The organism is Cellulomonas sp. P4_H4 (assembly GCF_056400865.1).
This window is the reverse complement of sequence record NZ_JBFUKL010000001.1, coordinates 1,136,490-1,194,160: the sequence shown is the minus strand read 5'-3', so window position 1 is coordinate 1,194,160 and position 57,671 is coordinate 1,136,490. Positions and strand designations below refer to the sequence as shown.

Below are 57,671 nucleotides of genomic sequence, written 5' to 3'. Positions count from 1 at the left end.
GGATGGGAGTCGCCGGTGCGGCGCTGTCGACCCTCGTCTCTCAAGGTGTGTCGGTCGCACTCTGTCTGCGCTTCGTGCGGCGACACGTACCGGACCTGCACGTGCGCCGCGGCGACTGGCACCCGAATCGGGACGAGCTTCGGCGACACCTGCGACTCGGTCTGCCGATGGGGTTCCAGGCGTCGATCATCGCGATCGGTGCGCTCGCCGTGCAGGTACGCCTCAACACGTTGGGCGGGGAGGCTGTGGCGGCCTACGCGGCCGCCGTCCGGGTCGACGGGCTCGCCGTCGCGCTGCTGGCATCGATCGGGCTCGCGGTGTCGATGTTCGTCGCACAGAACCTCGGCGGTGGACGGCCCGACCGCATTCGCCGTGGCGTCGCGCAAGCAATCTGGATGGCGTTTGCTGGATCGACCGTCATGGGCATCGTCCTGGTGACTGCCGGCGCCGCGATCATCAGGGTCTTCGTCGGCACGGGGGAACAGCGAGTCGTCGACATGGCCGCGCACTTCCTCCTGGTGAACGGCATCCTCTACGGCGTGCTCGGCGTGCTGTTCGTGCTGCGTGGCGCGCTCCAGGGTCTGGGCCAGACCGTGATCCCGACGCTGACCGGCGTGGTCGAGCTGATCTGTCGCGTCGGCGCCGCCGGTGTTCTCGGCGCGGCCTACGGCTACGACGGAGTCGTCTGGGGCAATCCCCTCGCGTGGATCGGGGCCGTCGTCCTGCTCGTTCCCGCCTACCAGGTTGCGCAGCGGCGCCTCGCGCACCAACCCGTGACCGAGCCGCCGACCGTCGGCGCGCCCGCAGATGCGGTGCCCAGCGTCACCGCCCGGCCACGTCGGACGATCCGGCGACGGCACGGCGGGGTCCGGCTCGGCAGGCGACGACTGCGGTCCCGCTCCGACTGACCGCGGCAACGACCCGTAGCCGCCGACCGCACGAGGTATGGCGGCGACCAGACATCGGCAGGACGCTCCGCAGCGGGCTCGACGCTTGCTTCGCGGCCAGGGAGCAATCTGCGCTATGAACCCAGCGCCCGGAGCACGTCGCGCGCGGCATGCACCGCGTTCTCCGGTGTGAGCCCGAACCTCTCGAAGAGCTCACCCGCGGAGGCCGATGCGCCGAAGGTGTCGACGCTCAGGGCTCGCCCGTCGAGTCCGATGAGGTCGTGCCAGCTCTGGCTGCTCGCCGCCTCGATCGACACCCGGGCGCGGACGTTCCGCGGGAGCACGCCCTCTCGGTAGGACGGGTCCTGCTCGTCGAACCACTCGCGGCACGGCATCGAGACCACCCGGGCGCGCAGTCCGTCCGCTGCCAGGGCCTGGGCCGCGGATACGGCGATCTGAACCTCGGACCCGGTCGCGATGAAGATCAGGTCGAGATCGCGATCGGGTCCACCCTCCCAGCGAACGTACCCGCCGCGGACAGCGTCGACGGTCGAGCCGAAGCCCGCGTCGTCCTGGGGCAGAACCGGCAGGTCCTGGCGGCTGAGGCTGAACGCGGCAGGGCGGGATCGCGTTCGCAGCACGTGCCAGAGGAGTTCGGCGGTCTCGTTCGCGTCGCCGGGGCGCAGGACGTCGAGACCCGGCATCGCCCGCAGCGACGCGAGGTGCTCGACGGGCTGGTGCGTGGGGCCGTCCTCGCCGAGGCCGATCGAGTCGTGGGTCCACACGTACATCGTCGGCAGACCCATCAGGGCCGCGAGGCGCACGGCGGGGCGCATGTAGTCGCTGAAGACCAGGAAGGTCCCGCCGTACGGCAGGGTCAGCCCCGATAGGGCGATGCCGTTCATGGCGGCGCCCATGAAGTGTTCGCGGATGCCCCAGTGGATGGTCTGGCCGGCGGGGTCGGCGCCCGGGAGCGCGCTCGTCGCGGGCAGGAACGAGCCCGGCGCGACAGTGGTGTTGTTGGAGTCTCCAAGGTCGGCCGAGCCGCCCCACAGCTCCGGCAACTCGCGGGCGGCAGCGGTGAGGGCCTTGCCGAAGGCCTTCCGGGTGGCGACCTGCGAGCCGGGCTCGAAGCGTGGCATGGCGTCGGCAAAGGAGTCGGTCAGCTCTCCGCGCTCGAGGCGCCGCAGGAGTGCGTGCTCGTCACTGTTGTTGCCGGCCCAGGAGGCGAACGACTCGTCCCACGCTGCGTGAACATCGGCACCCCGAGTGCGTGCGTTCTCCTGCGTCCACGCGAGGACATCGGGGTCGACCGTAAACGTGGCATCCGGGTCCACGCCGAGCACCGCCTTCGCCATCCTCACAGCCTCGGCGCCCAGAGCGGAGCCGTGGGATGCGGCCGTGTTCTGCGCACCCGGGACCGGCCACGCGATGATGCTGCGCAGCAGGATGATCGAAGGCCGACCTGTCTCGGCGGTCGCCTCCTCGATCGCCCGGGACAGGGCCGGCACGTCGATGTTCCCGTCTTCGGCAAGGTCGACGCTCAGGACGTGCCACCCGTAGGCCGCGTACCGAGCCGCGGTGTCCTCCGTCGATGCCAAGGCCGTGCTGCCTTCGATGGAGATGCGGTTGTCGTCGTAGATGACAACGAGGTTGCCCAGCTGCTGGTGGCCGGCGAACGCACTCGCCTCGGAAGTGATGCCCTCCTGGATGTCGCCGTCGGAGCACAGGACGAAGACGCGGTGGTCGAACGGACTCTCGCCGACGGGGCTGTCCGGGTCGAGCAGTCCGCGTTCACGACGTGCCCCCATCGCCATGCCGACCGCCGTCGCCAGACCTTGACCGAGCGGCCCCGTGGTGGTCTCCACGCCTGCGGTGTGGCCCCACTCGGGGTGTGCGGGAGTGAGGCTGCCGAGCTTCCGATAGGCCTTGAGGTCGTCGAGCGTGAGCGGGTAGCCGGCGACGTAGAGCTGGATGTAGAGGGTCAGGCTGGAGTGTCCGCAAGACAGGACGAAGCGGTCGCGGCCGCGCCACGTCGGGTCCGCGGGGTCGTGCCGCATGTGGTGCTGGAACAGCAGGTGGCCGACAGGGGCGAGGCTGATGGCCGTACCGGGGTGGCCGTGTCCGGCAGCCTCGACGGCGTCCATGGCCAGGACGCGGGCGGTCGTGACCGCTTGCTCGTCCTGGTCGGTCCAGCGAAGCTGCTGGCGGGTGGTTGTGCTGGTCACGATGGGCTCCCCTGTGGGTCGGTTCGGTTCGGTGGTTGCTACGCGGCATGGCAGCGGATGGCCAGGACGTCGCCGGTGAGGGTGGTGGGGCCGGCGTCGTATGGGACGAGCCAGGTCTCCCCGGCGTTCACGTCGAGCGGTGTGAACCTGTCTCCGGTGAGATGGCCGTGCCCCTCGAGGACGATGAGCACGGCGAAGGCCTGGCCGAGCGATGCGCCGGAGGCGATGGGGCGCAGCTGCTCGGCGCCGAAGAATGGTTCAGCGGCCGGCGGCAGCAGCCGGTGCACACCCGGCGCGGCCTCGGCGAGTGTCTGGACGCTGTCACCGCGAAGCTCCGCCAGTCGCCGGTCGTCGTAGCCCGTGCGGTCGGCGGCGCTCAGTGCGGTGGTGGCGTCGAGGCCGAGGAAGACGTCCTCGGGATCGATGGGGTACCCGTCCCACTCGAGCATGATCGAGTAGTCGGTTGCCTCCTGGAGCTCGATCACGAACACCCCTGCGCCGATGGCGTGAGGTACGCCGGCGGGGCACAGGAGCACGTCACCACTGGTCACCAGGACGCGGTTGGTGTGTCCGAGGATCGCGTCGCGGTCCTGGGTCGAGACCCACTCGTGGAGTTCCGCGGTGGTGACATCGCGGCGAAAGCCGAGGTGGACGAACGCGTCCGGCTCCGCGTGCAGGACGATCCACGCCTCGGTCTTGCCGTGGGGACTGCCCAGATGCTCGGTGGCGAAGTCGCGGCTCGGGTGGACGTGCAGCGGCAGTCGCGCTCCGGCGTCGAGCAGCTTGATCAGCAGGCCGTTGTGGTCCCGGCCCGGACCGAGCCAGACGTCCGGCTCGTGCGCGATCCGCTCGAGCAGTCGGGTCCCGTCCGGCAGGGTCGTGAGGCCTCGATCCCCCATCCCGGTGCGTCGCGCCGTCGAGGCGATCCAGTCCTCCGGGTCGGTCGTCGGGACTGCCCGGTCGTTACGCAGCTCACCGATGCGACCGGTGCCCGGATAGAACGACGGGACGGTGTTCGGGCCCAGGAGGACCGGTGCGTCCGCGCCGGTGGTCACCACAGCGTGTAGCCGCCATCGATCACCAGGACTTCGCCGGTGACGAAGGACGCGGCCGGGCTCGCCAGGTACAGGACCGCCGGGGCGATCTCCTCGGGCTGCGCGTACCGCTGCATCGGGACCTCGTCGACCCAGTAGTGCTTGTACTCGGGCTTGTCGATGTCGGCGATGCCGGTCTTGGTGTAGCCGGGCGCGAGCGCGTTGACCCGAACTCCGTGCGGAGCCCACTCGGCGGCCAGTGACCGGGTCAGGTGGTGGACGGCGGCCTTGGAGATCGCGTACGGGGAGTGCCACTGCGGGCGGTTGATGATTATCCCGGACATCGAGCCGATGTTGACGATGGCACCGGTCCCGCGGGCGACCATGGACTCTCCGACGATCTGGCTGGCAGCCCAGACGGCGTCCAGGTTGGTAGCCATGACGCGGCGCCAGTGGTCCTCGTCGATCTCCAGGGCGTTGCCGTGGAATCCGATGCCGGCGTTGTTGACCAGGACGTCGACGGGCCCGAGCTGCTCGGTGACGGTCTGGTTCATGGCGACGAGGGCGTCGCGCTCGGCCACGTCCGTCTGCACGCCGATGGCCGTGGCGCCGAGCTCGCGCAGCTGCGCGACCGTCTCGTCGTTGTGGTCGGTGTTCCTGCCGACGACGGCCACGGCGGCGCCGGCTTCGGCGAACGCGACGGCGATCGCCTTACCGATGCCGTGGTTCCCGCCGGTGACCAGGGCGACCTTGCCGTCGAGTCGGAACAGGTCGAGCACGCTCATGCGAGAGCCTCCGTGGGTGTCGGGATGGATGCCAGGCGGACGATCCGGTCGGCCCGCGATCGGGTCGCGGCGATGACCTCGGCGTTGCGTTGGTCGGAGCCATACGAACGGTCGTGCGCCTCCTGCGGGGAGCGCCCGAACCGGACGTGCCGGGCGATGAGGCGCTCCATGCGCTCGTCCTCGCCGGGATCGACGTACCAGCACGCGTCGAGCAGCCCACGAACCTCGTCCCACATCGGGGCGTCGACGAGCAGGTAGTTGCCCTCAGTTATCACCAGAGGCACCTCTGCCGGTACGGGGACGCTGCCCGCGATCGCTGCCTCGAGGCTTCGGTCGAAGACCGGCGCGTAGACGACCGACTCGCTCTGGTCGCGCAGACGGCGCAGCAGGTTGACGTAGCCGGCGGCATCGAAGGTGTCGGCGGCACCCTTGCGAGGGTGCCGGTCCAGTCGGTGCAGCTCGGGGTCGGCCAGGTGGAACCCGTCGAGAGCGACGAACGCCGCGTCGTCCCCGAGCTCCTGGGCGAGCTTCTCCGCGAGGGTGGACTTGCCCGAACCGGGTGCGCCGGTGATGCCGAGGATGTGCCGCTGCCCTGGCACGACCATCGCTCGTGCGTCGGCGACGAGGTCGCCGAGCTGGATCTCCGCGCTCATGCCTGCCCCTGATTGGGAGCTGGCGAGGTGACCTCGGCTCCCGGTTCGGTGACGACCTGTTGGATCGTGTGAGCCGGACGCGCTCCGGTCATCACGGCGACGGCGTCGTCCATAGAGATCGTGCTGGTCTCCACCAGAGCGGCGCGGCGACCGAGCCGGTGGATGTGAACGCGATCGGCGACCTGCCACACGTTCGGCATGTTGTGGCTGATCAGAACGACCGGCAGGCCGTTGTCGCGTACGCGGAGGATCAGGTCGAGCACCTGGTTCGTCTCGCGGACACCCAGGGCCGCGGTCGGCTCGTCCATGATCACGACGCGGGTAGCCCACGCGGCCACGCGGGCGACGGCCACGGCCTGACGCTGACCGCCCGAGAGGGTCTCGACCTTCTGTCGGATCGACTGGATCCGGATGCCGAGGTCGGCCATCTGGCGGGCGGACCCGTTGCGCATGGCCTTCTTGTCGAGCTGACGGAAGAGCGTGCCGCGGAATCCCGGGAGGCGCTGTTCGCGTCCGAGGTAGAGGTTCTGCGAGATGTCCAGCGCAGGAGCGACGCCCAACTCCTGGTAGACGGTCTCGATCCCCGCCTTCCGGGCGTCGCGTGGGCTGTGGAACGTGACCTCCTCCTCGTCGAGGAAGATGGAACCGGCGTCGGGGATGACAGCTCCGGTGAGTGCCTTGATCAGGGTCGATTTGCCGGCCCCGTTGTCACCGATGACCGCGAGGATCTCCCCGGGCCGCAGGTCGAACGTGGCGTCATCCATCGCGACGACGTGTCCGTAGTGCTTGCTGAGCCCCCGTGCCTTCAGGACGGTGGCCTCGTTGTTGTCGTTCATCGTGACTGCCTCCTGCGCACGATCTGGTCCACGAGGACCGCGACGATCACGAGGGCGCCGGTCGCGATCTGCTGGTACAGCGAGTCGATGCCCGCCTGGGTGAGCCCGTTCTGCAGCACGACGACGATGAGCGTGCCGATGAGGGTGCCGTACACCCCGCCACGGCCGCCGAACAGGCTGGTACCGCCGATGACGACTGCGGTGATGCTGTCGAGGTTGGCGGTGGCGTATCCGCTGGGGTCGGCGGTCGGGGTCCGCCCGAGCGCCTGCCACGAGGCGAAGCCGTAGATCACGGCTGCCACGATGTAGATGCCGAACAGGACGCGCTTGACCTTGATGCCGGACAGTGCCGCCGCCGGCGGGTTGTCGCCGACCGCGTAGACGCGCACGCCCCAGGCCGTCTGCGACAGGGTGTAGCCGACCAGGATGGTCAGCCCTATCCACAGCAGCACGCCGTAGGTGAGCGTGAACCCACCGATCTGTGGCCCGTTGCCCAGGGCGGTCAGGAGCCCGTCCGGGATGGGGTAGCTCGCGGAGTCGGTGTACAGCCGGGATGCAGCGGTCACGATGGTGAGGACGCCGAGTGTGACGATGAAAGGCGGTAGCCCCGCCCGGGCGACCAAGACGCCGTTCAGCGCCCCGACGATCGCGCACACCACGATCCCGAGCAGCAACGCCACCAGGACGTTCCCGTCCAGGGCGTACTTCCCGATCACGACCGTGCCGAGCACCATGATCGCGCCGTTGGCCAGGTCGATGCCGGCCGTGAGGATAACGAGCGTCTGGCCGAGAGCGAGCGTCCCGACCACGACGGACTGCTGGGCGATCAGCGAGAGGTTGCTCGGTTCCAGGAAGCGGTCGGTGGTCGCCGAGAAGATGATCACGGCGACGAGCAGCGCTGCCAGCGGGCCAGCGACCTGGTGGGACATCAGCGAGCGCAGGCCGCCGCCGCGGCTGACCTCCTGCTGAAGGTCAGCCACGTCGGATTGACGCAGCGTCGGCGTCGTCACTTCTCGCCCCAGCAGTTCTCCAGACCCCAGGAGGAGTCCTGGGACTCGATGCCGTCAGCGGGCTGGTCGGTGATCAAGACCGAGCCGGAGTCGGTCAGACCCGACGGGGGCTTGGTGCCGTCCTCAAGGAACTTGGCGATCGCATCGACGGCCAGCTCGCCCATCTTGCTGGGGAACTGCATGGCGGTGGCGCCGATGATCTCGTCCTTGACGTCCTGGACGCCCGTGCACGCTCCGTCGACCGACACGAGGGTGACCGTGGTGCCGGCGTTCTCGATCGCCGTGTTGGCGCCGTGGGCGACCGGCTCGTTGATCGTGTAGGCGAGATTGATGTCGGGGTGTGCAGAGAGCAGCTGCTCCATCGCGGCCTGGCCCGTGTCGACCGAGCCCTCGGTGAGCGCGGTGCCGGCGATGAGCGGGGAGTCGTCGTCGATGCCGTAGCCCTTGAGGAACCCGACGTGGCGACCGTTGGCGGGTCCGTCGGACAGGTCGTAGTCGAGCATCGCGATCTGCGGGTCGGCCGGCCCGTTGGCCTTGGCCCACTCCCCGATCAGGACGCCCGCGGCCTCGTTGTCGGTCGCGAACGTGGCGTCCGCCGCATCGATCGGCGTGAGGGTCGCATTGACGGTGACGACGAGGATCCCGGCGTCTCGGGCCTTCTTGACCACGTCGACGAGCGCGGTCGGGTTCGCCGGGTCGAGCACGATGCCCTTCACGCCGGCGTTGATCATGTTCTCGATCGCGGTGACCTGCGTCGCGGAGTCACCGGCGACCTTGGCCTCAGCCTTCATGACCTTCCAGCCGTTCGCGGTGGCCGCGGCCTCCGTGGCCTTCTCGAGCGTGCCGAAGAAGGGGTTGGACAGGTTGAGCTCGACGATGCCGATCGTGACGTCGTCGGACGAGCCGACGCTCGAGTCGGTGCCCGACGAGCCGCTGTCGTCGCCGCTGCTGCACGCGGTGAGCAGCGCGGAGGTGCCGAGCAGAGCTGCGAGGCCGAGCGGGACGGCGCGGTGGGTACCTCGGACGATCTTCATTGGTCCTCCTCTGGGCCGGCGCCGGGCCGGCTGCCGGTTGTCGCCACATCGCGATCAGGAGCCGGTACCGACGATGCTCACGCGTCGTTATGTTGACTGTCAACGTTGATGTGCCGACTTACGTAGTATCGTCGCCATAAACATGATTGACTGCAGCAACCCCAGCGGCAGTGGAGGCAGCGTGCAGAACCCATCGAATGGCGTCGTCAGCCCATGGCGCGTCGAGGACGGACCGGGCCGCGTCCTGCAGCTGATCACCACTGGCCAGGCTCGGACGCGAACGGAGATCGCCGAGGTCACCGGCCTTGCCAGATCGACCGTGAACCAGCGGATCGAGGCGCTCACGGGCGCCGATCTCCTCGTCGAGACCGACGAGATGGTGTCGTCCCGAGGGCGCCCGTCGCGGGCGCTGCGGCTGAACCCCCACGCCGGCCTGATGATCAGCGTGGACTTCGGCGAGGAGCGTACCCGCATCGCGATCACCGACCTGAACACGGCGATCCTGGCCGAGCGGGTGCTCCGGCTGGCACTGGGCGACGGGCCGCAGACGTTGCTCGACGTCGTCACGACGGCGATACGCGACGCGATCAGCGGAGCCGGACTCGACGGCCGGCCCGTAGCCGGGATCGGACTCGGGCTGCCGGCGCCCGTCGACTTCGAGGCGGGCCAGGTAATCGGCTGGTCAATCATGTCCGGCTGGGACGGCTACGACATCCGCGGACACCTGTCCCAGCACTGGAGGGTCCCGATCCTCATCGACAACGACGTCAACCTGCTGACCCTGGCCGAGCAGCGCCGTCACTGGTCGGACCAGCCGCACCTCTTCTACATCAAGGCCGGGACCGGAGTCGGCAGCGGCATGGTCATCGACGGCGCGGTGAACCGCGGCGCTCAGGGCGCCGCGGGCGACATCGGCCACGCGCACATCAACGGCTACGGCGACCCCGAATGCCGCTGCGGGAACCTCGGCTGCCTGGAGTCCTTGGTGGGCGGCTGGGCGCTGGCGCGCGATCTGCGCGAGCGCGGCCGGACGGGGATCCACGACGCCCGCGAGGTCGCAGATCTCGTCAAGCGCGGAGAGAGCGACGCCGTGGCTCAGCTGCGTGCCGCGGGCCGGATCCTCGGCGAGGCGGTCGCCTACGCGACAAGCCTGCTCAACCCAAACGTCATCGTGCTGGGCGGACTGCTCAGTGTGACCGGAGACCACCTCATGGCCGGGGTGCGTGAGGTGATCTACCAGCGAGCACTTCCGCTGGCCACGCGGCACTTGCGCATCGTGCCTACCCGCTACCGGTCGCGAGCCGGCATCGCAGGCGCGGGGTACCTGGTTCGCGACCATGTCCTGGACCCCGCCACCCTCGACCTCACCCTTGCAGGCGGCAACTCGCCATTCATGCGCCTCGACTGACGGCAGCTCGACTCGCCCACGCTTTGGACATCGTCGCGCCAGCCTGTTCGGGGCAAGTCGTGCTTTGTGCACAATCCCGCTGCAGTACACGCATCACGGCGCGGGCCCCGAGCCGTCGCAGGCGTCCCTGACAGGCTCGTCCGGCGTTTCGTCCATGAATCTCCGTGGATCGTGCATCGGCGCACGGTGTCGACCGCCCTATGTTCGTGCCAGGCTCGGCAGCTCATCGGGCCGGTAGCACGTGCTCAAGGAGAGACATGACCAACGACGCTCGTCCGGCCACGCTCGTGGCGCCACGCCACCTGACGGTCACCACGCCGGCGGCGCCGAGGCGTGGCCACCTGCACGTAGGCGAGCGCCCGAGCGGGGCCGACCCGATCGAGGTGACCAGCAAGTGGGTCGAACGAGGTGGCGTGCCGTGGTTCCCGATCACAGGCGAGATCCACTACTCGCGCATCCCGCGCGACAGCTGGCGCACCGTCCTGGGCCATGCCCGCGCCGGCGGACTGAGCTCCGTGGCGACCTACGTGTTCTGGCAGGCGCACGAACCCGAGCCCGGGGTCTTTCGGTGGGACGGCCAGCTCGACCTCCGCGCCTTCATCGAGGAGGCGGCAGCGCAGGGCCTCGACGTCGTCGTGCGGCTCGGCCCCTGGGCCCATGGCGAAGCCCGGTACGGCGGCTTCCCGGACTGGCTCGTCGAGCGGAACCTCCCCACCAGGACCAACGACCCCGAGTACCTCGCGCTCGTCCACTCGTTCTACGCCCAGACCATCGCGCAGCTGATCGGCCTGACGCACGCCGACGGCGGGCCGGTGATCGGCGCCCAGATCGAGAACGAGCTCTACGACCAGCCCGAGCACCTGGCACGACTGCGCGAGCTGGCGGAACAGCTCGGCCTTCACGTCCCGATCTGGACGGCCACAGGCTGGGGCGGGGCGCAGGTTCCGGACTCGCTCCTGCCTGTGTACAGCGCATACTCCGACGGCTTCTGGGACGACGAGCGGACCGAGTGGCCGGAGTTCTCGGCCTTCCACTTCCGCTACAGCGCGGTGCGCGACGACCTGTCGGTCGGAGCGGACCTGCGCGAGGCGCTCGACGGGATCGTCCTCGATCCGGATGCTGTGCCGCTCAAGGACGACGATGCCGTCCCCTTCGCGACGTGCGAGCTCGGCGGCGGCATGCACGTCGCGTACCACCGCAGGCCGATCGTGGCCCCCGCCGATGTGGCCGCCCTCGCGCTTGCCAAGGTCGGTAGTGGCTCGATCTGGCAGGGCTACTACATGTACGCCGGTGGGACGCAGCGCACCGGCCCGCACGGTTCGGAGCAGGAGTCTCACGCGACCGGCTACCCCAACGACGTGCCACGCGTGACCTACGACTTCGCGGCCCCGATCGGCGAGCACGGTCAGATCCGTGCCCACCACCACTACCTGCGAGCCCAGCACCTCTGGCTCCACGAGGACGGCCACCGCATCGCGGCGATGGCCACCACCGTCGGCGGCGGGAGCGCCGACCCGGAGATCCTGCGCTGGGCGGTGCGGTCCGACGGAGACAGCGGGTACCTCTTCGCGTCGACGTACCAGCCGGCGAAGGCGGCCCTGCAGGCCCAGCACGACGTCCAGTTCCGAGTGACCTTCGGCGACGTCGACGTCAGGGTGCCCACTCACCCGGTCACGATCCCCGCCGACGTCTCCCTGGTCTGGCCGCTCCGGTACCCGCTCACCCCGAACGTCTGCCTCCGGAGCGCGACCGCTCGAGTGATCACCCGCGTCACCGTCGACGACCGCGACGTGGTCGTCCTGGGCGCCTACGACGGCATCCCGGTCGAGCTCGTGCTCGACGGGAGCCACGAGGTCGGCGGCGCAGGAGCTGCCGTCCACCGCGACGGCACCACGATCGTCACCCTCGACGAACCAGCCGGTCGGGCGTGCGTCATCGACCTGGAGCACGTGCGCATCGTCGTCCTGGACCACAAGGACATCGACCAGCTCTATCGGCTCGAGGTGGGCGGCGAGCAGAGGCTGGTGCTGTCGTCGTCGCCGGTCTACGCGCTCGACGGCGAGCTCGTCGTGCACACCGAGGATCCCGAGGTCAGCGTCTCGCTGCTCCCCGCACCGCACGCTCTGGGTGCAGACGGTGCTGACGTCGGCGAGCCGTCCTCGGACGGCCCCTGGCGGACATGGCGGGTGCGCACGCCGCATGCGGGCCACCGGACGCTCATCTCCGGCCTCCGTCCCTCAGCCACGTCGGTCCCGGAGCCCGAGCGGGGTGGACCGTTGAACCGGCTCAGTGCGCCGACGGACTTCTCGGGTGCGGCCGTCGTGCACGTCGATGTCCCGTCCGACCTGTTCGACGGCGTGCACCAGGCGCTCCTGCGAGTCCGGTGGAGCGGTGACGTGGGTCGGGCGTTCGTGGGCGATCAGCTCATCAGTGACCACTTCTGGCACGGCCGCGACTGGGACATCGACCTGACCCCGTGGGCGTCCGAGCTGGCCACCGCAGATGTCCGGATCGAGCTCCTCCCCTGGGCGCGCAGCACCGGCGTCTGGGTCGATCCGGCGGTGCGCGACATTCCCGACGGCATCCGCATCGAGACGGTGGACGTCGTGCGCGTCGACCGCGTGCAGCTCAGGGCGTCGAGCCTGGAGTGAGTGAACGGGCGCGGCTCATCCCTTGTCGTGCGAGCGGTACTCGGTCGGGCTCATGCCGTGGATCCGCCGAAACTGCCGAGAGAAGTAGAGCGCGTCGGCAAAGCCCACCTGGGTGGCGACCGATGCGACCGGGCGGTCGGTCGTGTCGAGGAGCTCGCGTGCGGCGCCCATGCGTAGGCGCGTCTGGTACTCCAGCGCCCCGTAGCCCGTGGCGCGCCGGAACAGTGCCGAGTAGTGGGACACGCTAAGCCCGGCCATGCCGGCGAGGTCCGCGAGCGAGATGCGGGTCGAGACGTTCGCACGCAGGTGCTCGATCGTCGCCTCGATCGGGTCAGCCTGCTGCCTGCTGATCGAGCGCCGGTCGGCTGCCAGGAGCGCCATCGCGTGCCACGCGGCGCCGGACGACGCGAGCAGGGTGGCCATCGTCTCGTCGCGCTCCATCCGACGGATGATCGTGTCGATCAGGGAGACGACGCGCGCCGGGTCACCGAGGCCGAAGACCGGCTGGTCCGGCGTGGCGCCGATCGCCGCAAGGAGCGACGGGACCTGCTGGCCGACCAGGTGCATCCACCAGATCGTCCAGGGCTCCTCCGCGTCCGCCTCGTACCTGTGGGGCAGGCCCGCGGGGATCGCGAACGCCTGCCCAGCGCGAATCTGGTGCACGCCTGACGGCAGCGTGCAGGTCCCCCGGCCGGCGGCGCAGACGATGACGACGTGCTGCGCCGCCCCGTTCTTGCGGGCACGCCCGTGGGTCGACGCACGGGGAAAGTAGCCGACATCTGTGACGAGCAGCTGCGACATCGGTGCCGACGAGAGCGCCCTGGCGACGAGGGGGCGAGGGAGCACCCGCATGCGCTGACCAGCGAACCCTTCCCGTCGGCGGACGGGTGACTCGGTCGTCGGGTTCATCGATTCGTCCATATCTCTCGCGGGAACTGCCATTCTGCACCCGTGCGGCCGGAACGTAGCGTCCTGCACATGCTCGAAGAAGAGTCCCGCCTCGACCTCCCGGCCGTACCCGCCCACCTCCACGGTGACGGCGTCGCGGCCTGGCGCCAGCCGGTCACGATCGACACCTACCTGCCGGACCCGGCGGACCGCTATCCGGCGTTCTTGGAGAACCGCGTCTACCAGGGCTCGTCGGGCCGCGTGTACCCGCTGCCGTTCCACGAGCGCATCAGCCCCACCAAGTCGCCCCACTCGTGGGACGCCATCCACCTGGAGAACCCGTGGATCCGGCTGATGATCCTGCCCGAGCTCGGTGGGCGCATCCACGTCGGGATGGACACGACCAACGGGTACGACTTCTTCTACCGGAACAACGTCATCAAGCCGGCGCTCGTCGGGCTCGCGGGTCCGTGGATCTCGGGCGGTGTCGAGTTCAACTGGCCACAGCACCACCGCCCTGCGACGTTCCTCCCCGTCGAGGCGACGATCGAGCACGAGGCCGACGGCGCCGTCACGGTGTGGTGCTCGGACCACGACCCGTTCGCGCGGATGAAGGGCATGCACGGCATCCGCCTGCGTCCGAGCTCCTCGGTGATCGAGCTGCGCGCCCGGCTGTTCAACCGCACCGACGAGGTGCAGACCTTCTTGTGGTGGGCGAACGTCGCCGCGGCCGTCAACGACGACTACCAGTCGTTCTTCCCCACGGACGTGCACGCCGTGGCCGACCACGCCAAGCGCGCGGTGACGGCGTTCCCCGCAGCCGACCGCCCGTACTACGGGATCGACTACCCGGCCCGCAAGGACACCATGTACCCCGAAGGCGCCCCGGACGGCGACAGGATCGACTGGTACCGAAACATCCCGGTGCCCACCTCCTACATGGCTCTCGGCACGCGGGCCGACTTCTTCGGGGGCTACGACCACGGCCGCCGTGCGGGTTTCGTGCACTGGGCCGACCACCAGGTCGCGCCCGGCAAGAAGCAGTGGACCTGGGGCAACGGCGCGTTCGGCAAGGCCTGGGACGCGAACCTCACGGACACGGACGGGCCCTACGTCGAGCTCATGGCGGGCGTCTTCACCGACAACCAGCCGGACTTCACGTTCCTGGCACCGGGCGAGACGAAGACCTTCAGCCAGTACTGGTACCCGATCCAGGAGACCGGGCCGGTCCACGAGGCCAACCTCGAGGCCGCCGTACGCCTCGACGCGGTCCCCGGGACGAGGACCACCGACGTCCGGGTGGCCGCTGCGGTGACGCAGGTGCGCACGGGGGCCACGGTACGAGTCATCGGACCTGACGGCACCACGTTGTGGCAGGTCACGGCGGACGCCGCCCCGAACCGTCCGATCGTGCATACAGGGCAGCTCCCCGGCGTGTGGCAGCCCGAAGACCTGACCGTCGTCGTGGAGCACGAAGGCGACGAGCTCCTCACCTGGCGGCCCCGTGCCGTGCACGCGTCGACCGACATGCCCGAGCCTGCTCAGGAGCCGCCGGCGCCGCGGGACGTCGCTTCCGTCGACGAGCTGTACCTCATCGGTGTCCACCTGGAGCAGTACCGGCACGCGACGCGATCGCCGGAGCCGTACTGGCTCGAGGCGCTGCGGCGCGACGAGGGCGACCACCGCTCGCACACCGCGCTGGCTGCGCGGCGGTACCGAGCCGGCCAGTACGCCGAGGCGGAGCACCACCTCCGCGCGGCGCTGGCGCGCCAGACTCGCCTGAACACCAACCCGGGCGACGGCGAGACGACGTTCCGACTCGGCCAGGTGCTCGCGCGCACGGGCCGCCCTGACGAGGCCTACGAGATGTGGGGCAAGGCTCAGTGGAGCCAGGCGTGGCGGGGTGCGGCACAACTGGCGATGGCGCGGCTCGATGCGGCACGCGGCCGCGACCGCTCCGCCCTCGACCACGCCCGGAGCGCGGCGGGCGCCGACCCGGACAACCTGCAGGCCCAGTCCGTGCTGGCGGTCCTGCTGCGCCGTGCCGGCCGCGACGCCGACGCCGCCGCCGTTCTGGCGAGCTCCATCGACCGGGACCCGCTGGACGTCTGGACCCGCGACCTGGCGGGCCTGGACGTCGCCACCGATGCCCCGACCCTGCTCGACGTCGCGCTCGAGTACGACTCGCTCGGCTCCTGGCGCGACGCCGTGCGGCTGCTCGAGGCAGCGGCGACGGTCGAGCCCGCCCTGGGCCAGGTCGAGGTCCGGCCACTCGTGCACCTGCACGCTGCCAGGATCCTCGACCGAGCCGACGAGGGTGAGGCCGCCGAGCGGCACCGAGAGCTGGCGGGAAAGGCACCTGCACTGCACTGCATGGCCTCGCGCCTCGACGACGTCGACACGCTGCAGGCACACGTGGCGAACCACCCGCAGGACGCCCGCGCGTGGGCGATCCTCGGCCACTGGCTCTACTTCCAGCGCCGGCACGTCGACGCGATCGCCGCATGGCGCACCTCCGCGGACCTCGACCCGAACGACCCCGTCGTCTGGCGCAACCTCGCCGTCGCGTCGTTCAACGTCCTGGCCGACCCGGGCGCCGCGCGGGAGCACTACGAGCGGGCACTGGCGGTCTCCCCCGGCGACCCGCGCCTCGTCTACGAGCGCGACCAGCTGGCCAAGCGTTCGGGCGAGACGCCCGGGGGGCGCCTCGCGGTTCTCGCCGGCGAGCGTGCGGCCGTGGACGCCCGCGACGACCTCAGCGTCGAGCTGGCGCAGCTGCACACCGCGACCGGCGGGGCCGAGGTCGCCGTCGCGCTCCTGCGGGCCAGGTGGTTCCAGCCGTGGGAGGGCGGCGAAGGACAGGTGCTCTCCGCGTGGGACGAGGCACTGCTCGCCCTCGCACGCCGGTCGCTCGAGGAGGGCGACGCTGCGCTCGCGCTGGAGCGCGTGCGGGCGGCGCTCGAGCCCGTCGCGAACCTCGGCGAGGCCAGGCACCCGTTGTCGAACACAGCGCAGCTGCACCTCATGCTCGGCGACGCGCTCGCTGCGACGGGCGACCAGGACGGAGCGCTCGCCGCGTGGTCCAGCGCCGCCAGCTCTACCGGCGACTTCCAGAGCATGGCACCCGTCGAGCTCTCCGAGATGACCTACTACGCCGTCCTGGCGATGCGCCGTCTCGGCGACGAGGTCCGAGCCGAGACCCTCGTCGACGATCTCGCCGCGCACGCGACGATACTGCGATCGACGCTCGCGACCGTCGACTACTTCGCGACCTCGCTGCCGACCCTCCTGCTGTTCCAGGACGACCTGCAGGCGGCCCAGACGACGACAGCGATGCTGCTCGAGGCCCAGGTCTGCGCGCTGCGCGGAGAGCACGACGACGCGGCTGCGCACCTCGACGAGGTCCTGGCCCGCGAGCCGAGCCGGCTGCGCGCCCTCGACCTGCGCCGCGAGCTGTCCGGCCCCCTGGATGCGGAGTGAGCGGCTTCCGGGAGGCCAGGCGGGCCGGACGGCTGGTCCGACTGGCCTCACCGGACGGGCGGACCCACGCCACGATCGACCTCCGCGGCGGCGGCCTGCACAGCCTTACGCTCGACGACGAGCCACTCGTCCACACCTACGACATCGCGGGATCGGCGCCGTTCTGCTCGGGTGCGCTGCTGTTCCCCTGGCCCAACCGCGTGCGGGGCGGGCGCTGGCTGCACGACGGCATCGAGCACCAGCTCGAGGTCGACGAGCCGGAGCTGGGAAACGCCAACCACGGCTTCGTCCGGGAGGCCACGTTCCGCAGCACGTCGACCAGCGCGGACCGCGTCACGGTGTCGACGGTGGTCGAACCACGGCCCGGCTACCCGTTCCAGGTTCGCCTCGACACGACCTACACCGCCGAGCCGACCGGGCTTCGGGTCGACCACACGATCCTCAACCAGTCGGCCGGACCGGCACCGGTCGCACTCGGCACCCACCCGTATGTCCGCGTCGGCACGGCTCCGACCGAGAACCTCCGGCTCACCGTCCTCGCTGCGCGCCACCTCCCCGTGGACGCGAACCTGATCCCCGTGCGGGACGAGCCGGTCGCCGGCAGCGTGGACCTCCGCGAGGGTCGGGTCCTTGCCGAGCGCGAGGTCAACACCTGTTATCACGCCCTCACCCCACAGGGGGATGCGCACCGGCACAGGCTGGCCGCGGCCGACGGGCGAGCGGTGGAGGTCTGGACGGACATGTCGTTCGCCTATGTGCAGGTCTATGTCATGGACACGTTCCCGGACCCGGACCGTGGGCCTGCTCGCGCTGTCGCGGTCGAGCCGATGACAGCGGCGCCCGACGCGCTGAACTCCGGGCGAGGACTCCGTTGGCTCGCCCCGGGAGAGACGTGGGACCTCAGCTGGGGTCTGCAGGCGCTGGGTTGGTAGGTGGTGGGCTTCCGTACTCCTGGGCGGCAGGAAGCGGGCACGGCACCGGCGGTGGCCCGCGAGGGGCCACCGCCGGTGCTGCGTCGGGCGTGAGCGCTCAGGAGGTGACGAGCGCTCTCCGGACGACGTCGACGACCGCGGTCACCGGACCGTGCTCGGCGGTGGTACCCGCGACGACGAGCTGTCCGGGGGCGGCAGTTGCGCCGGCGGGTACAGCGTCCCAGGTCACGGCCACCGCGTGGAGCGTGTTGTCGGAGTCGAGGACGTCGACGGTGGCCGGCAGCCCGACCGCGTCCGAGACGCGGACCGTCCGGTAGACGGTGTCGGCGACCACGAACTCGGCGTCGCTGGCTTCGTAGACCTCGACCGTCTCGTGGAACCTGAGCACCGGCCAGGCGCTGTTCGACCAGTCGATCATCTCCTGCCAGTTCGCGGGCTCCCAGACCAGGACGCCGGCGCCCCGGTTGTCGGGCAGGTCGTTCGCGATCCGGAAGACGTCCTGGAGGAAGAGCCCGGCGCCCTCCGCGGTCTTGGGGTAGGGCGAGTTCGGGACCGGGAGGCCGTCCCAGTCGTTCGACGGGTGCGACGTCTCGGCGATCTCCATGGCGTAGCCCGGGTGCGCGGCGGCGACCTGGTGCAGGTTCGACTCGTAGTGCTCGGGCGTCCCGTGCCACTCCGGGTAGTAGGAGTGCGCGATGACGTCGATGTCCTGGCCCTTGGCGTTCAGCCGAGTGAGGAACTGGTCCCAGAACTCGAGCGTCTTGTCGACCCGCCCGTTGTCGATGATCGCGTGGGTCTCGACCTGGATGTCCGCGCCGTGAGCTGCCGCGACGTCCCGGACGGCCTTGATGCCCGACGCCTGGAGGGTGGTGAACCGGTCCCAGGCGGCGTCGTAGGCGGCCTGCTCGGCCGGGTCGTCCGAGCCCCAGTAGTCCCAGAGCAGGGCGCCGCCGGGCTGCGAGACGAACGACGGGTCGTGGTTGAAGAAGCACGTGCCGCACCACGCCGCGTCGTCGAACCAAGGCTGCGGACGTTCGCTTCCCCACATGAACCCGTTGATGAGCTCGTTGCCCACGGCGACCTTGTCGGGAGTGGTGCCCTGGGCGACGAGCGCGTCGATGGTCGCGTAGGTGTAGTCGTAGACCGCCTGGGTCAGCTCCTCGAAGGGCAGCTCGCGCCACGCGGTGGGCTTCGCCTGCTTGCTCGGGTCGGCCCACGAGTCGGCGTAGTGCAGGTCGATGCCCAGGCCCATGCCCTGATCGACGACCTTGCGCGCGACGTCGAGGGTGCGCTCCGGGCTCTGGTAAGCGGGGTCGAGGTACTCGCCCGTCCGCTCGTCACGCGGGTCGTTGAAGACGCGCAGGCGGACGTACTCCATGCCGGCATCGGCCGCCGCCTCGAGGATCGGCACGGGCTGGGCGCCCTCGTCCACGATGTACGTCAGGCCCTGCGCGTCGTCCTGGTCGGCGTACGAGATGTCCGCGCCCAGCACGACGTTGTCGCGCAGGTAGTTCCACACGGACAGCTCGCTGATGCCGGCGACGGCGCCCGGGGACGCGTCGGTGATCGTGACGCGAAGGAAGGCGATCCCCGCGTGCGCGACGAGGTGCTCCTCGCCGCGACCCGGCTGCTTGTTCCTCAAGCGGTCGACGACGGTCTGCCAGGTGTCACCGTCCGAGGAGGCCTGGACCACGTAGCGGTAGGTGCCGTGGGCGTCCGGGAAGACGAGGCCGATCTTGCGGATGTTGTCGTACGCGCCGCCGAGGTCGAGGACGAGGCTGTGCGCACCCTCGCCGCGAGTGGTCCACGCGGTCGTCGGGTCGCCGTCGACGGCGAGCCCGGCATGAGCCTGCCCCGCGTTGGCGCTCACCGTGACCCAGGGCTTCGCGGCGAGGTTGCTGCGGACAGGTGCGAAGTTGACGAGGCCGTCGGGTTCCTCCGCTGGGGCAGGTCCTGCGCTGCCGAGGACGAGGGCGCCCGCGGCGAGGAGGGCGAGCATGGAGGTTCGGCGTCGGCTGATCGGCTGCATGGGACGTCCTTGTCTCATTGGGGTGTGCACGTTCACAGCACGTAGTCACGTTACGAGTGCACGAAAGCGCCCGTCAAGATCGGGCGAAGCGCCTTAAAGCGGTGGGAGCGCTCACAGGCCCGCGGGGTGTACGAGGGCACCGGAGCACCCGAGCAGGCAGGATCGCTCCGAGGACGTCGACCTGCCACGGCGACGTCGAGGAGACGACGCCACTGGGCGGCGGCTGGGACGGGGCGGTCGACGTGATCCGGCTCGTCAGGACTGGGTCGGAGCAACCGATCCGGTGCTGGCGCGCACGACCAGCGAGGTCGGCAGCGTGACGGCGGCCGGCTCTCCGCCCTCGACCAGCTCGATCAGCAGACGCACCATCTCGCCGGCGATCCGTTCGAGCGGCTGCCGCATGGTGGTGAGCGGCGGGTCGAGCGTCGCTGCGAGCCCGGAGTCGTCGAAGCCTCCGACCGCGACGTCCTGCGGGACGCGTCTGCCGGCCTCGCGGAGCACCTGCAGGGCGCCCGCAGCCATCAGGTCGGAGGCCACGAAGACCGCGTCGAGGTCGGGTCGGCGCTCGAGGAGCGTCCGCATCCCCGCCGCGCCACCGTCGCGCGAGTAGTCGCCGTTCGTCACGAGCGACTCGTCGTAGAGCGACCCGAGCTCGTGGCGGTAGCCCTCGAGCCGGAGCCTGCCCCCGGGGGTGTCCAAGGGTCCGCTGATCGTCGCGATCCTGGTGCGGCCGATGTCGAGCAGGTGCCGCGTCATCCGCCGTCCGCCGCCGAGGTCGTCGGCGGCGACGTAGCCGAGGCTGCCCTCGAAGCCGAGCGGGATGCCGCAGGAGATCATCGGGATGCCCTGCCGCACCAGCGCGGCGAGCAGGGGGTTGCCGCTGTGCGACGAGATCGCGAGGACGCCGTCGACGTGCCCGGCACCGACGTAGGACGAGACCTGCTTCTGCTCTTCGGGGGTTCCCGCGACCATGAGCAGCAGCGGCATGCCGCGTGCGGCCAGCGCCTGAGCGGCTCCCCGCAGGAGGATCGAGAAGTTCGGGTCCTCGAACAGCAGGTGCTGGGGTTCGGTGAGCAGGAACGCCACCGAGTTCGACCGTCCGGTGACCAGGCTGCGCGCGTGCTGGTTGGCGGAGTAGCCAGTGGTCCGGATCGCCTCCTCGACGGCCGCGAGCGCGTCCGGGGACACCCAGTGCCCACCGTTGATGACGCGCGAGACGGTGCCCCGGGACACGCCAGCCGCAGCCGCGACGTCACGGATCGTCGGGCGCTTGCGCGGCGCGGGCGTCGGTCCCATCGCACGAGACTCTAGGGGAACGGGATCACAAGTCACGCCTTGACCTGGCCGGCGGCGACGTCGACCTTCCCGCGACCCTGCAGGGTGAGGAACGGCGAGGGCGACGGCGCTCACCGCCGGCGCAGTCCTCAGACGGCACCTGCGGCAACGGGACCTCGCCCCGTCGAGGTAGCGTCACGCAGGCGAGATCGGCTGCTCGCACAGACCCAAGGCACGGAGGCCTGGCTCACATGGACGAGATCCTGTACGGCGCCGCCTACTACGACGAGTACATGCCGACCGACCGCATCGACACCGACGTCGCGATGCTGCAGGCGGCGAAGCTCAACGTGGTCCGCATCGCCGAGTCGACCTGGAGCACGCTGGAGCCGCAGCCCGGCGTCTTCGACTTCACGCACGTCGACCGCGCGCTCGACGCGATGGAGGAGGCCGGCATCCACGTCATCATCGGCACCCCCACCTACGCGGTGCCGGCGTGGCTCGTGAAGTCGCACCCGGACGTGCTCGCAGAGACGAGCACGGGCCAGGGACGCTACGGGGCGCGCCAGATCATGAACATCACCAACCCGGCGTACCTGTTCCACTCCGAGCGGGTCATCCGTGCGCTCCTGGAGCACACCGCGCACCGCCGTGCCGTCATCGGCTTCCAGCTCGACAACGAGACGAAGTACTACGACGTCGCCTCGGCCGACGTGCAACGCACGTTCGTCAAGCACCTCCGCGAGACGTTCGACGACGACGTGGACGCCATGAACCGTGCCTTCGGCCTGGACTACTGGTCCAACCGTGTCGACGCCTGGGAGGACTTCCCGGACGTGCGCGGCACCATCAACGGCTCGCTCGCCGCCTCGTTCGACAGGTTCCGCCGCTCCCTCGTCGAGGAGTTCCTCGCCTGGCAGGCCGCCATCGTGCGCGAGTACGCGCGGGACGACCAGTTCCTCACGCAGAACTTCGACTTCGACTGGGGGCCGGGCTGGTCCTACGGGCTGCAGCCGGCCGTCGACCACTTCCGGGCCGCCGCGCACGTGGACATCGCCGGCGTCGACATCTACCACCCCACGCAGTCCGCGCTCACGGGCAAGGAGATCGCGTTCGGTGGGGACATGACCCGCTCGATCAAGGGCGGCGCGAACTACCTCGTGCTGGAGACCCAAGCCCAGGGGCAGCCGGCCTGGCTGCCCTACCCCGGCCAGCTGCGCCTGCAGGCCTACAGCCACCTCGCGAGCGGCGCCGACGCCGTCATGTACTGGCACTGGCACTCGATCCACAACTCCTTCGAGACGTACTGGCGCGGACTGCTCAGCCACGACCTCGAGGCGAACCCCACCTATGACGAGGCACGCGTCATCGGTGCCGAGCTTCAGCGGGTGGGGCGGTCACTCCTGCACCTGCGCAAGTCGAACCGCGTCGCGGTCATGGTCAGCAACGAGGCCCTGACGGCGTTGAAGTGGTTCACCGTCGAGACCGGGTTCCCCGCCTTCCGTGGCCCCTCGATCGGCTACAACGACGTGCTCCGCTGGGTGTACGACGCCCTGTTCGAGCTGAACGTCGAGTGCGACTTCGTCTCCCCGGACACCGAGGACCTCAGCCGGTACGCGATGGTCGTCGTCCCGGCGCTGTACTCGGCGCCCGAGCCGACGCTGCAGCGGCTGCGCGCGTTCGTCGGCGACGGTGGCCACCTGGTCTCGACGTTCAAGTCGTTCGTCGCCGACGAGCACGTCAAGGTGTGGAACGACCGGCAGCCGCACTCGCTCACGGACGTCCTCGGGCTCACGTACAACCAGTTCACCGTCCCGGTCGACGTGCGCCTCACCCTGCACGGCGACCTGGCGGCCGCTCCCGGCGCCGCCGCACTGAGCCCCGACGACCGCTCCGCTCTGCGCTTCATGGAGCTCCTGCAGCCCGACGGCGCGGAGGTGCTCGCGTCGTACGACCACCCTGCGTGGGGCGGTCAGGCGGCCGTGACCCGGCACCGCGCGGGGGTCGGGACAGCGATCCACCTCGGCACGATGACCGGTCCCGCCCTGGTCCGCGAGGTGCTCGCCCTGGCGGTGCGCGACGCGGGCCTGTGGGACTGGCCGCAGGACCTCGCCGGATCCGTCACCGTTCGGCGAGGCGTGAACTCCGCCGGAGCACGGCTGACCTACCTCCTGAACTACTCCGACAGCCCGGTGCAGGTCACGAGCCCCGTCACGGCCCGGTCCGTCCTCGACGACGCCACCGTCGAGGACGGCACCGACGTCACCGTCGGCGCCTGGGGCCTCACCATCCTGGAGGAGGTGCGCTGACTCGCAGCACACCGTCATCGAGTCACCCCGCCCCAACCCACGACAAGGGCCCGCGACCAGCGATCTCGCTGGCCACGGGCCCTTCGTGTCGGACCTACAGGAGCCCGCGGAAGGCGAACCGGAACGTCAGCTCGGTGTCCTTCGGCAGTCGGTACTCGGGATGGGTCTGCTGGCCCCAGGAGTCGTCGCCACCGACCCCTCGCCGCTGGAGCGCCGGCCGCAGGATCGTCTGGTAGATCGGCGGCAGCTCGGTGTGGTGCGCGGCGTTCTCGATCTCGAACGGCGTCCACGGCAGGGCCGACAGCTCCATGCCGTGGTCCGACTCCAACCTCAGGCCCGCGCCCTGCTCGTCGGTCACGGTCGCCCAGCGCACGCCGGTGCGGCTCCCCGCCTCCTGCGGACGCAGGTAGGGCGTGAGCGCGGTGCGCACGTCCGCCTCCCACACACCCAGCCGGGCGCCTGCCCGGCGGTCGACGTAGGACTCCTCGGGCCCGTCCCCGTACCAGCGCAGGCGGCGGAACGCGGAGTCGGTCGCCAGAAGGAGGCCGAGCTCCGGCATGTCCGACAACCCCGCGCCGGGACGCACCGTGAGGGTGACCTCGACGCGACCGTCACCGTCCACGAGGTAGGAGAGCTCGCACTCCCCCGCCGGTGTGGTGGGCAGCTCGTACCGGAAGCGGACGAGCACGCCGGCGTCGGTGTGCTCGACCGCGGGCTCGTCGGGGCCTCGGACGGCCTTCGCATACCGGCTGGCGAGGAGCCACGCTCCGTCCTGTGCGGGGGCGCCCCAACCGTTCTCGTTGGAGGTGGGTGCGTGCCAGAAGCTCGGACGGGGCACGGAGCGCAGGAGCTCACGGCCGCCGTCCGGCGTCAGCCCGTAGCGGTACGAGAGCAGCCCTCCGTGCAGCCGGGAGAACAAGGCGGTGAAGTGCCGCCCTCGCACGCCCACGTTGTGGATGCCGTAGACGACCTCCGGCACGGCGGCCCGGCGTGTCGGCACGGAGCCCGCGACGACCACGACCGTCTGCTCGTGCGCCACCTCGTGCCCCGCCGGCGCCCAGCGCGTGGTGCGACGCAGTCGGAACGACACGTCGACGGTGTACTCCCCGGGTGCCGCCGGCACGGTGACAGGTAGCGCGTAGACCTGCGAGGCCCCGGGGGCGACGGCAGTCTCGAGCACCTCCTCCTGGAGCACCCGGCCCTCCCGTGCAACGGTGACCACGCACTCGTGCGCCGACGACGGGGTGGCGAGGTGACGGTTCTCGACCGTGACCTTGTCGCCGTCCACCGAGAGCCGGTAGCCCTGGTAGAGGTAGCGCACCTCCTGCGTGAGCGGCTTGAGGGTGCGATCGGCGAAGACGATGCCGTTGCCGCTGAAGTCCGAGTCGTGCGGCGCGTCACCGAAGTCCCCGCCGTACCCGAAGTACTCACGGCCACCGGGGTCGGTGCGGCGAAGGGCTTGGTCCGCGAAGTCCCAGATGAAGCCACCCTGGAACAGCGGCTCGCGGTAGGCGAGGTCGACGTACTTGTGGACCGCCCCGAACGAGTTGCCCATCGAGTGGGCGTACTCGCAGAGCAGGTAGGGCTTGTCGCGGTGCGTCGCGAGGAACTCCTCGATCTCGGTGGCCGGCGCATACATCCGCGAGACGACGTCGGTCGTCTGCGGGTACCGCGGGTCCCAGTGCACTCCTTCGTAGTGCACCGGCCGGGAGTCCGAGCGACGGAAGTACTCCGAGACCTCCAGGATGTCCGTCCCGCCGAACGACTCGTTGCCGCACGACCACATGACGATGCTCGCGTGGTTCTTGTCCCGCTCCAGCATGCTCGCGGCGCGGTCGAGCAGGGCGGGCAGCCACTCGGGGCGGTCCCCGGGCAACGCCTCCTCGATCCCCGCACCACCGATGGCCACCCGGTCCCACATGGCGTGCGACTCGAGGTTCATCTCGTCGATGACGTACAGGCCGTACTCGTCGCACAGCTCGTAGAAGAACGAGTTGTTCGGGTAGTGGCTGGTCCGCACAGCGTTGATGTTCAGCCGCTTCATGAGCCGGATGTCGGCCTCGGTCTGCTCACGGGTCATCACGCGGCCCTGGAGGCCGAAGTCGTGCCGGTTCACCCCGTTGAAGACCACGCGGGACCCGTTGACCTTCAGCAGGCCGTCCTCGATGCCGAACCGGCGCACGCCCACCCGTACCGGGACGTGCTCGGTCAGGCGGCCCGATGCGTCGTGCACGTCGAGCGTCAGGTCGTAGAGGTACGGATCTTCCGCACTCCACAGCCGAGGGCTCTCGATGCGGACCACGAGCTCGTCGTCGCCACTGAGCTGTCCGGCACCGGCGATCCCGGCGTCCACGCTGCCTTCCCCCGAGAGGACGACGCGTACGCGCACGGTCGCCTCGGAGAGGTCGTCGGAGACGTCGGTCACCACCCGGACGTCCTCGACGTGCACGGCGGGCCGGCGGTAGAGGACGACGTCCCGGAACAGACCGGAGAACCTGAAGAAGTCCTGGTCCTCGATCCACGACCCGGCGCTCCACCGGACCACCTGAGCCACGACGAGGTTCTCGCCGTCGACCAGGGCGTCGGTCAGGTCGAACTCCGACGGGGTGAACGAGTCCGTCCCGTAGCCCACGTAGGTGCCGTTCAGCCACAGGGCAACGGTGCTCTCCGCGCCGTGGAAGCTCACGCTCAGCCGCTCGCCCGGCTCGAGCGGGTGCTCGAGGGTGAAGGTCCTGCGGTACGTCGCCACAGGGTTGTACCGCTGCGGGACCTCCCCCGGCTCGAGCTGCTCGTACCCGTCCCACGGGTACTGCACGTTGGTGTACTGCGGCCGGTCGTAGCCGAGCAGCTGCAGGTGAGCGGGCACCGGCACGTCGTCCCAGCCGGAGTCGTCGACGTCCACCCGCTCGAAGCCGGGGACGACGAAAGAGGGGCTCTTCGCGTAGTGCAGCTTCCACAGCCCGTTGAGCGACTGCTCGAAGGAGCTCGTCCCGGTCGCCGCCTCCTGCGGGGAGGCGAACCACCGGTGGTCGGAGTGCGGGTCGAGCCTGTTCTCCTTGATGTACTCGGGGTCGGAAATGCGGCTGAGATCAAATGTCACTTGATGGCCCCCGTGACGCCCTCAGCGAAGTGGCGCTGCAGGATCAGGAAGATGGCCATCGTCGGCACCGACACGATAAGCACGGCGAGCATGAGGCTCCCGTAGTCGGTGACGTACCCGGCGCGCATGTTCGAGAGCAGCATCGGCAAGGTCTGGTACGCGTTGTCGACGAGGATGACCTTCGGCCACAAGAAGTTGTTCCACGAGAACAAGAAGGTGATGACACCCGCAGCAGCAAGGGTGGGCTTCATCGTCGGCAGGTAGATGCGCGCGAAGATGCTCACCTCGCCCAGCCCGTCGAGGCGCGCAGCCTCGATGATCTCGTGCGGGAACGACCGCGAGGCCTGCCGGAACAGCAGGATCAGGAACGGCGTCGCGATCAGGGGCAGGACGACCGCGGTCGTCGAGTTGACCAGGCCCACCTGCGCGAAGAGGCGGAACAACGGGATCATCGTGGCCGCGAACGGGATCATGATCGCCAGGAGCAGGATCGCCATGACGGCGTCCTTCGCCCGAGAGTGGTAGATCTCGAACGCGTACCCGGCGATCGAGCACAGGATCAGGGCGAGCACAGTCGTCACGATCGCATTGACCGACGAGTGGTAGAACGCCGTCCCCAGGGGCTGGGCGTCGACGAGCGCCCGGAAGTTGTCGACGAGGTGGCCACCCGGCAGCAGCTTGGACGCAATGACGTCGTTGCTCGTGTTGGTCGCCGAGACAGCCATGAAGTAGAGCGGGAAGACCGACAAGAGTACGGCGACCGTCAGGAACGCGTACGCGGGGATCCGGCGAAGTGTTGTTCTAGTCACGCTTGTCGCCCACCTTCAATTGAATGGCGGCCAGAATGGCCACGATGATGAGGATCGCGTAGGAGATCGCAGCCGCGTACCCGAAGTTCGGGCTGTTGCGGAACGACACGTTGTACAGGTAGTGCGACACCGACATCGTCGTGTTGCCCGGGCCACCAGCGGTGAGGTTGAACGACTCGTCGAACATCTGCAGTGTGCCGTTCGTCGAGAGGATCGCGCAGAGCAGGATGATCGGCTTGAGCTGCGGCATGGTGACGTACCAGAAGGTCTTGAGCCCGTTCGCGCCATCGACGCGGGCAGCTTCCAGAGTCGACCGGTCGATGTTCTGCAGGGCTGCCAGGAAGAAGATCATGTTGTAGCCGGTCCACCGCCACAGCAGGCCGAGGATGATCACCATCCGGGCGGTGCCCGTCTGGCCGAGCCAGTTGACGGGACTGTCGAGCAACCCGAGGTTCGTGAGTATGTCGTTGGCGAGGCCGTCCGTCGCGAAGATCTGCCGGAACACCAGCGAGTACGAGACCAGGCCCACCGCGCACGGCAGGAAGATCGCCGTTCGCCAGAATCCCTTGAATCGCAGCCACGGTGCGTTGAGCAGATTCGCCAGCACCATGGCGATCCCGAGCATGATCGGCACCTGGATGATCAGGTAGAGGAACGTCGTGCTCAGCGTCAGCTTGAACGTCTCGTCCTGGAACAGCCGCTGGTAGTTCAACCACAGCGGGTCTGCCCAGTGGAGCTTGGTCCCGCGTCCCGTCTTGAGCGACAGGAAGAGCGCCTGGATCATCGGCCAGAAGTTGACCAGCACGATGATGGCTGCGGCGGGAATGATGAACGCCCACCCGGTCAGGCTGCGGCGGCGCGCTATCGCTGACAGGGGTGCCGATTTGGGCTGGCGGCCTCGGGACGTCTTCGTCCTTGGCGGGGGCGCGCTGGGTGCGCGGCCCTCGGTCGGTGCGGTGGGAGCAGACACGAACGGCTCACCTCTTCTTCGCGGTGACGGGCAGGGCAGGGCAGCGGGCGGCGGAGCCGTGAACTGGCCTCCGCCGCCCGCTCTGGTGTCACCCCATGGCGAACTCGACGGTCGACTGCGCCTCCTCGAGCGCGGCAGCCGGGTCGGCGCCGTTGAAGATGTTGGTGACGGCGACGCTCACGGCGTCACGACCCTCGTAGTAGTAAGCGCCCGTGTTGTTGCTGGGCACCTCAGCGGCGAACTTCAGGACGTCGGCGTAGATCGGCTGCCCGCCGAAGAACTCCTGCGGCTCGCTGTAGACGTCCGACTCACCTGCGGGAAGCCAGTTGGCGAGTGCGCCGGACTTCGGGAGGATCGTGTCGTAGAACTCGGTCGAGCCGGCGAACGTCGCGTCCAGGAAGTCAGCGGCGAGCGCCTCGTTGCCGTTCGGAGTGATCGCCCAGGACGAGCCGCCGTTTGCCGTGTAGTTGGTCGCGCCGTCGACGCCGTCGAGCTTCGGGACGTTGGTGACGGCCCACTTGCCGGACTGGTCCGCGGCGGACTGGATGGACCCGGAGATCCACACGCCGTTGACGACAGCGGCCGTGTTCGAGTTCACGATCGTGTTGATGTACTCGTCCCACGAGTTGACCTCGACGAAGACGCCGGCATCGACCATCTGCCCGTACATGTCGATCGCGGCCAGCAGCGCGTCGTTGTCGGTGATCGTCGGGTTGCCCTCGTCGTCGAACAGGCTCGCGCCTGCGCTCTGCAGCATCATCATGATCGTGTCGATGGAGTTGGCCTGACCGGTGAGCAGCGGCTTGCCCGTCTTGGCCAGAACGTCCTTGCCGATCGTGAGGAACTGGTCCCACGTGATGTCGGTGAAGTCGTCGACCGTGTAGCCGGCCTGCTCGAGGATGTCCGTCCGGTACGCGCCGATCGCGGCCCCGTTGTCGAACGGCACCCCGTAGTTGGTGTCATCGACCGTGGAGTAGGCCACGACGGACTCGGGGAACTCGCTGAAGTCCACGTCGGAGTCCGCGAAGTCGGCGAAGATGTCCGGGTAGTTGATCACGTTCTTCTGGAACGCGTTGTTCTGCATGAGGAAGATGTCGGGCAGCTGGTCGGTCTCGCCGGACTGGGCCAGCGTGGTCAGCTTGGTCTGCAGGTCGTCCCACGGCGTCTCGACGATCTCGAGCTTGAAGTCCGGGTGGTCGGCCTGGTAGACCTTCTCGGCCTCCTGGAGGGCGTAGATGTTGAACGCCGGGTCCCATGCCCAGACCGTCAGGCTGTTGTCGCCCGTACCACCGCTCGCGCCTGTCGTCTCGTCCGAGCCGGAGCCGCTGTCTCCGCCGCTGCAAGCGGCGAGGGCCAGGCTCAGCGTCATGACGGCGCCCAACGCGCCGAGCGTGCGTGTCTTCTTCATCGGGTGATCCCTTCATGCTGTTGGTCGTCCCGTGGACCGTCGCCGGCTCTCGCCGAGCCGCCGGCTCCCGCCTCCCTCCGCGACGTCGCGGCTGGTGAGCGGGATAGGTCGACTGTGCTGTTTGGAGTTCGTGCACCGTGCTCTGGGTGAGGCGTTTGCCAGCTCCACGCCACAGGGGTCGGGTCCACACCGACACGAGCAACAACGGCGTCGCTCGACCCACTCTGGCGTTTGGTGACGTCACCATAGCAGCGGGTGGCGGATCGTTCGGCGACGCTTTGGTAACGGTACGACACGCATTTTGGCCACATGGTGACGTCACCATCTCTGTTCACCACTAGCATCTGGCCATGACAACCGCGCCTGCTCCCGGCCGCCGCCGCTCGGGACCATCGATCGGCGACGTGGCCCGCCTTGCCGGCGTCTCACCACAGACAGTCTCGCGCGTCTCGACAGGCGCCGAGTCCGTCCGGTCGAGTACCCGCGCCCGCGTCGTGCAAGCCATGGACCAGCTCGGGTACTCGCCGAACCGGGCGGCTCAGGCGCTGCGCAACGGCACTTTTGGCGCCATCGGCATGCTCTCGCACGGCTTCAACCGCACCGGAGAGGCCCTCACCGCCGAGGCTCTGGTCGCGGCCGCCGAGCTCGAGAACTACTCGGTCACGCTCCTCCACGTGCGCAACCCCGCCCGCGACGGTTGGGAGAGCGCCGCGCATCGGATGTCGCACCAGGCCATCGACGGCCTCGTCATCATGCGGGCCGAGCTGGCGACGCCGGTGACGCTGGCGCTCCCCGCCGGCATGCCTGTCGCGGTGTCCTTCTCCAAGTTCGCGGGCTACTACCCCACCGTCACCGCCGACCATGTCCAGGGCAGCGAGGACGCTGTGCGCCACCTTCTCGGCCTGGGACACCGCACCGTGCACCACCTCGCCGGGCCGCGGGACTCGGACCACGCCCTCGTGCGTAGCGGCACGTGGCGCCGCTGCCTCCTGGAGGCCGGGACGCGCCCACCCGAGCCGGTGTACGGAGACTGGAGCGCGCGATCCGGCTACGAGGCTGGCCAGAGGCTCGCAGCCGACCCCGACGTGACCGCCGTGTTCTGCGCCAACGACGAGATGGCGTTCGGCCTCGTGCTGGCACTGCACGAGCACGGCCGCCGCGTGCCGGAGGACGTGTCCGTGGTGGGCTTCGACGACATCGCCGTCAGCGGCTGGGCCTCACCGCCTCTGACGACCGTCAGGCAGGACTTTCCCGCCATCGGCCGCGCGCTCATCAGCCTCGTCGTGGGTCAGATCCGGTCAAGGTCCATCTCGCCGCCGGCCCTGACGGTCGTGCCCACGGAGCTCGTCGTCCGGGCGAGCACCGGACCCCCTCCACGCTGACGTCGGTCCCCTGGACGCACTCCGTCGCCCGAATGCACCCCCACCCCGGGTTCTGTGTGTCAGCCCCGGCGGGCGGCGATCCGGACGGCTGCGGCCATGCCGCCGTCGCCGTACGTGACCTCCCCGACCGGAAGTGACCGGTCCGCGGCCACGAGGTCCTCCCACCGGCCGGCGGCGTCCATGGCCCGGGCCTCGAGCGCGAGCAGCACCTCCCGCAGGTGCCGCTCGAAGACTGCGCGGTGCTTGTCGATGAGCCGGCCGTAGAGCTCGAGCCGGGAGTCCATCGAGCGGAGGTTCGCGGAGGCGGGCGCCGTCCGGTACTCGATGAGCGGCTCCGGCACGACCGTGACGTGCCCGCCATCGCCGACGAGCGACAGGAAGAAGTCCCAGTCCTCGAACCCGCTGCGCATGTCCTCGTCGTAGCCGCCGCACGCCCGCCAGGCGTCGCGGCGGACCACGGCGGTCGCGGGGCAGGCGTTGCGGTGCAGGAAGTCGACCGCCGACCCTCCGGAGGGCCGGACGACCGCGTCGATCACGCCGTGCGCACGCAGCCACGACGAGGCGGCACGGGCGCCGGGCTCGCCCTCCAGGATCGCGGCCGTCCGCTCGAGGAACGTCGGCGAGAGGCGGTCGTCGCCGTCCAGCACGGCCACGAGGTCGGTCCCAGCAGCGGCGATCCCCGCGTTCCGGGCAGCGCTGACCCCACGGTTGGACTGACGCAGCACCCTGACACGAGCGTCCCCTTGAAGCCGCTCGATGACGTCGACCGACTCGTCGTCGGTCGAGCCGTCGTCGACCACGATGACGGCATCCGGGACGCGGGTCTGGCGCAGGACCGACTCGACCGCTTCGGCGACCAGTCCGCCTTGGTCGAACGCGGTGACGATCACGCTCATGCTCAGCACACCTCATGCTGGCACGGGCGGACCGACGGCGGCCCTCGACGTGCTCGGGGGCCCGCCGAGTCGGTGCAGGGCAAGTCGTCAGAGGTCCGATGGCTCGGGAATGCGGCGTTCGATCACACCGTTCCACCGCTTATAGTTGAGCGTTCAATCACAGCTCGTCTGGGACTCAGCGGTGAACGAACTGAGCGCCCCGACGGGAGCAGCCGGTCTAGGCCCAGAAGGATTCGTTGTGAATGGCATCCAGTTCGGCATCGACACGTTCGGCGACCTCCCCCGCGACGATGAAGGGAACGTCGTCTCGCACGCCCAGGCGATCCGAGCGACCCTTGACGAAGCGGTTCTCGCCGACCAGGTGGGCATCGACGTCATCGCGCTCGGCGAGCACCACCGGCCGGAGTACGCCATCTCCACGCCTGAGACGGTCCTCGCCGGGATCGCGACGGCGACCTCGCGCATCCACCTCGCCTCCGGTGTCACTGTGCTGTCCTCCGACGACCCTGTGCGCGTCTTCCAGCGCTTCGCCACGGTCGACGCCCTCTCGAACGGGCGCGCCGAGGTCATCCTCGGACGGGGCTCCTTCACCGAGTCCTTCCCCCTCTTCGGATACGACCTCGCCGACTACGACGTGCTCTTCGACGAGAAGATCGACCTGTTCCATCGGCTGCTCGACGAGTCGCCCGTCACCTGGGAAGGCACCAAGCGGGCCCCGCTGTACCAGGCCGACGTGTTCCCCAAGACCGAGTCCGGACGCCTGACCACCTGGGTCGGGGTCGGCGGCTCCCCCCAGTCCGTCGTGCGCACTGCGCGCTACGGGTTCCGGCTCATGCTCGCCATCATCGGCGGTGCCCCCGAGCGGTTCGCTCCGTACGTCGAGCTCTACCGGCGCGCCACCGAACAGCTGGGCACGACCGCCTACCCCGTGGGCATGCACTCTCCCGGCTTCGTTGCCGCGACCGACGACGAAGCCCGAGCCCTCTTCTACCCCGGCTACAAGGAGATGCGTGACCGCATCGGGGCACTGCGCGGATGGCCGCCCCTGCGTCGCGCGGAGTTCGAGGCGGACATCGCCCACGGCTCCCTGTATGTGGGCGCCCCGGAGACGGTCGCACGCAAGATGGCCCAGGCCATCCGCACCTTGGACGTCGGGCGCTTCGACCTCATCTACTCCGCGGCCGGGGCCGTCTCTGCGGCCGCGCGCCTGCGCGCCGTGGAGCTCTACGGCACCAAGGTGATCCCACTGGTCCGCGAGCTGCTCGCCGACGAACCGGCGACGGACGTCGTGGCCGCCCGATGAGCGCGCACGACCGCACGATCGGCATCCTGGGCGCGGGCAAGGTGGGCACCGTCCTCGCGCGCCTCGCGTTGGCGGCAGGCTACCGGGTGCTGATCGCCGGGTCGGGCGACCCGGAGAGGATCGCTCTGACGACGGAGGTCCTCACCCCCGGCGCCATCCCCGTCTGGCCCGTCCGCGCGGCTCGCGACGCTGACCTGGTGATCCTCGCCCTCCCGCTCGGCAAGCTCGGCACGCTGCCAGTCCCGGAGCTGGACGACAAGATCGTCGTCGATGCCATGAACTACTGGTGGGAGACCGACGGAGTCCGCGACGACCTCGCTGATCCTCGCACCACGACCAGCGAGATCGTCCAGGAGCACCTCCGGGGATCCCGCATCGTGAAGGCGTTCAACCACATGGGCTACCACGACCTCCAGGACGAGACCCGACCCGGCGCTTCCGGCCGCAAGGCCATCGCCATCGCGGGGAACGAGGAGACCGACGTCGCCGCCGTAGCCGCGCTCGTGGGCGACCTTGGCTTCGATCCCCTGCCGATCGGGCCGCTCGCCGCCGGCGCTCTGCTGCAGCCCGGCACGCCTGCGTTCGGCGCCAACGTCACCGCCGACGAGCTTCTCACCCTCGTCGCCCGCGCGGCCGACGACCTCGAGCGGTACGTCCGGCTCGACGAGATCCCCTGAGCTGCCGGACCAGGTCAGCTGGCAGCGTCGCGGACCAAGGCGGTGTCGACGAACTGCTCGAACCTGACGATGCGCCCGCCGCGGACCACGAAGTGGTGGGCGACGCGCACGGCCAGAGGCTTGCCGGTCGCTCGGTTCCGGGCGGTGTAGCGCGCGAGGACGACCACGTTCTCACCGTCGACGACATAGGTGTCGTCATGGGCGGTCCAGTCCGCCCACTCCGACCCCAGCCGCTCCATCACGTTCGTGGTCACCCCCTCGGGAGTGCGGTAGGTACCTGCGAGGGGGAAGCCCGCCATCTCGGTCCACTCCACATCGGGGGCGAGCGTGGCGCGAAGGCCTTCGAGATCTCCTTGCGCCGAGGCGATGTACTGACGTCGGACGACCTCGGCCGGGGCGTCCTCCGGGTTCAGCCCCACGTCATCTCCCCCTTGGCGACCTTGGTGCCGAGACGTGCGGCGATCGTCAGGCCGGCGTCCGGGTAGGCGCTCGTCAGGCTGGCCTCGGCCTCGGCGGCGTCGACGGACGCGGCGACGACCTTCTCGAAGTTCTCGAGGTAAGCGCGGGTGTGTGCAATGGCGGTGAGGTCTGTCGGAGCACCTGCCGCCCTGTGCCCGGCAACGACGTAGGAGGGCGCGAGCGCCTCGAGGTCGTTCAGGACCCGGATCCACTCGGCTCGCAGCTCGGGTGTCGCGGAGTCGGCGGTCCACACGTGCAGACCCTCGAACAGGAGCACACCGCCGAACAACGTCCGCGACTCCGGCTCGAAGAGGTACCACGCGCGGTCGCCGAGCAGGTCGCTGCCCCGGCGTACCTCGATCGTGACGCCGTCGACGATCAGCGTCGGCTCGGTGAGCGGCGCCATGGCGACCAGCCGGGTCGGCAGGTTCGGGCCGAGGTGGGCCCATGCCTGCAGCTTGCCCTGGTAGCTGTGCTGGATGTGCTCGATCACATCGACCGGAGCAAGGAAGACGGCCTCGGGGAACGCGTCGGCGATGACCTCGGCTCCGAAGTAGAAGTCGGGATCGCCGGCGGTGACGACGACCGTGGTGAGCTGCTTGCCGGAGTCGAGCGCCGCAGCAACGATCCGGTGCCCGTCCGCGCGCGTGAAGCCCGCGTCGACGACGAGGGCTTCGGTCTCCCCGGTGACCAGCGTGCTGGTCTTGTTCAGCGACTCGTCTGCCGCGTCCAGGATGGTGTACGTGAGGTTTGCCATGATGGTGAGCCTAGGATCCCCACGGGTGGCAAGCACGGTCAGAATCGGAGTGCTGATGGTGAAAACAGGACAAGGCGAGATCCGTCGCGTGCACTTCACGCCTCCCGCCCCGAACGTCGGCGACATCGAGGTGAACACCCTGCGAGGCATCCGTGACCGCGGCGGACCGCACGAGTTCCTCACCTCGCAACGCCTCGACTTCGACCTGCTCATGCACGTCGAGCACGGCACCACGGTGCACACCGTGGACTTCAACGAACACGCCCTTCACCCGGGAGACATCCTGTGGGTGCGCGCAGGACAGGTCCACCGCTGGGGGACGATCGCCGACCTCGAGGGGCCCGTGGTGATGTTCGGTCCGCGCAGCGTCACCGAAGGCACCGCCTACCTGATCCGGTCGGACGTGCTCCGGTCGCGGAGCCACTGGCTGGCGGCAGACCTGGCGGGCACGCCGACCTGCGGGGCGCTCGACCTGCTGACCCGGATCGCCGAGTCGGGGCCGCGGGGGCGCAACGACCTGCACCAGGTTGCACTGGCCCACTCCCTCGGAGCCCTGCTGGTCGAGCTCGAGCGGGCCTGGGATGCCGGTGGCACACCGACTCCCACATCCACTCATGAGGTCTATGGCTGGTTCCGCGACCAGATCGAGGAACACTTCCGGCGCTGGCACAAGGTCGGTGAGTACGCCGACCGCCTGGGCTACTCAGCGCGCACCCTGAACCGTCTAGCGCGTCAGTACACCGGTCTCTCCGCGAAAGAGCTCATCGACGAGCGCATCGTGCTGGAGGCAAAACGACAGCTCGGCCACGCCGACACGTCAGTCACACGGATCGCCGAGGAACTGGGTTTCGACGATCCCTCGAACTTCTCCGCCTACTTCCTCAGGCAGGCCGACATGACGCCGGGTGCCTTTCGCCGGTGGAGCCGAGGGCTGGGAGACGAACGAGGACCGGTGACAGCGTCGCTCCCGGGCTCGTCGGCGGGACGGCACGAGTGACGGACGACGCGCTGCCGCCAGCCTGACCCTCGCAGCTCCGAGTCGCGGACACCCGTGACGTTCGCCACCGGGCGGGTGCGGCCGCCGGACCCTCGTCGCGCGAACCGGCACCCCGAAGAACTCGGTGTCGCTGTCAACGGGACCCGCCGGCTGCCTCTCGGCGCGAAGGCGGGCACCGCACCGAGTCCGGGATTCCCCGACCCTGACACGGCGTCGAGGACTGGGACGACGCTTGACGGTCCGTCCGAGGCGAGTTAGTTTGTGGCTAAACGAAGTCGCAAACAAAGGACAACGATGTCTCCCGACACCCGCGCAGCCGGGCATGGTGACCTGGTCACCTCGGCGATCCTTGCTCTTCTGGGGACCCGAGGTCCGGCATCCCGAGCGGAGATCGCCCGCGCGCTCGACGTCAGCCCGGCGACGGTCACGCTGCTCACGAAGGGCCTCCTGCAGCGCGGTCTCGTCGCGGAGCTCGAGCATGCCCCGTCCAACGGCGGACGCCCTGGGCGGCTGCTCGGGTTGGTGCGGTCGGCGGGCGGCGCCATCGGCGCGAAGGTCACCGCCGACCACGTCGCCGTCGTGGACGTCGCGCTCGACGGTGCGGTCGACAGCGTCGCGTCCTACCCGTTCGACCCCGACGCCCCGGACGCGCTCGACGCGCTCGGCCACATCCTGCGCACGGCCGTCGGAGCCCACCGCGGCCACCTCCTGGGAATCGGTGTCGGGATCCCCGGGGCTGTGGACTCCCAGGCGTCCGGCACGGTCGACGCCCCCACCATCGGCTGGACGGACGTCCGCGTCGGCGCGGTTCTCCGAAGCGCCCTCGGCGTCCCGGTCCTCGTCGAGAACGACGTGAACACGCTGGCGGTGGCCGAGCGCCTGTACGGTGCCGGGCGCGAGCACCACTCGTACCTCGTCATCACGATCGGGCGAGGCATCGGCTGCGGGATCGTGGTCGACGGGTCCGTCTACCGCGGGTCGGCCGGCGGCGCGGGCGAGATCGGCCACATCCCGATGTCCGACGACGGGCCGACCTGCGCGTGCGGCGCCGAGGGGTGCCTCGAGGCGCACATCGGCCAGAGCGCACTCGAGCAGCGTGCCGTCGAGCGCGGGGTGATCCCGGCAGGCGGCACCATCGACGACTTGCGGGCTGCCGCGGATGCGGGGAACCTCGCCGCCCAAGAGATCTACCGTCGGGCCGGCGCGCTGCTCGGCCGCGCCCTGGCGGGCGTCGTGCACGTGATCGACCCCGAGGTGGTCGTCCTGCTCGGTGAGGGCATCGACGCATGGCGGCACTGGGAGCCCGGCTTCGAGCCGTCGTTCCGGCGCCACCTGATGCCGTCGCGACGGAGCCTTCCCTTCGTCATCGAACCCTGGACAGAGGACAAGTGGGCGCTGGGCGCCGCTGCCCTGGTGTTCGCCACACCGTTCGATGCGACGGGTGCCGCCGGTGAGCAGGGTCGGCTCGTGCGGGAGCGCCTGCATGCTGGCGCTGCTCCGGAAGGAGCGGTCGGATGACCGCCTTGCCGCAGGCGGTCGCCGTCGAGGCACGGGAGAGCGCCGCGAACGACCGCCCCACGATGCGTACCGGCCGACGCAGGAAGAACGGGCTCTGGGTCCTGGTGTTCCTGCTGCCGAGCGCCGTTCCGCTCGTCGCGTTCACGCTGACCCCGATGATCAGCTCGATCTGGATCAGCCTGCACAAGTGGAACCTGATCTCCCCGATGGAATGGGTGGGTCTGCAGAACTACACCAAGCTGCTCACCGACCCGGCGACCCGGCGCGTCTTCGGCCACACGATCCTCTACATCCTCGGCTACCTGCCGCTGGTCTACGTCGGGGGGCTAGGACTGGCCGTACTTCTCAACCGTGCGCTCAAGGGCCGGAGCTTCTTCCGGGCCGCGTATTTCCTGCCCGTCGTCACCAGCTGGGTCGTGGTCGCCCTGGTCTGGCAGTGGCTCCTGAACCCGAGCAACGGGCTCGTCAACACCGTCCTCGGCTTCTTCCACCTGCCCCAACCGGGATGGTGGACCGATCCGGCCTGGGCCCTGCCGTCGGTGATCCTCGCGTCGGCGTGGAAGGACCTCGGTTTCGTCATGGTCATCCTGCTCGCCGGGCTGCAGGCCATCCCTGCCGACGTGCAGGAGGCCGCCTGGGTCGACGGCGCGAACGCGTGGCAGCGGTTCCGGCACATCACGCTGCCGCTGCTGTCCCCGTCCACGTTCTTCGTCCTGATCATCTCGTTGATCAACGGGTTCCAGGTGTTCGACCAGGTCTACGTCATGACCGGCGGCGGCCCCGCGGGCGCCAGCCAGGTGGTCGTCGGCCAGATCTACGACCTGACGTTCCGGTACGGCCGGGCAGGCGAGGCGTCGGCCCTGTCGTGGCTCCTGTTCGCCGTGATCCTGCTGATCACCGCTCTGCAGCTGCGAGGCCAGCGCCGGTGGGTGAACTATGCCTGAGACCCTGACGGCTCCCCCGACCTCGGCCCTGGTCGTCCGGTCGTCCGAGCACCACAGCCGCTGGCCGCGCGTACTGCTGTACGCCGGCGTCACCCTCGGTGCGGCCGCGATGCTCTTCCCGCTCGCGTGGACGGTCATCACGTCGATCACGCCGGACGGGTCGCTCGCCGGTGGTCCGACGCTCCTCGTGAAGGACCCGACGCTCGACGCCTACCGGACTCTGCTGGACGCCCTGCCGATGGTTCGCATCGTCGCGAACTCCTTCGCGATCGCGATCGCGACCACGCTGTTCCAGCTGATCACCGGCTCGATGGCCGCGTACGCGTTCGCCCGGATGACGTTCCGCGGCAAGAACATCGTCTTCGGCCTGTACCTGGCGACGTTGATGATCCCGATGCAGGTGCTGGTGGTCCCGCTGTTCATCGAGATGACGCGGCTCGGCGTGAACGACACCTACTTCGCGCTGCTGGCGCCGTCGGTCGCGTCGGCATTCGGCATCTTCCTGCTCAAGCAGGCCATCGAGGGGGTCCCGCGGGAGCTCGACGAGGCCGCCACGATCGACGGCGCCGGGCACCTGAGGATCTTCGCGACGATCATCGTCCCGCTCATCCGGCCCGCCATGGCGACGCTCGCGGTCTTCGCCTTCATGTCCAGCTGGAACAGCTTCCTGTGGCCGCTGGTGGTCATCCGCTCCCCCGAGCTCATGACGCTCCCGCTCGGCCTGGCCACCCTCCACGGCCAGTTCACCACCGAGTGGAACGTCGTCATGGCCGGCTCGGTGGTCTCGATCGTGCCGATCGCGATCGTCTACCTCCTCGCCCAGCGACACATCATCGCGGGCCTGGCGCACACCGGACTCAAGTAGCCCCCAGGTCGGCACCCCCGCCGCCCGACTCGAAAGGAAACGCATCATGCAGCGCAGCACGATCAAGCGACCGAAGCGGGCAGCCTGGACCCTGGTGACCGGAGCCGCTCTCGCGGTGACCCTCACCGCCTGCAGCCAAGGGTCGGCCACCAACGACTCGCGGGCCGGCGACGGCAGCAGCGACGCACCCGTCACCGTCTCGTACATGAACTTCTCGGCCAACGGCGGCCACGAGGAGGACCTCACCGCGATCGTCGACGCCTTCGAGGCCGAGAACCCCACGATCACGGTCAAGGTGGAGACGGTCCCCTATGACGACTACTTCACCAAGCTGCAGACCGCCGTCGCGGGCGGTACGGAGTCCGACGCGTTCGAGCTCAACTACGAGAACTTCGTGACGTACGCGAGCAACGGGTCGCTCGCCGAGCTGACGGACGTCGACTCGTCGGTCTACAAGCCGTCGCTGCTCGACGCCTTCAGCCAGGACGGCACGCAGCTCGGTCTGCCCGAGTCGTTCTCCAACGTCGTCCTCTACTACAACAAGGGTCTGTTCGACGCGGCCGGGATCCCCACCCCCACGGGCGACTGGACGTGGGCCGACGTACAGGCGGCGGCGGAGAAGCTCACCAACAAGGACGCGGGCGTCTGGGGCAACTACCAGCCGATCTCGTTCTACGAGTTCTACAAGGCGCTGGCCCAGTCGGGCGGCGAGTTCTTCAACGCCGACAAGACCAAGGCGACGTTCTCCAGCCCGGAGGGCGTCGAGGCCGCGACCTGGCTGGTCCAGAAGTCGGGGACCACGATGCCGACCGAGGCCGACGGTGCGGGGACGCCCGACTACGACGCCAACCTGTTCAAGGCGGGCAAGCTCGCGATGTGGGTGAACGGCATCTGGAACTTCAGCTCGGTCGGGGAGGCCGCGGACCTCGACTGGGACATCGTCGTCGAGCCCGGCAACACCCAGAAGGCGTCCGCCCTGTTCACCAACGGTGTCGCCGTGTCCTCGAAGAGCAAGCAGAAGGAGGCCGCGCAGAAGTGGATCGAGTTCCTGACGAGCTCGGACGCGATGGTCGACACGCGCCTCAAGTCGTCGTGGGAGCTTCCCGCGATCGCCGACGAGGCCAAGGTGCAGTCGTACCTCGACGTCACTCCGCCGGCGAACCGGCAGGCCGTGTTCGACTCGCTGGACGCGGTCGTGCTGCCGCCCGTCATCGAGTCGCAGCAGGAGATGCAGGACATCGTCACCGAGGAGCTGGGCAACGCAGCCGCCGGGCGCAAGTCCGTCGACCAGGCCCTCAAGGACGCGCAGGACCGCGTGGACGCCCTGCTCGGCTGAGCCGGCAGGTGGGGTCGGTCGTCGCGCCGGCCCCACCTGTTCCGCCTCCGACAGCCACGCCCGACGAAGGACAGCGAGATCACCCATGAGCACGACCGTCGACCGGACCACCCTCGAGCGCCTGGTCCGCCGCAGCCACGAGATCATCACCGGCCAGCAGGATGCCGGCGGCGCCTACCCGGCCTCGCCGACCTTCTCCGCCTATGCCGGCTACGCCTGGCTCCGCGACGGCGCCTTCACAGCCGAGGGGATCTCACGGTTCGGCGACGTCGACTCGGCCGACCGGTTCCACGACTGGGTCGCGGGCGTTCTCGCCTCCCGGTCGGACCAGGTGGCCGAGCTCCGCGCCGCGGCCGCTACCGGTGAAGAGATCCCGCTCGACCGGATGCTCCCGACCCGGTTCACGTTCGAGGGCGCCGCGGGCTCGGACCCGTGGTGGGACTTCCAGACCGACGGCTACGGGACGTGGCTGTGGTCCCTCGTCGAGCACGCCCGCCGTCACGACCGGCCCCTCGAGCGCTGGCGCGCCGGCGTCGAGGTAGCCGTCGACTACCTCACCTGCTTCTGGGCGCTGCCGTGCTACGACTGGTGGGAGGAGCACGTCGAGCACCGCCACGTCTCGACGCTCGCGGCGCTGCGCGGTGGCCTCCTCGCGATCGCCGACGCGGGACTGCTCGACGACGACCGCGTGGAGGCGGCCCGGGCTGCCGGCCACGCCGCCGGGCAGCTCGCGCTCACCGACGGCATGACGTCGGGTCGAGCAGGCGACCCGGCCGCACCGCATCTCGCCAAGTGGATCGGGTCGACGGCGGTCGACGCCTCGCTCGCCTCAGCCGTGGTCCCCTTCGGCGTCGTCGCGCCCGGGTCACCCGTCGCAGTCGCGACCCTCGACGCCATCACCCGGGACCTCGACGTCGACGGCGGCGTCCACCGCTTCCGCGCCGACGTCTTCTACGGCGGCGGCCAGTGGCTGCTGCTGTCCTGCCTCGTCGGCTGGAACCTCGCCGCCGCAGGTGACCGGGAGGGCGCCCTGCGTCACCTCACGTGGGTCGTCGACCACGCGACCGCCGACGGCGACCTTCCCGAGCAGGTCCCCGACGACCTCCTGGCCCCCGACCAGCGCGACGAGTGGCTGACGCGATGGGGACCGGTGGCCACCCCGCTGCTGTGGTCCCACGGCATGCTCCTGATCCTCGCCGACGAGCTCGGCCTCCTGCCGGAAGGCGCCGGACGATGACGACTGACCTGATCACCCACCGCCCGTTCGGGCTCGAGCACCCGTACGCGGCGTCGGCCGACCAGCGGCTGCCCGTCCGTCCCGAGCAGGGCCGGTCCGTGCGGCTGGGCGTCGTCGCCTCCCCCGACGTGTCGACGGTGACGTGCGAGTGGCAGACCCCGGACGGCACGGTGACACCGCTCGCGCTGCGGCCATCGACGCTCTCCGCCGCCGACAAGGCGGCCCAGGCGGGCGGCGACGGGCACCTCGCCGAGGCGCAGGCGGCACAGCTCGAGGCCGACGGCGCCTGGGCGGTGGATTCGCCTCCGCTGAGCGCCGTCGGGACCTATCGCTACCGGTTCGTCGCCCGGACGGAGCGCGGCGAGGACCGGACGACCGCGTGGTTCGAGGTCTCGCCCGGGTCATGGTCGGACGACGGCGGAACGCTCGACATCAACGGCTGGGACGACGGCCGGCTCGTCCCCGGGTCGGTGCAGTGGTTCCGCGACATGGAGGGTGTCCACCGCGTCCGGTTCGCGCTCCGGCTCGACGCTCGCGAGCACGTCGTCGGGTTCGGCGAGCGCTTCGACCACGTGGACCAGCGCGGGAGGATGCTCGACTCGGTCGTCTTCGAGCAGTACAAGTCGCAGGGCGCGCACGGCAGGACCTACCTGCCGATGCCGTTCGCGCACGTCGTCGGGGAGGGGTCGACGGGCTGGGGCCTGCACGTCCGCTCCTCCCGTCGCGCCTGGTTCGACGTCGGGGCCTCCACGCCGGACCGGCTCGTGGTCGAGGTCGACCTCGGGGGCGCCACGCAGGAGCGCCTGGAGGTCGCGCTGTACCGCGGCGCCCCGCACGAGGTGCTGCGGCAGTTCGGCGACGACGTCGGCCGCGCGGAGGAGCTGCCGGCATGGGTGTTCCGACTGTGGGCCTCGGGCAACGAGTGGAACTCGCAGAACATCGTCATGGCACGCATGGACAGCCACCGCGACCTGGACATCCCCGTCGGCGTCGTCGTCATCGAGGCGTGGAGCGACGAGGAAGGGATCACGATGTTCCGCGACGCCCAGTACCTCCTGCACCCCGACGGCGCACCGCACGACGCGGCCGACTTCAGCTACCCGCCCGAGGGCGCCTGGCCCGACCCCAAGGCGATGATCGACGAGCTGCACCAGCGGGGCGTCAAGGTGATCCTCTGGCAGATCCCCCTGCAGAAGACGGAGTTCGACCTCGGCCCCGACGTTCCCGCGGACAGCCAGGTCCTCGCGGACGGTCGCGCGATGGTCGCCGCTGGGCACGCCGTCCGGGAAGCCGACGGCAGCGTGTACCACAACCGTGGCTGGTGGTTCCCGCAAGCGCTCATGGCCGACCTGTCCACCCAGCAGGGGCGCGACTGGTGGACCGCCAAGCGCCGCTACCTGGTCGCAGACCTCGACGTCGACGGCTTCAAGACCGACGGCGGCGAGCACGCCTGGGGCCACGACCTGCGCTACGCCGACGGCCGACGGGGCGACGAAGGCAACAACCTCTATCCCGTGCACTACGCCCGGGCGTTCGGCGACCTCCTGCGCGCGCACGGCAAGGCACCCGTGACGTTCTCGCGCTCGGGGTTCGCCGGGTCCCAGGCGCACGGGGTGTTCTGGGCCGGGGACGAGGACTCGACCTGGGACGCCTTCGGGCACTCGATCACGGCAGGGATCACCGCCTCCGCCTGCGGGATCGTCTACTGGGGCTGGGACCTCGCGGGCTTCTCCGGCCCCGTCCCTGATGCAGAGCTCTACCTGCGCGCGACGGCCGCCGCCACCTTCATGCCGGTCATGCAGTACCACTCGGAGTTCAACCACCACCGCCTTCCGCTGCGCGACCGGACACCGTGGTTCGTCGCGGAGACCAACGACGATCCCGACGTGGTTGCGGTGTTCCGCCGGTACGCCCTGCTCCGCGAACGGCTCGTGCCCTACCTCGCCGAGCAGGCCGCGCGGACGATCGCGCACGACCGCCCTCTGATGCGCGCCCTGTTCTTCGACTGGCCCGACGACCCGACCGTCTGGCAGTGGCCCGGCGAGTTCCTCCTCGGGGACGACCTGCTCGTGCACCCGGTCACCGAGCCCGGCAAGAGCACGTGGTCGACCTATCTGCCGCAGGGCCGCTGGGTCGACGTGTGGACCGGGACCGAGCACTCCGGCGCGGCGGTCGTGTCACGGGCAGCACCGCGTGACCTCGTGCCCGTCTACTGCCGGGCCGAGCGATGGGCCGAGCTGGCGCCGCTGTTCGGGGAATGAGCAGTGGCGGCTCGGAGCTAGCGGAGAAGGCCCTCGCCGGGAAGTCGGGTGCCTAGGCTGGCCATCGCCGAACGGTCTGGCACGACTGCGAAGGCGGTGTGCGTGATTCTTCCCAGTCCGGAACGGGGAAGATGCGCAATCGTGCCGACGCGATGCCCGGTCCCGCGCTCTTAACGTGCTGCCGACCAGCAACGACGGGAGCACGTCATGACCACCACCCAGCACATCGAGACCCTGGTGATCGGTGCCGGCCAGTCCGGCCTCGCCACGGGCTACCACCTGCAGCGGCTCGGCCGCCCGTTCCTGATCGTCGACGGCGAACAACGCGTCGGCGACGGCTGGCGCCGACACTGGGACACGCTGAGGCTCTACAGCCCGGCGAGGTACGACGCGCTCCCCGGCCTCAGCTGGCCGGCGGCGCCCTGGTCGTTCCCCGGAAAGGACGAGGTCGCGGACTACCTGGAGAAGTACGCGATCCACCACGACCTCCCGGTGCGGACGAGCACCCGCGTCGGCCGGCTCGAGGCTCGGGCCGAGGGTGGCTACCGCGCCGTGCTCGGCGAGGACACGATCACCTGCGACAACGTGGTCGTGGCCACGGGCACGTTCGGACGGACGCCGTACGTCCCGGCCTTCGCCGCCGACCTCGACCCGTCCATCCAGCAGCTGCACTCGTGCGAGTACCAGCGTCCGTCGCAGATCTCCGCGGGTCCGGTGCTCGTCGTGGGCGCCTCGCACTCGGGGTGCGACATCGCCTACGAGGTGGCCGAGCACCTGCCCACCACGCTGGTTGGGCGGGACTGCGGACAGATCCCCTTCCGGTGGGACCGGAGGGCTCTTCGGCTCGGGTTCCCCGTGGTCGTCCTCGCGTGGCAGCACGTGCTCACCCGGCGGACGCCCATGGGACGCAAGGCGCTCGACGAGGTCCGGCACCACGGCGGACCGATGACGCGGGTCAAGCGGGAGGACCTCGCGCGGCGTGGCGTCGAACGAATCACCCTGCGGGTCGCGGGCGTCGAGGACGGGAGACCGGTGCTGGACGACGGCCGGGTGATCCCCGCCTCGACGGTGATCTGGTGCACCGGCTTCCAGCAGGTCTTCGACTGGATCACGGTTCCGGTATTCGGTCCGGACGGATGGCCCGAGGAGTACCGCGGCGTCGTCGAGAAGGCGCCCGGGATGTTCTTCTGCGGCCTCGCCTTCCAGTACGCCTTCAGCTCCATGGTGCTGGTGGGCGTGGGGCGTGACGCGGAGTACGTCGCGTGCCGGATCGCCGAGAGGGCCGACGCGTTCTCGGCTGCCTGACGGCTCGTGCGCGCACGTCCTAGCATCAAGTGAGGGTGGTGCGCCGTGGGACTGATCGACGATCTGGAACGAGCACGGGAGGCCTATGAGCGCCGCGAGTGGGTGGCGGCGTACGACGCGCTCTCGGACGCCGACGACTCCGCCCTCGACGCCCAGGACTTCGGACGGCTGGCGACTGCGGCCTACCTGCTGGGCCGGCAGAACGACTGCGTCCAGGCCCTGCAACGGGCCTACAAGGCGCACATCGACGCCGGCGAGACCGTACCCGCGGTCCGAGTGGGATTCTGGCTCTCCATGGTTCTGCTGGAGAGCGGCGAGTCCGCCGTCGGGGCCGGATGGGTCGGGCGCTGCCGGCGGCTGCTGGAACAGGTTCCCGGCGACGTCGTGGAGCGTGGATACGTCCTGATGCCCGTGATGATGCGCCACATCTACGCGGGCGAGTTCGAGCCGGCGTCGAAGCTGGCCGTGGAGATCACCGAGTACGGGCGGAGGTTCAGCAACGCCGACCTGCTCGCCCAAGGGCTCAACGCACAAGGCCGGATGCTGATGTACGCGGGCCGCGTGCCGGAGGGCATGTCACTGCTGGACGAGGCGATGATCGGCATCTCGATGGGCGAGGTCTCCCCCATCATCGCGGGGCACGTGTACTGCTCGCTCATCGAGGCGTGCCAGGAGGTCTCCGACTACGGGCGCGCCGCCGAGTGGACCAGCGCACTCACCGGGTGGATCGAGGAGCAGCCCGGCCTGGTCCCCTTCACGGGTCAGTGCGCGATCCACCGCGGGCAGATGATGGGGATCCGTGGCGCCTTCCGTGCGGCGCTCGAGGAGTTCGACCGCGCTGTACGGAGGTACCTCGATTCCGGGACGCCGGCGGCCGCGGGACTGGCCCTGGCCGAGGCCGGCAACCTGCATCGCATCTGTGGTGACCTCGACGCGGCCGAGACTGACTACGAACGGGCGACCGGCTTCGGGTACGAGTCGCAGCCGGGGCTGGCGCTGCTGTGGCTCGCGCGGGGCCGCACCGGGGCGGCAACCAACGCCGTCCACCGGCTGCTGGCCGAGCCGCGGGACCCGGTCCACCGTTCCCAGCTGCTCGCCGGCTCGGTCGAGGTGCTGCTCGCGACCGGCGAGGTCCAGGAGGCGCAGGCCGTCGCCGACGAGCTGGCCGCGATCGCCGAGGCGTTCAGGTGTGCGGCGCTGTCGGCAGCCGCTCACCAGGCGCGAGCGAGTTGTCTTCTCAGCGCGGGAGAGCCTGGCGCGGCCGCCCTGGAGGCTCGCAGCGCCGTGGCGCAGTGGCGGTCGCTCGACGCCCCGTACGACGCCGCACGCTGCCAGGTGCTCCTCGGACGCGCCCTGCGGGATCTGGGCGACGGCGACTCGGCTGTCGCGGAGCTCGGCCAGGCACGACGCGTGTTTCAGGGTCTCGGGGCGGCGCCGGCGGAACGCGACGTGCTCCGGCTCGTGCATCCGAGTCGTCCCGCGGGACTGACCGAACGCGAGGTCGAGGTGCTCCGGCTGGTGACGAGCGGCCGCAGCAACTCGGAGATCGCCGCCGCGCTCGTGCTGAGCGACAAGACCGTCGCGCGGCACCTGTCGAACATCTACACGAAGCTGGGCGTCGCGTCCCGGACGGCCGCCGCCGCGTTCGCGTTCGAGAACGGGCTCGCCTGACAGGCGCGCCGTCCCGTCACATCACGAAACCGGGTGATCGACTCCACCACGGTGACTAGCCGAACTGCGCCCCTGCACAGGTCCGACAGATGACCCATGACACTTCGGCAGATCTGCGTGATTCTCCCGATGCGACCGGACGCGCCGCGCCGCGATGGTGGAGCGAGGAAGGCGTTTGGAGGATCCCATGGAGTCATCACAGAGGACGGCACGGCGGTCCTCCGCGGCCGCGTCGGGCGGGGACCACGACCCCGGTGCCGCGGCGGTCGAATCCGCCCCGTGCTGCGAGGCGCGCTGGGGATCGGAGCCACGCGGGGGCCCACCGTGATCGCGTTCGCCGAGATCGCCGGACTCGCTGGCTCGGCCGTCTCCCTGGTGCTCTGGTGGCCCCAGGCCGTGTTGGTCTGGCACAGCCGGGGCGACCCGGACCGCCTCCGCGCGGTGTCCGTGACCTCGCAGGTCCTGCTGGTCCTGAACGCGGTGATCTGGGGCGCGTACGCAGCGTCCACCCAGTCCCTGTGGGTCGGTGCACCAGGGTTGGTCAACGCACCGCTCGCCCTGCTCACGATCGGAGTCCTGCGGAAGGCCCACGGGGACGCCGAGTCGCTGCCCTCCCGGCGCCAGACGAGAGCATGAGCTCACCGAACGGGTCCACCACCCGGGGTCAGAGGTGCTCGGTGTGCAGCAGACCCCACTGAGTTGACGGCGACCGTCCTTGGCTCGAGGCGCTGCCGCGGCGCGCTCGGTGAGTAGGCACAGCGCACCGAGTGTGTGCACGCATCGCGCGACATCCCTGCGGCTGGCGGTGCCCGCAGATGCCGCCAAGCAGGGCAGAGACACACTCTCGAGACCGCGACCTAGAGTGTCCGACTTGCGTCCACCGCAAGCCAAGCGACCGCCTCTCCGACTGGAGAAACGGCCTCGGACCTGCAACTTCGGTGGAGCTCAGGGGATTCGAACCCTTGAACCCGTGAATCACCGTCGCAGCCGACGTAGGGCGTCTCCGAGGAGGAAGCTCACGCGAACCGCATAGACGGATGGACTTCCAGCAACGCCACGCAAGGGCCCAACGACCCGTGGCTGGCGGTGAGATGTTGGCTAGGTTCATTGGTGACGGCCTGGCGGATGGACCGCGTTGCCGCTGGTTCGTCGCCGCTGGGGCGCGCCCGGGCTGGAATCCGTTCCGCGCGCTTCGGCGGTCTCTCTCCGGGCCTCGCCGCTCACCGGGTCGCCTCGTGAGCATTTCCGGCGATCACTCTGTAAGCCCGTCGGCGCCGGCGAGGTGGTGGTGGAACGAGCCCAGCCGGGGAGCGTGCTCAGGCCTTTGAGCCCGACGGTGCGGGTTCCGGGCTGGGGTCGGGGATCTCGTGGGGTCGGTAGCGGGGCAGTCGGCTGGCGGGGGCGATCGCGATGAGGCTGAGCCCGGCGAGGACCAGGAGCGCGAGCTTGAGCGTGCGGAGTCGGGCGTCGGTGTTGATCTGGACCGCTTCGTCGACCTGCTCGGGGGTCGCATCGGTCTCGACCAGGATGTCGCGGAGCTGGTCGTTGCTGATGAAGTTGGTGTTGTCCAGGTCGACCTGGGCGACGAGCGCGGGCGGCAGCGCGACGCTGCTCGCGACGGCCTGCCCGATGTTCAGGGTCAGCAGCGTGACCAGGAGGGCCCCTGAGAAGGCGGTGCCGACGGCTGAGGCGAGGTTCTGGGTGGTCCCTCGGATGGACCCGACGTCACCGGCGAGCTCCTTGGGGGCGGAGGTGACGAGCACGTTGAACACGAGGGTGACCAAGGCGCCCTGCCCGATCCCGAACACGATCAGGCCGAGGATGGTGGGCAGCGTCTCCCAGTTGTTGTTGACGACGAATGCCAGCCAGACCAGGGCGATGGTCGTGAGAGTGAAGGAGAAGACGCCGATGGTCCGTGGTGGGAAGCGCCCGTAGGTCCGCACCACGAGGGTGGCGGTGATGAAGACGGTGAGGTTGAACGGCATCATCGCCAGTGCGGTGTCGAACGGGGTGCGGCCTTGGACGATCTGGATGTAGAGCGGGACGGTGAAGTTCAGCGCGGCCTCGAGCGCGACCACCACGAACATCGCGTACACGGCCGCGCGCTCGCGCGAGGAGCCGAGGATGGACAGGCTGACCAGGGGCATCCGGCCGGACTCGGTGCGGCGCCGGCTCCAGACGAAGAACGCCTGTCCGAGTGCCACGCCGACCACGATCATCACGGGTGCGGGGGAGAGCCCGAGGATGTCAAAGGGTGCGCTGTCGCGAGCGAGCAGGATGCCCCACGTGTTGAGGTTGTTGAACCCGAGGGTGAGCATCACGATCGCGGTGCCGATGAGTACGGCGGCCACGACGTCGATCTTGATCTGGTCGTTGCCGCGGTCCGAGCGCAGCCGGAAGCTCAGGGCGAAGACGGCGATGGCGAGCCCGAGGACGATCGCGAAGATGGGTCGCCAGCCGATGAGCGTGCCCAGTGCGCCGCCGATGAAGAAGGCGCTGACTCCGGAGATCGCTCGCGCCGATCCGAGCGAGCCGATCGCGGTGGCTTGTTGGGGACCGTGGTAGTTCTCGGCGATCAGGGCGACGAGTGAGGGCACGATGATCGCCGCGGACGCGCCGGCGATGGCTTGGGCGGCGATGACCCAGGCGATCGTCGGGGCGGTGATCATCATGAGCGCGGAGACCGCGAACGCGACGACGACGATGCGGAAGGCGATGATCCATCCGATGCGCTGGCCGAGCTTCGCGCCGACCATCACCAGTGCGGCGACGGCCAGCCCGTAGGTCACGATGGCCGTGCTGACGGCGGTGGGCGGTACCCCGAACTCGTCGACCATGCCGCCGATCGATACCGGGAGCGCGGCCACGTTGAAGGACATCAGGACCTGGGCAAGGAACAGTCCGATCATGGGGACCCACGACGTTCGGACCTGCGCGCTTGGGGACGTAGCGGTCGGTGTGGAGGAGGTCATGCGCCGGGCCCTTCTTCGTGCTGGTGGGCGGCCGAGGCGAAGACGTTCAGCCCGAGCACGCGTGACAGGTAGGCGGTCGCGCGCTGGCCGCGCACGCTGTTCCCGGCGGGGTCGAGCAGCGGCGAGAAGGTGCCGATCCCGGCCTTGCCGGGTGACACCGTGACGATCCCGCCGGCCACGCCGGACTTGCCCGGCATGCCGATCTCGAACAGCCATTCACCGGAGCGCTCGTACAGCCCGTTCGCTGCGAGGACTGCCAGGGTGTCCCGACACACGTCGGGCGACACGACCCGATCACCGGTGACGGGGTTGACCCCACCGTCGGCAAGCGTGGCGCCCATGATGGCCAGGTCTCTGGCCGTGACCAGCAGGCTGCACTGCTTGGTGTACACGTCCACCACGCTGAGAGGGTCCAGCTCGATGCGCCGGTAGCTCTCCAGGAGGCGCGCGATCGCGCGGTTGCGCTGGTTCGTCGCGACCTCGGAGGCGTACACGTCTTCGTCGAGCTCCAGGGTCCGCCCGGCGAACCTGGACAGGCCCGTCCGGATCGCGTCCCACTGCTCGTCCGGCGTGTCGCCGGCCATCAGGGCGGTCGTGGCCAGAGCGCCCGCGTTGACCATCGGGTTCATCGGGTGGCCGTCGTTCAGCTCGATCGCGATCACCGAGTTGAAGGCCAGGCCCGTGTTGTTGACGCCGACGCGCTCTCGCACCGCCGCGTGTCCGAGGGTCTCGCACACCAGGGCGTACACGAACGCCTTGGAGATCGACTGCACCGAGAACTCGTGGCCCGCGTCGCCTGCCGTGTGCACGCCGCCATCAACCTCCGCGACGCACACTCCGAACAACGTCGGATCGGCTGCCGCAAGCGCGGGAATGTAGTCCGCCACGTTGCCCTCGTCGTGACCGCGGGTGTGTTCAAAGGCCTCGACGAGCAGCTCGTCGACCCGTTCCCAGCCGGGCAGCGAACCGGTCGAGACCGCCTGACCGACACCTTCAAGATCGATATCCACACGCTCCCCCTGACTGGACATTCGCGCGCTGATCTGCGGAGATGCAGATCGTACGACGTCTGGGTGCATTCAAGGACTGAGCCACCCTCCATCACGCGACAGGGATTCGCCGCTACGAGGTCGTCCGTGTGGCCGTCGAGTAGATCGGTCCAAGAAGTGTGCTCGCGGCGGCCCAACAATCAATTGACGCCGACCACGACCCGGCACCCGCTGTCGGCTGATCTCGGCGCGGCGTTGCTGATGTCAGGATGGCTCTTGTGCTCCGCATGGACGTCCGGCTCGGGCAATACGGGAGACCCATGCCCGTCCTCACACCAAACGGGAACGGCGGTCCGCCGTCAGTCCCACGCCTCCACACGGTGCCCGTCCGTGGCGCCGCACCGACGATGCGCCAGTGAACGACCACTACATCTCACACCCTGGCCAGAACGCTCGGCGGAGTCATTGCGGGCACGTTGCCTGGTACGGGCGGCCGGGGAAGAACTGGTCCCACTCAGCCTGGGTCATGTTTCGTCCGGCGATGGCGCAGGCGCGCTCGACCCAGGTGCTGGTTCGGGTCGGGACGGTCCAGCTGCTGCCCTCGAGTGTGGTGACCAGGAGCCCGCTGCTGTCGGGGAGGTAGGCGATCGAGACGTCGTGCATCCGTTTGGGGAGAGGCATGCTGGCCTGGTACTCGCCGGTGCGGCCGTCCCAGAGCCGGATCCGGTCAGGGCCCGCGGACGCGACCTGGGTCCCGTCAGGTGAGTAGACGAAGGTGACCTCCGAGGCCCAGTCCACTCTCATGGCTGGTGCGAGCCAGGCTCCGGTGTCGAGGTCCATGATCCGTGCTCGCCGGTCGGCGTCGAGGCCCATCAGGCGTGTGCCGTCGGGTGAGAGTGCAGGGACGACCCCCGCGATGGTCAGTGGGCCCACGGCGGCGGGATGCTGCGCCCCTCGGATCGACGGGTCGAACCGCGAGGCCGTCCCGTTCTTGTAGATCACTAGCACCGTCCCCGTCGCGTGGTCGGGGAGGACCGCGGCGACGTCATAGCCCACGAGAACGGGTTTGGCGACCTCTTCCAAGGTCGTTCGATCCAGGGTGAGCAGAAAGCCGTGGAAGTCCTCGGCGAGGTAGATCCGGTTCCCGGTGGTATCGAAGGCCGCCTGCCAGCCTTCCCTGGATTTCGGGCGTTCTGCGACCAATCGGCCTGTATGGGTGTTCCAGACCCGCAGCACCTCCTCGCGGTCAGAGTTGGCGAGGAACCAGCGTCCGTCGCGGGAGAAGTTGTGCAGGTCCTGGTCGTCCAGAAGGGCGACGGAGCTGGTGGTCGTGCCGGTGCGGTCGTCGACGAACGACAGACCTCCGAGCCCGTGGCGTGCCACCGTCCGCCCGTCAGGGGCAGCGTGGGCGAGTCTGAGCTGCTCGTGCTCGGACGCGGTGGAGGCGCCGAGCGCGTAGAACTCGCGGGTACCGGACAGGTCCCACTTCATCAGGTCCTCGGTCCCCGTATAGACAGTGCTGTCGTCACCGCTGAATCCGGCGGCCGACGATCCAGTCCCGGGGGCCAGTCGACCGCGCTCGGCGCCCGTCGTCGCATTCCAGACGATGACGCCTCCGTCCATCGACACGGACAGCAACGATGTCCCGTCGTGGGAGAAATGCAGGTCCGTGATCTCGTCGGAGTGCCCAGTCAAGGCTGGGCCGGGCATCTCCAGAGTCGGTGTGGCGAGCCGGAGGATGTGGCTGGGCGTGGCGACCGCCAGGGTCGAGCCATCCGGGCTGACGTCGACCCCCCGCGCGACGCGCCCCGACAGCAGAGCTGGCGAGACCCAGCGAACGAGCTGGCCCGAGTCGACGTCGTACTCGAGCACCGTTCCGACCAAGCCCTGGATCAACGTGCTGAACGTCTGGGTGCCACGCACCACGGCGTAGACGCTACGGCCGTCCGGACTGAGGGCGACCTGTTCGACCTGTGGCACCTGGACGGTGAACAGCGGCTCGTCGCGGTGGGCGAGGTCCCACACCGAGATCACCCCTGTCGGGCTCCAGTCCCCGTGATTCAAGAAGTTGATGCCGGCGGCAATTCGCTGTCCGTCGCCGCTGAACACCAGAGCCTCCTGGACGCGAGCGTCCGCGGGCCAGCCGCCGAGCTGACGGGCGGCGCGCCTGCGCTCGGGCATGTCGTACAGAACAACCGGCTCGGACTCCACTTGCGCGATCTCTGTGTCTCTTCCATCGTGGGCCGCCGCCAGGAGGGAGCTGTCCGGGGAGAAACTCACGACCCCGTGCGGTCGGTCGCCCTCGAGCTCCCGAGGTTGCAGGGTCGTCGCGTCGAACAGCTTCACGCCTGACACGGGATCGCTCGCCGCGACGAAGGCGCCGTCAGCGCTGACCGCGAGGGAGTCGTCGTCAGGGAGCCACGACAAGCCGCCGGGCACGGGTGCCGAGATGTTCGTCTGACGAACAGCGAGCAAGGACGGATTGCGCATGAGAGCCGCGCCGAGGGTGTCCCATGCCTGGGGCGAGCTCCCCACCCTCAGTGCCGCGACCGCCAGCAACAGGGAGGTGGCCGGTGCCTCGATGGCGAGGGCCCGAGAGCCCTGCTGGCCGCCCACCACCAGGGCCGCCGAGGCCTCGGCCGCGCGCTGGTTGCGCCGGGCTCGGTCGGCGCTGCCGACCGCCAGGGAGCCGGCAACCAGGGCCACGGCGAGCAGGGCACCGACGGCACTGAGCGCCCCACGGAGCCGACGGTTGACGACGCGCTGGTAGGCCGCCTGTGCTGCGGCCGCGCGTTCCTCGCTCTGGTTCAGGGCCAGGGACGCGTCGAGGAACGCCTGCTCGGTCTCGTCGAGATCGGGGGCGACGTGGTCTCGCCAGTCGAGGGCGCGGTCGAGCCGGGCCCCTCGGTAGAGCTCGCTGTCGGGCCGTCCCAGTGCCGCCCAGGCGTCGGCGGCACCGGAGAGGTGGCGAAACAGGCGTTGGCCGTCGACGTCGTCATCGAGCCAGCCGCCCAGTCGCGGCCACTCCCGGAACAGCGCCTCGTGGGCGACCTCGACGCTGTCCCCGTCGACGGTGACCAGCCGCGCTGCTACGAGGCGCTCGACCAGCTCGACGCTCTGGACATCACCGGCGACCTTGGCGCGGGAGACACGGGCCCGGACCGGGTCGCCGCCTTCGGTCCGCTGTACCAGCCGGAGCAGAAGACTTCGCAGCCGGGCACGCTGGGCGTCGTCCATCGCTTCATAGAGGGTCTCAGCTGATTGGGCCACGGCATGCCGGACGCCTCCTGTGGCCCGGTAGCCGCTGACGGTCAGGGTCGGTCCCTCGCGGCGCTGCCAGGTCTCCTGGAGAACGTGAGAGAGCAACGGGAGAGCCGCTGGTTCGCCCTGTACCTCGCGGACCAGCAGGTCAACCAGGCCCGGCTCAAGGCGGAGCCCGACCCGCAACGCCGGTTCCTCGATCGCCCGACGCAAACCAGGTTCGCCCATCGGGCCGAGCAAGAGCATGCCATCCTCGATCACCCGCCTGATGCGGGGGTACGGCGCAAGGTCACCGAGGTGGTCAGCCCGAAGCGACAGCACCAGCGGCCCGCCGGCATCGACGTGTCCCGCGACGGCCGCGAAGTACGCCGCGCGTTCGACCGGGTCCGAGCACATCGTGATGGCTTCCTCGGCCTGGTCCACCACCAGCGTCTGGCGCCCGCCCGGAGCCAGTCCGACCAGTGAGTCGCGAGGCCGCGCGCCGGGGGTCGTCACCAGGACGCGATCACCGCCCCGCAGCAGCGTCGCCACCACCCCGGCGCGGACCAGCGAGGACTTGCCGACCCCCGAGGGCCCGACGACCGCCAGGACACCCGTCTCGCGCAACCGCCGCAAGGCGGCTGCCACCTCGTCGTCACGGCCGAAGAACAAGTCCCCGTCCATGGCGTCGTAGGCGAGAAGACCCTGGTAGGGGCAGACCCGGCTGATCTCCCGCCCCAGCCTCGGCGTGAGCGACGGGTCCTGACGCAGCAGGAGCACCTCGAGGTCCGCGAGCTCTCGACTCGGATCCATGCCGAGCTCATCGGCCAGCATCGCGCGGGCACGTTGTAGAGCGGCCATCGCCTCTGCTTGCCGACCTGAGTGGTGAAGCGCGGTCGCGAGAAGCACCCAGCGCCGCTCCCGGAACGGGGCACGGGCAACCAGTCCACGCGCCTCCTCCAGCACCGACGCGGCCCGCCCCGCGGCGAGGTGCGCCTCCACGAACAGCTCCTCGGCGTCCATACGCAACCCGTCGAGCTGCCCGGCACGCACTCGGCCCGGCTCCCACTCGTCCAGATCCGGCAAGGCTCGCCCCCGCCACAGATCCAACGCTTCGCCGGCCAGGTACGCGGCACGATCCGGGTCGTCGCCGGCCAGCGCCTCCCTGGCCCGCTGAAGGCCGCGCTCGAACCGCGCGCTGTCGAGCTCGAGCTCGGTCAGCGCCAGGCGATAGCCGAAGTCGCCGGACTCGATCGCCGCGCCCCCCAGCAGCTTGCGCAGCCGCACGACGCACCCCTGGAGCACCTTCGCCCAGGAGGCCGGCCGTGTCTCGCCCCACAGCGCGTCAGCCAGCACCTCTTTCGACAACGAGTCACCAGACGCGACGACCAGGGCCGCGAGGACGACGCGGTCCCGACGACCCGGCTCACGCGCCAGGCCATCGATCTCCAGCGGACCCAGGACGGAGACGCCCACACGGCGACTCTCGTGCTGCCCGATACCCGTGTCAACAGGCGCGATACCGCGGCGATACCACCGCGGAGGCGCGCCGATACCGGCCGGTGCGAGGACGGATCCGGAACGGTCCAACCCAACACCGAGAGGAAACCCTCATGAAGCGATCACAGCTCGCCGTCCCCACTGGAGCCGCCTGCCTGGCACTGCTGTTCGCCGGCTGCACAAACGGCTCCACCGACGCCGAACCCGGCGGGTCGACCGGTACCGCCAGCGCTCCGCCCAGCTCGGCCGTCGGCACCCTGTCGGCGGAGGAGGCAGCAGCATTGGCCGTCATCGACGAGGCATACGCCGCATTCAACTCTGGTGACCTCGAGCGCTGGGTTGCGGCGCGTAGCGCGGGCAACTACGACCCCGACGGTGCCGGAGCGGCAGACCCGGAGGAGACCCAGATGTTCAAAGAGCGGATGGATGCCGGTGACCAATTCACCGCGATCAAGTGCGTGTCACACGGCGAGGGTGTGTGGCCCAACGTGGACCCTCGGGTACCGGCCGCCGAGGGCTACTCCTTCAGCTGTGAACACAACGACGGCGGCGGAACGTATGTCATCCACTGGGTGGTCGCCGACGGCGAGATCGTGGCCGCGGGCTCCGACTGATTGCTCGATTCCAGCGTGGGTGCACGAGTGACCGCTGCGCGTGACTGGTGATCGCGCTTCTGCCAGATGCGCTGCGAGAGGCAACGCACGAGGGCTGTGATCGTCACTGACCACCTCAGCCGTCACGTCATGCTTCCGCAGGTTGGCGTTCGTGCGTAATTGGCGTTGACAACGCTGCCGGCACGCGAGGACGGTCTGATTACGCCGCTCGCACCTATACCTCAGGTGTCTATGTTGCTGGTGGCGTATTAGCTGGGAGTCCCCATGTGCAAGGGCGCACGTAGGAGTGACGGAGGGTGGCACCGCGCTGCTGCCAGCGTGGCACCGCATGCGGCCACTGCGAACCCAACCCACCAGAATGGTCAAATCACTTTCGAACCTTACGACCAGCTCCCGGACGAATCATTGATCGCTGTCGTCAACTCCGAGGGCACGAATGTGGAGGCGGTGCAGCCACCAGGCGTTGCGTTCGGCAGTCCGCACGCGTCACCGGCCGGTACGCGGATCGCCGGCACCAACCCGCTGTCGAGTCCCCCGACCCTTGCGGCGGGGCCAAGACCGACCCCGGCTGACGTGGGTGCTTCGACAGGGCATGGACACGTGGTGGCAAGAGGATCCCCTTCATCGTCAACAAAGCACATGGCGAAAGTGAGGGCGCACATGCGGCCAATGTCGACGTAGCTAACGCCACCCACGAGCACGCACGGAGGCTCCGAGAACGCCGACTGGAGAACGCCTGGACAGAGCCTCGACACGGTCGCACAGACGGTGGCCATCCGAGCCAGACGTGGTCATCCGTCTCTGATCCGAGCAGGAAAGCGTAAGTCCCGATATCCGGTAGATCAACCTCGAAAGGAACCAGGGAAATGAATAGTCCGCTGCCCAGAACGACCACCGGGCTTATCAGCGACCCGGCTGAACGACCGATGTCTGGAGGAGGAAGGAAGCGAGCCGCCCGTTGGACAATGTGGAGCGTGGTATTCGCAGGCGTGGCCACGGCGGTGACCGTCGCAACTGCAGCG

General features: G+C 69.7%; 41 protein-coding genes (2 of these 41 cut by a window edge). 21 read left to right on the top strand and 20 right to left on the bottom strand.

The genetic code is table 11. The features are described 5' to 3' along the window. Positions 1-908, top strand: the 3' portion of a protein-coding gene (locus AC1DPN_RS05655) for an MATE family efflux transporter (RefSeq protein ID WP_477083711.1). It extends 559 nt beyond the left edge of the window; 908 of the gene's 1,467 nt are visible here — the last part of the coding sequence; its start codon lies beyond the left edge, outside the window; the stop codon is at positions 906-908. Between the two features lie 113 nt (positions 909-1,021). Here AC1DPN_RS05655 and tkt read toward each other — a convergent pair whose 3' ends face one another. From tkt to AC1DPN_RS05620, 7 genes are read right to left on the bottom strand one after another with little or no spacing between them, the layout of a single operon-like run. After that, positions 1,022-3,118, bottom strand: a complete 2,097-nt coding sequence (tkt, locus tag AC1DPN_RS05650) for a transketolase (protein WP_477083865.1) — start codon at positions 3,116-3,118, stop codon at positions 1,022-1,024. Between the two features lie 35 nt (positions 3,119-3,153). After that, positions 3,154-4,170, bottom strand: coding sequence for a class I mannose-6-phosphate isomerase (locus AC1DPN_RS05645; RefSeq protein ID WP_477083710.1), 1,017 nt, complete (start codon positions 4,168-4,170; stop codon positions 3,154-3,156). Further along, a complete protein-coding gene (locus AC1DPN_RS05640) occupies positions 4,167-4,934 on the bottom strand; it encodes an SDR family NAD(P)-dependent oxidoreductase (protein WP_477083709.1) in 768 nt (255 codons plus the stop codon). Before AC1DPN_RS05640 ends, AC1DPN_RS05645 begins: the two co-directional genes overlap by 4 nt. Beyond that, a complete protein-coding gene (locus tag AC1DPN_RS05635) occupies positions 4,931-5,587 on the bottom strand; it encodes a nucleoside/nucleotide kinase family protein (RefSeq protein WP_477083708.1) in 657 nt (218 codons plus the stop codon). Before AC1DPN_RS05635 ends, AC1DPN_RS05640 begins: the two co-directional genes overlap by 4 nt. Continuing rightward, positions 5,584-6,423, bottom strand: a complete 840-nt coding sequence (locus AC1DPN_RS05630; RefSeq protein WP_477083707.1) for an ATP-binding cassette domain-containing protein — start codon at positions 6,421-6,423, stop codon at positions 5,584-5,586. Before AC1DPN_RS05630 ends, AC1DPN_RS05635 begins: the two co-directional genes overlap by 4 nt. Beyond that, the gene (locus tag AC1DPN_RS05625; protein ID WP_477083706.1) at positions 6,420-7,403 is read right to left on the bottom strand and encodes an ABC transporter permease; all 984 of its coding nucleotides are present in this window, start codon (positions 7,401-7,403) and stop codon (positions 6,420-6,422) included. Before AC1DPN_RS05625 ends, AC1DPN_RS05630 begins: the two co-directional genes overlap by 4 nt. Positions 7,404-7,429: 26 nt before the next feature. Continuing rightward, positions 7,430-8,467 (bottom strand): substrate-binding domain-containing protein, encoded by a 1,038-nt coding sequence (locus tag AC1DPN_RS05620; protein ID WP_477083705.1) that lies wholly within the window; start codon positions 8,465-8,467, stop codon positions 7,430-7,432. Positions 8,468-8,648: 181 nt separating this feature from the next. Here AC1DPN_RS05620 and AC1DPN_RS05615 point away from each other — a divergent pair, with 181 nt between their 5' ends. Then, complete coding sequence (locus AC1DPN_RS05615; protein WP_477083704.1) at positions 8,649-9,875, top strand: ROK family protein; 1,227 nt, start codon at positions 8,649-8,651, stop codon at positions 9,873-9,875. Between the two features lie 257 nt (positions 9,876-10,132). Beyond that, a complete protein-coding gene (locus AC1DPN_RS05610; RefSeq protein WP_477083703.1) occupies positions 10,133-12,526 on the top strand; it encodes a beta-galactosidase in 2,394 nt (797 codons plus the stop codon). Between the two features lie 15 nt (positions 12,527-12,541). Here the strand turns inward: AC1DPN_RS05610 and AC1DPN_RS05605 are convergent, their stop codons facing one another. Then, positions 12,542-13,435, bottom strand: a complete 894-nt coding sequence (locus tag AC1DPN_RS05605; RefSeq protein WP_477083702.1) for a helix-turn-helix domain-containing protein — start codon at positions 13,433-13,435, stop codon at positions 12,542-12,544. Positions 13,436-13,504: 69 nt separating this feature from the next. Between AC1DPN_RS05605 and AC1DPN_RS05600 the strand changes: the two genes are divergently transcribed. Both AC1DPN_RS05600 and AC1DPN_RS05595 read left to right on the top strand, forming a co-directional pair. Then, positions 13,505-16,894: a DUF5107 domain-containing protein gene (locus AC1DPN_RS05600; protein WP_477083701.1), complete on the top strand. Its 3,390-nt coding sequence runs from the start codon at positions 13,505-13,507 to the stop codon at positions 16,892-16,894. Further along, the gene (locus AC1DPN_RS05595) at positions 16,891-17,826 is read left to right on the top strand and encodes an aldose 1-epimerase family protein (RefSeq protein WP_477083700.1); all 936 of its coding nucleotides are present in this window, start codon (positions 16,891-16,893) and stop codon (positions 17,824-17,826) included. The genes AC1DPN_RS05600 and AC1DPN_RS05595 overlap by 4 nt, the downstream gene beginning before the upstream one ends. 97 nt (positions 17,827-17,923) lie before the next feature. Here AC1DPN_RS05595 and AC1DPN_RS05590 read toward each other — a convergent pair whose 3' ends face one another. Together AC1DPN_RS05590 and AC1DPN_RS05585 are read right to left on the bottom strand one after the other, a co-directional pair. After that, a complete protein-coding gene (locus tag AC1DPN_RS05590) occupies positions 17,924-19,855 on the bottom strand; it encodes a glycosyl hydrolase 53 family protein (protein ID WP_477083699.1) in 1,932 nt (643 codons plus the stop codon). Positions 19,856-20,110: 255 nt separating this feature from the next. Further along, the gene (locus AC1DPN_RS05585; protein ID WP_477083698.1) at positions 20,111-21,151 is read right to left on the bottom strand and encodes a LacI family DNA-binding transcriptional regulator; all 1,041 of its coding nucleotides are present in this window, start codon (positions 21,149-21,151) and stop codon (positions 20,111-20,113) included. A gap of 230 nt (positions 21,152-21,381) precedes the next feature. On the opposite strand from AC1DPN_RS05585, the gene AC1DPN_RS05580 reads away from it, so the two are divergent. After that, on the top strand, positions 21,382-23,439 hold the full coding sequence (locus AC1DPN_RS05580; RefSeq protein WP_477083697.1) for a beta-galactosidase: 2,058 nt from the start codon (positions 21,382-21,384) through the stop codon (positions 23,437-23,439). Between the two features lie 94 nt (positions 23,440-23,533). Here the strand turns inward: AC1DPN_RS05580 and lacZ are convergent, their stop codons facing one another. The 4 genes from lacZ to AC1DPN_RS05560 form a co-directional block, all read right to left on the bottom strand. Further along, entirely contained in the window at positions 23,534-26,539 is a 3,006-nt protein-coding gene (gene lacZ / locus AC1DPN_RS05575; protein ID WP_477083696.1) for a beta-galactosidase, LacZ type, read from the bottom strand. Next, positions 26,536-27,348, bottom strand: coding sequence for a carbohydrate ABC transporter permease (locus AC1DPN_RS05570; protein WP_477083695.1), 813 nt, complete (start codon positions 27,346-27,348; stop codon positions 26,536-26,538). The genes lacZ and AC1DPN_RS05570 overlap by 4 nt, the downstream gene beginning before the upstream one ends. Then, complete coding sequence (locus AC1DPN_RS05565; RefSeq protein WP_477083694.1) at positions 27,341-28,318, bottom strand: carbohydrate ABC transporter permease; 978 nt, start codon at positions 28,316-28,318, stop codon at positions 27,341-27,343. The genes AC1DPN_RS05570 and AC1DPN_RS05565 overlap by 8 nt, the downstream gene beginning before the upstream one ends. Before the next feature lie 88 nt (positions 28,319-28,406). Next, entirely contained in the window at positions 28,407-29,726 is a 1,320-nt protein-coding gene (locus AC1DPN_RS05560) for an ABC transporter substrate-binding protein (protein ID WP_477083693.1), read from the bottom strand. A 350-nt stretch (positions 29,727-30,076) separates the two neighbouring features. Here AC1DPN_RS05560 and AC1DPN_RS05555 point away from each other — a divergent pair, with 350 nt between their 5' ends. Beyond that, positions 30,077-31,108: a LacI family DNA-binding transcriptional regulator gene (locus AC1DPN_RS05555; RefSeq protein ID WP_477083692.1), complete on the top strand. Its 1,032-nt coding sequence runs from the start codon at positions 30,077-30,079 to the stop codon at positions 31,106-31,108. A 59-nt stretch (positions 31,109-31,167) separates the two neighbouring features. Here AC1DPN_RS05555 and AC1DPN_RS05550 read toward each other — a convergent pair whose 3' ends face one another. Next, entirely contained in the window at positions 31,168-32,004 is an 837-nt protein-coding gene (locus AC1DPN_RS05550; RefSeq protein WP_477083691.1) for a glycosyltransferase family 2 protein, read from the bottom strand. Between the two features lie 238 nt (positions 32,005-32,242). Here AC1DPN_RS05550 and AC1DPN_RS05545 point away from each other — a divergent pair, with 238 nt between their 5' ends. Together AC1DPN_RS05545 and AC1DPN_RS05540 are read left to right on the top strand one after the other, a co-directional pair. Continuing rightward, the gene (locus tag AC1DPN_RS05545) at positions 32,243-33,307 is read left to right on the top strand and encodes an LLM class flavin-dependent oxidoreductase (RefSeq protein ID WP_477083690.1); all 1,065 of its coding nucleotides are present in this window, start codon (positions 32,243-32,245) and stop codon (positions 33,305-33,307) included. Then, positions 33,304-33,984, top strand: a complete 681-nt coding sequence (locus AC1DPN_RS05540) for an NADPH-dependent F420 reductase (protein WP_477083689.1) — start codon at positions 33,304-33,306, stop codon at positions 33,982-33,984. The genes AC1DPN_RS05545 and AC1DPN_RS05540 overlap by 4 nt, the downstream gene beginning before the upstream one ends. A gap of 14 nt (positions 33,985-33,998) precedes the next feature. Here AC1DPN_RS05540 and AC1DPN_RS05535 read toward each other — a convergent pair whose 3' ends face one another. Beyond that, the gene (locus tag AC1DPN_RS05535; protein WP_477083688.1) at positions 33,999-34,403 is read right to left on the bottom strand and encodes a nuclear transport factor 2 family protein; all 405 of its coding nucleotides are present in this window, start codon (positions 34,401-34,403) and stop codon (positions 33,999-34,001) included. Then, entirely contained in the window at positions 34,394-35,200 is an 807-nt protein-coding gene (locus AC1DPN_RS05530) for an MBL fold metallo-hydrolase (RefSeq protein WP_477083687.1), read from the bottom strand. The genes AC1DPN_RS05535 and AC1DPN_RS05530 overlap by 10 nt, the downstream gene beginning before the upstream one ends. A gap of 88 nt (positions 35,201-35,288) precedes the next feature. On the opposite strand from AC1DPN_RS05530, the gene AC1DPN_RS05525 reads away from it, so the two are divergent. The 10 genes from AC1DPN_RS05525 (at position 35,289) to AC1DPN_RS05480 (ending at position 47,970) form a co-directional block, all read left to right on the top strand. After that, positions 35,289-36,197 (top strand): AraC family transcriptional regulator, encoded by a 909-nt coding sequence (locus tag AC1DPN_RS05525; protein WP_477083686.1) that lies wholly within the window; start codon positions 35,289-35,291, stop codon positions 36,195-36,197. Positions 36,198-36,491: 294 nt separating this feature from the next. Further along, a complete protein-coding gene (locus tag AC1DPN_RS05520) occupies positions 36,492-37,715 on the top strand; it encodes an ROK family protein (protein ID WP_477083685.1) in 1,224 nt (407 codons plus the stop codon). Next, positions 37,712-38,659 carry a carbohydrate ABC transporter permease gene (locus tag AC1DPN_RS05515; RefSeq protein ID WP_477083684.1) on the top strand — a complete coding sequence of 316 codons (948 nt, stop codon included), beginning with the start codon at positions 37,712-37,714 and terminating at the stop codon, positions 38,657-38,659. Before AC1DPN_RS05520 ends, AC1DPN_RS05515 begins: the two co-directional genes overlap by 4 nt. Beyond that, a complete protein-coding gene (locus AC1DPN_RS05510) occupies positions 38,652-39,524 on the top strand; it encodes a carbohydrate ABC transporter permease (protein ID WP_477083683.1) in 873 nt (290 codons plus the stop codon). The genes AC1DPN_RS05515 and AC1DPN_RS05510 overlap by 8 nt, the downstream gene beginning before the upstream one ends. A gap of 46 nt (positions 39,525-39,570) precedes the next feature. Beyond that, the gene (locus AC1DPN_RS05505; protein WP_477083682.1) at positions 39,571-40,860 is read left to right on the top strand and encodes an ABC transporter substrate-binding protein; all 1,290 of its coding nucleotides are present in this window, start codon (positions 39,571-39,573) and stop codon (positions 40,858-40,860) included. Between the two features lie 85 nt (positions 40,861-40,945). Continuing rightward, a complete protein-coding gene (locus AC1DPN_RS05500) occupies positions 40,946-42,097 on the top strand; it encodes a glycoside hydrolase family 15 protein (protein ID WP_477083681.1) in 1,152 nt (383 codons plus the stop codon). Then, complete coding sequence (locus AC1DPN_RS05495; RefSeq protein WP_477083680.1) at positions 42,094-44,358, top strand: glycoside hydrolase family 31 protein; 2,265 nt, start codon at positions 42,094-42,096, stop codon at positions 44,356-44,358. Before AC1DPN_RS05500 ends, AC1DPN_RS05495 begins: the two co-directional genes overlap by 4 nt. 207 nt (positions 44,359-44,565) lie before the next feature. Next, the gene (locus AC1DPN_RS05490) at positions 44,566-45,663 is read left to right on the top strand and encodes a flavin-containing monooxygenase (protein ID WP_477083679.1); all 1,098 of its coding nucleotides are present in this window, start codon (positions 44,566-44,568) and stop codon (positions 45,661-45,663) included. 45 nt (positions 45,664-45,708) lie between these two features. Further along, entirely contained in the window at positions 45,709-47,334 is a 1,626-nt protein-coding gene (locus AC1DPN_RS05485) for a helix-turn-helix transcriptional regulator (protein ID WP_477083678.1), read from the top strand. 279 nt (positions 47,335-47,613) lie between these two features. Continuing rightward, positions 47,614-47,970, top strand: coding sequence for a hypothetical protein (locus AC1DPN_RS05480; RefSeq protein WP_477083677.1), 357 nt, complete (start codon positions 47,614-47,616; stop codon positions 47,968-47,970). Positions 47,971-48,650: 680 nt separating this feature from the next. Here AC1DPN_RS05480 and AC1DPN_RS05475 read toward each other — a convergent pair. From AC1DPN_RS05475 to AC1DPN_RS05465, 3 genes are all read right to left on the bottom strand, one after another. Beyond that, complete coding sequence (locus AC1DPN_RS05475) at positions 48,651-50,243, bottom strand: MFS transporter (RefSeq protein WP_477083676.1); 1,593 nt, start codon at positions 50,241-50,243, stop codon at positions 48,651-48,653. Between the two features lie 59 nt (positions 50,244-50,302). Further along, positions 50,303-51,337 carry a glutaminase A gene (glsA, locus tag AC1DPN_RS05470; RefSeq protein ID WP_477083675.1) on the bottom strand — a complete coding sequence of 345 codons (1,035 nt, stop codon included), beginning with the start codon at positions 51,335-51,337 and terminating at the stop codon, positions 50,303-50,305. 420 nt (positions 51,338-51,757) lie between these two features. Continuing rightward, the gene (locus AC1DPN_RS05465) at positions 51,758-56,011 is read right to left on the bottom strand and encodes an nSTAND1 domain-containing NTPase (protein WP_477083674.1); all 4,254 of its coding nucleotides are present in this window, start codon (positions 56,009-56,011) and stop codon (positions 51,758-51,760) included. Positions 56,012-56,148: 137 nt separating this feature from the next. Between AC1DPN_RS05465 and AC1DPN_RS05460 the strand changes: the two genes are divergently transcribed. Further along, on the top strand, positions 56,149-56,649 hold the full coding sequence (locus tag AC1DPN_RS05460) for a hypothetical protein (RefSeq protein ID WP_477083673.1): 501 nt from the start codon (positions 56,149-56,151) through the stop codon (positions 56,647-56,649). 974 nt (positions 56,650-57,623) lie between these two features. Next, positions 57,624-57,671 carry the 5' portion of a cupin domain-containing protein gene (locus AC1DPN_RS05455; RefSeq protein WP_477083672.1) on the top strand. The gene runs 390 nt beyond the window's last position, so the window shows 48 of its 438 coding nt (coding positions 1-48); the start codon lies at positions 57,624-57,626; its stop codon lies beyond the right edge, outside the window.

Coding starts and splice junctions, on each gene's coding strand:
- AC1DPN_RS05630 (WP_477083707.1), bottom strand. CDS start 6,423: ATGAACGACAACAACGAGGCCACCGTCCTGAAGGCACGGGGGCTCAGC.
- AC1DPN_RS05550 (WP_477083691.1), bottom strand. CDS start 32,004: ATGAGCGTGATCGTCACCGCGTTCGACCAAGGCGGACTGGTCGCCGAA.
- AC1DPN_RS05610 (WP_477083703.1), top strand. CDS start 10,133: ATGACCAACGACGCTCGTCCGGCCACGCTCGTGGCGCCACGCCACCTG.
- AC1DPN_RS05605 (WP_477083702.1), bottom strand. CDS start 13,435: ATGAACCCGACGACCGAGTCACCCGTCCGCCGACGGGAAGGGTTCGCT.
- AC1DPN_RS05560 (WP_477083693.1), bottom strand. CDS start 29,726: ATGAAGAAGACACGCACGCTCGGCGCGTTGGGCGCCGTCATGACGCTG.
- AC1DPN_RS05530 (WP_477083687.1), bottom strand. CDS start 35,200: ATGGCAAACCTCACGTACACCATCCTGGACGCGGCAGACGAGTCGCTG.
- AC1DPN_RS05635 (WP_477083708.1), bottom strand. CDS start 5,587: ATGAGCGCGGAGATCCAGCTCGGCGACCTCGTCGCCGACGCACGAGCG.
- AC1DPN_RS05475 (WP_477083676.1), bottom strand. CDS start 50,243: ATGATCGGACTGTTCCTTGCCCAGGTCCTGATGTCCTTCAACGTGGCC.
- AC1DPN_RS05520 (WP_477083685.1), top strand. CDS start 36,492: ATGTCTCCCGACACCCGCGCAGCCGGGCATGGTGACCTGGTCACCTCG.
- AC1DPN_RS05590 (WP_477083699.1), bottom strand. CDS start 19,855: ATGCAGCCGATCAGCCGACGCCGAACCTCCATGCTCGCCCTCCTCGCC.
- AC1DPN_RS05555 (WP_477083692.1), top strand. CDS start 30,077: ATGACAACCGCGCCTGCTCCCGGCCGCCGCCGCTCGGGACCATCGATC.
- AC1DPN_RS05515 (WP_477083684.1), top strand. CDS start 37,712: ATGACCGCCTTGCCGCAGGCGGTCGCCGTCGAGGCACGGGAGAGCGCC.
- AC1DPN_RS05460 (WP_477083673.1), top strand. CDS start 56,149: ATGAAGCGATCACAGCTCGCCGTCCCCACTGGAGCCGCCTGCCTGGCA.
- AC1DPN_RS05540 (WP_477083689.1), top strand. CDS start 33,304: ATGAGCGCGCACGACCGCACGATCGGCATCCTGGGCGCGGGCAAGGTG.
- AC1DPN_RS05510 (WP_477083683.1), top strand. CDS start 38,652: ATGCCTGAGACCCTGACGGCTCCCCCGACCTCGGCCCTGGTCGTCCGG.
- AC1DPN_RS05585 (WP_477083698.1), bottom strand. CDS start 21,151: ATGGGACCGACGCCCGCGCCGCGCAAGCGCCCGACGATCCGTGACGTC.
- AC1DPN_RS05640 (WP_477083709.1), bottom strand. CDS start 4,934: ATGAGCGTGCTCGACCTGTTCCGACTCGACGGCAAGGTCGCCCTGGTC.
- AC1DPN_RS05495 (WP_477083680.1), top strand. CDS start 42,094: ATGACGACTGACCTGATCACCCACCGCCCGTTCGGGCTCGAGCACCCG.
- AC1DPN_RS05500 (WP_477083681.1), top strand. CDS start 40,946: ATGAGCACGACCGTCGACCGGACCACCCTCGAGCGCCTGGTCCGCCGC.
- AC1DPN_RS05490 (WP_477083679.1), top strand. CDS start 44,566: ATGACCACCACCCAGCACATCGAGACCCTGGTGATCGGTGCCGGCCAG.
- glsA (WP_477083675.1), bottom strand. CDS start 51,337: ATGTCCAGTCAGGGGGAGCGTGTGGATATCGATCTTGAAGGTGTCGGT.
- AC1DPN_RS05620 (WP_477083705.1), bottom strand. CDS start 8,467: ATGAAGATCGTCCGAGGTACCCACCGCGCCGTCCCGCTCGGCCTCGCA.
- AC1DPN_RS05600 (WP_477083701.1), top strand. CDS start 13,505: ATGCTCGAAGAAGAGTCCCGCCTCGACCTCCCGGCCGTACCCGCCCAC.
- AC1DPN_RS05580 (WP_477083697.1), top strand. CDS start 21,382: ATGGACGAGATCCTGTACGGCGCCGCCTACTACGACGAGTACATGCCG.
- AC1DPN_RS05505 (WP_477083682.1), top strand. CDS start 39,571: ATGCAGCGCAGCACGATCAAGCGACCGAAGCGGGCAGCCTGGACCCTG.